Below are 57671 nucleotides of genomic sequence, written 5' to 3'. Positions count from 1 at the left end.
TGGAAAACAGCAACGACTTGCGATAGCCCTTGTGGCTCGACTCGCTTTCGCAGAACAGCGGCGATTCATCATAGGCCAGGCCCATCACCGGTTCGCTGTGCAGCAGGTGGCTCTGCTTGAAATGCCAATGATCGATGATCTCGTAGGCGGCCCTGATGCCTGGCCAGGCATTGAGAGAGCTGAGGATCCCCAGCAACGCCAGGAAAGGCGGCACGGACAGAGTAAACAGCTTGCCCCATTCCGGATTGAGATTGGCCATGCACGAAGCGAAGGCGATTACCAAGAATGCCTGGGCCGTCAGGTAGGCATCGGTGCGGTTGGCCAGGATGCTGGTTTCGTATTGGATCTCCCGGCGATAGAAGTCCAGCCGTTCCTTGGGCGAGCCGAACATCTTGGCGTTGTGCTCGGTCAGCTCGGCTTCGTCCACATGGGATGTAAGAATTCTTGGCATGTCGTGATCAACCCTTCAGCGGGTTTGCCCCCCGTTTTCAGCTTCTGCCGCGCTCGGCCGGCGCGTCCCGGTTCAGGGCCTTGGGGCCGACCATCAGCCATAGCAACAGCCCCAACAGCGGCACGAAGATGATCACCACGATCCACAGCCCCTTGTTTTCTGCCCGCGCACCGCTGCGCAGCAGGCTTCTGATGGCCCAGATCTCGGCCAGCAGCACGATCACGGCCAGTACGATCAACAGGTATTGCACTTGCATAAGATTCCTCCCGGTCTGTACTGCCTTAGTGCGGTGCAGGCGACGAGGGTTCACAAAGATTGCCGTGGGCGTTCATGGCGCAGGAAAGATCAGCGTCCTGTGACATCCGGATTGAATTTAACCGCTGTGGCAGCGGTCTATAACGCGCCTCTTCATCGGCAAACAGGTATAGTTGCCGGCTTTATCGGCCTGGCTAACGCCGAAGTTTCGGGCCCCCTGGCCCCGTCAAGACATAGTGGATGTCGCGTGTTCGCAAGATTGCTTTTCATCGCATTGCTCCTGACCCTGTCAGCCTGCAGCTCCAGCCCTTCCAACTCCGGCCCCCTCAAGGCCGGCGAGTACCGGGTCAAGCGCGGCGACACGCTGTATTCCATTGCCAGCCGCAACGGCACCAACTGGAAGGAGGTGGCGCGGCTCAACGGCCTCAAGGCGCCTTATACCGTGGAGGTCGGCCAGGTGTTGCGGGTAGGCGGCGCGGCCAGGGCCACCCGGGTGGTCAGCAGCAAGTCGCGAACCACCGCCAGCAAGGGCCGAACAGCGCCCCCGGCCCCTGCCCCCATGCCCAAGGTCACCCTCAAGGGCTGGAGCTGGCCGTTGCGCGGAGTGCTGATCGGGCGCTTCTCCCCCACCGGCAAGCTCAACCAGGGCATCCGCATCGCCACCACCCAGGGCCAGCCGATCCACGCCACCCTGGGCGGCAAGGTGGCGTTCGCCGGCTACATGCGCGGTTACGGCAACCTGATGATTCTCCAGCACGGCCCCTCCTACACCAGCACCTACGCCTACAACAGCCGGCTGCTGGTCAAGGAAGGGCAGATGGTGATCAAGGGCCAGAAGATCGCCGAAGCCGGTTCCCAGGACACCGACCGCGCCCAGCTTTACTTCGAGATCCGCGCCAACGGCGTGCCGGTGGATCCGCTGCGCTTGCTGCCGCCGGGCTGAGCGAGTGACTGGCCTCGCAGCGCTCCTGCCCTCGATGTCCTCGAAAACCGCGCCCGCGCTGAATGCTGGGGTTTAGCAGGATGGTAAGCGCAACCTTCTTGATGCTTGCCATAGCGACTCTGTAGTGGCCGATGAGTTCGGCGCAAGCAATTGACGCGGGGCGCGTCAATAGCTCAAGGCCTGGAAACGAGCATCAGTGCTCACGCCTGTCACTGCCGCTCTAGATGGTGCTGCGGGTCGGCGGCAGCGTCGGCTCGCTGGCCTCATCATGAAAGGCGTCCTCTGCCGGCTCGCGGGAAGCAATATGCAGGTCCAGCTTGCGCTGCACCTTGAACAGCTCGGCGTCGGTGCGGATCCCCAGCTTTCTGAACGCGGCCTGCTTCTGCCCGCTGATGGTCTTGATGCTGCGGGAAAACTTGCTGGCGATCTGCGAGATCCGCAGGCCATCCAGAAAGCAGCGCAAGACTTCGTTCTCCTTGGGGGACAGGGTCTCAAGGCTGGTCAATGGCGGGCTGCCCGGCTCGGCGGCGGGGCCGATTGGCGGGTGCTGCACGGCGAAAGCCAGCAACGGCGACAGATAGAGCCGCTTGCTGGCTACCGTGCGGATGGCCGGAATCAGGTCGTCCAGGGATTGTGATTTGCCGAGAAAGCCATTGGCTCCGATATCGATGATCTGCTTGACGAAAAACGGCGTCTCGGTGGCTGAGGACACCAGGATCAGCAAGTGCGGGTATTTATTGCGCAACAGGCGGATCAGGCGCAGGCCATCCAGGTCGCATTCCTGCAGCTGGTAATCGAGCACCAGCAGGTCCAGTTCGGTATCACGCAGAGCCGAGATCAGCTCGCCGCTGCTGGCATACAAACCCACCAGCTGGAAATCCGCCACGCTCTGCAGCTGTAGCTGCATTGCCATGCGAATCAATGCGTGATCGTCCAGCACTGCGATGCGCAAGGGCTTGTTAACGACAAGTGACATAGCGCCTCCAGAACGTTCGATGGTGGTCTTCAGAACTGGATATTCCATCCTCTCAAGCCTCTAGTCCGAGTGGTCCTGGCCCACCGACCGTCACGGCCTTGCGACAGTCTTTCAGGTCACCAGTGCCGGGTACTCTAGAGCGCCGGCCGCCTCGCCATAACAAGAAACGTCTTGAAGTTTTCCAAAGAAAATCTTGAATCGAGGGCGACGCGGCCTGTTCGGCTAGGCGTCGTAGAGTGGCTTTTCCATGCTTGCCCGGCCATCGCTGAGCATGGCATAGCGCTCGCCACGGGCCAGGCTTCGCAGCGCATCAGCGTAGTCCGGCAAAGATTGCGTCTTGGCCATCACCCCATGCGCGCCCACGGCCTGTAGCTGCGAGGCAATTACAGGGTCGGGACGGTTCAGCAGCACGAGAATTTTCAGATTGGGGTAGCGGGTGATCAAGTTTCGTACCAGATGAACCGGGTCGCGATCCATCAGGTGGCCGATCATCAGCACGTCCAGTTGGTTTTGTTCCAGGGCCTCCAACATGTCGGCGAAATTGAAGAACTCGCTCAGGCACAGAACCGACTGCCCGGACAGATGCTTGAACAGGCCGTGGCGGACAATATTATGTTGCTCCAGTACCCCTACCCTTAACTTCAACATCGCTTGGTTCGACCTCAGGAAAATAGTTGGCCATCACACTGCTGGCACAGTGCACTAGAATGCCGCCCGCCACTCAGGCTCGCCCTGTGCCTGGCTGAATGACAGGGCAAGATAGGCTCTGCGTTGTGGATGGGCTTTAGGAATAGTCTTGAATTGCATTTACCCAATCGAGATCGGCGCCAAGAGCCCGTCAACCCGAAGCAATGGATTCGAAAACAGGAATTTTCTTGGCAGTACTCAGGTTGCTTCCTGCTAGCCTGCCAGTGACATTCTGATGACCCTGAAGGGCTTATTCGGCATCATTTTCTTATTTGAACTTTCCGCAAATCCGCCCTAGGTCAGAGAAAATTCTCAACCAGCCTCAGATTTCATCAAGGCGCTGACCGTTATTGGCTCACTTAATTACCTAGATATTTTGATTCTGGATAACCTGGCATGAGTAAAAGTGTACTGATCGTCGATGATCACCCGGTCGTCTGTGAGGCGATTCGCAAAACCCTGGAGACCCAGGGCTACACCATTGTTGGCGAAACGGCCGACGGTATCAGCGCTCTGAACATGATCCTGTCGCTGAGGCCCGACATCGTGATCCTGGACGTCAGCCTGGAGAAAATGGACGGCCTTACGGTGCTCAAGCGCATCGCCCAGGCGAACCTGGATGTGCGGGTGCTGGTGTTCACCGCCCAGTCCGTCGACACCTATGCCATGCGCTGCCTGCAGGCCGGAGCCAGTGGTTTCGTGAGCAAGAACGAACCCCTGACCAAACTGCTCAAGGCAGTGGACACTATCGTCGAGGGCTATGTTTTCTTCCCAAAGAAGTCGATGCCGTTCAGCGATGGCGGCCGCGGCAAACACAGCAGCGACGTCCTGGCGGCGCTGACCAATCGCGAACTGGAAGTCCTCAAGCTGCTCGCTGAGGGTCTGACCAATCTTGAGATCGCCGAGAAACTGCACCTGAGCAACAAGACCGTCAGCGGCCACAAGATCAATATCTTGAGCAAGCTTGGGGTCACTTCGGTGGTGGATCTGGTGAACATCGCCAGGCAGAACGAACTGGTCTGAGTAACCTGATGTGAGGTTACTGCCACGTCCGCTGTTTTTCATACTGATATTGTGGTTGGCCCTGCCGGTATTCGCGCAGGACAGGGTGAAGATCCGTGCCCGCCAGCCGCTGGACTTCCTCGATATTCGCCCCAGCATCGATGAACAGACCTGGCTGCGTAACAAAGAGGCCCTGTTGGTCGGCATCGTCAGTGGCGACCTGCCCCCCTACCGGGAAATCAATCAGCGCCATGAACTCGAAGGCATAGGAGCGGACTATCTGGGGGCCTTGCAGCGCGAGCTGGCGATCCCCGTGGAAGTCCGCACCTACCCCAATACGGATGCCGCCTATCACGCCTTGCGCAGGGGCGAGGTCGATCTGGTAGACAGCGCTACCCAGGTGGAAGCAGAGGATTACCAGGTCCGGCTGAGCCCAAGCTACGCGGTCACCGAACTGGCCCTGTATGCCGAGAGCGGTGATCTGCGGGACTACCGCGCGAACATCTCCAGGACACGGATCGCCGCCACCCGCGGCATGGCCCTGGAGCTCTATCTGCGCACCGGTGGACGGGGCCTGATCCAGCTGTACGATTCCCCCCGCGCCGCCATGGGCTCGGTACTCGATGGCGACGCAGACATCTACCTGGGGGACTCGCTGTCTACCGGCTATCTATCCAGCCAATTGTTCAGCGACCAGTTGGTGATCAGCCACAGTGCACGGTTGCCGGAAATCCGGGTCGGGTTTGCCGTGGCCCGTGACAATACCCACCTGCAACAGTTGCTCGAGCGAGCCCTGGGCGGCATCAAGCGCTGCCAGGTGATATCGGCGCTGCAGATGTGGGGCGGTACGGGTAACTGCGACTCCAACAGTTTTCGCGAACGCCTGGACGCCGATCAGCGTCTCTGGCTGGAGCATGCACCGCCGGTGCGGCTGGTGATCAGCGACGACCTGGCGCCCTATGCGTTTTTCAACAGCCGCGGGCTGTTCAACGGCATCGCTTCGGACCTTCTGGACCTCATCCGACGCAAGAGCGGGCTGCGCTTCGAGGTCTCCCGGGTCGGCTCGCTCAAGCAGGTCGACACCCGCCTGCGCGAAGGCCGTGCAGACCTCAGCATACTGGCCCGCGCCAACCCCAGGCGTGCGTCCTACCTGTACACCCGGCCCATCGTCACTACGCCCTATGTGATTGTGCGCAAGACCGACGCACCGCCCCTGGCACCGCTGAACCGCGACTCCATCGGCTCCGTGGCGCTCGCCTCCGGCTACCTGCAGAGCGAGGACCTGCGCGAGCGCTATCCACGGCTATGGGTCCAGCAGACATCCACCGTTGCCGAGGCCCTCAACCGGGTGCGCCAAGGCAAGGCGGACTTCACCCTGGCACCAGCCAACCTGGCCAACTACTACCTGTCCTTCAGGCTCCAGAACAGCCTGAAGATTCACGGCATGATGCAAGGCCAGGAAGCCCGGATCGCCTTCGCCGCACCGCAAAGCCAGCAGCAACTGATCGCCATCATCGACCAGGCCATGGCCGAGATCAGCCCTCAGGAATACCTGCAGGTCCTGGGTCGCTGGCGCGCCAGCGGCAGCACCGACGACAGCTACTGGAAAGGTGTGACGGCCTTCACCTGGAAAATCCTGGGCGGCCTGGGCCTGATGCTGATGCTGGCGGCCTGGTGGATTCTGAGCCAGCGACGACGGATCATTCGCAAGCGCCTGGACCTGCTGCAGCGCCAGTTGATCCTCGACCAGTTGCGCGATGCCAAAGAAGCCGCCGAGCATGCCAGCCGCAGCAAGACCGTGTTCCTGACCACCATGAGCCATGAGATCCGTACCCCCCTGAGCGCCATCGTCGGCATGCTGGAGCTGGTGCTGACCCGTGACAACGACCGCGAACTCAATACCCGTTCCGTGCATATCGCCTACGAGTCGGCGCAGAACCTGCTGGCGCTGATCGGCCATATCCTGGATATCTCGCGGATCGAATCCGGGCGCCTGACCCTGCGCCCGGAAGCCGCCAGCCTCAAGGACCTGATCGAATCGGTGGCCAATGTCTTCGATGGCCTGGCCCGCCAGAAGCACCTGGACATCCACCTGCAGTTCGATGCCTGGGCCACCGCGCAAGTGTGGATCGATGGCCTGAAGTTCAAGCAGATCATCTCCAACCTGCTGAGTAACGCGATCAAGTTCACCGAACAGGGCGAGATCCATATCCGTTGCGTGGGCCAGGTGAAAGATCAACACTTTCTCGACTTCCATGTCGAAGTGATCGACACCGGCCCGGGCATTCCGGCTTCGCAGATCCAGAAGATCTTCACCCCGTTCTTCGAGGTCGACAGCGTGGTCAGCAACCCCAACGCCGGGTCGGGGCTGGGCCTGTCCATCAGTCATTCGCTGACCCAGTTGATGAACGGCAGCCTGCAAGTCCAGAGCGAACTTGGCGTAGGTACCCGCATGACCTTCAAGGCCTGTTTTCAGCGCGTTGCCGACGAGCGCAGCAGCGCCACCGACAGCGCGGAACAAGCGGTGCTCAACAGCACCGACCAGCCCCTGTGCGTGTTGATCGTCGAAGACCACCTGCCCAGCCAGTACCTGCTCAACCAGCAGATCAACTACCTGGGACACGAGGCCCTGATCGCCTACAACGGCCTGGAAGGCCTGGCCATGTGGCAGGAGCATGACGTGGATATCATCATCACCGACTGCAACATGCCGCAGATGAGCGGCCATGAGATGAGCCAGGCGATCCGGCGCATGGAGGGCCAGATGGGGGTGCGCCCCTGCACCATCATCGGCCTGACCGCCAGCGCCCAGCTTGAGGAACTGGAACGCTGCCTGGCTTCGGGCATGGACAGTGCCCTGACCAAGCCGATCAGCCTTGCCGGGCTGAACCGCCTGATCCCCAAGCTGAGCCTGACGCCCCCCCAGGCGCAGAGCGCGGTGCCGTCGTTGAACGGCGACATCCACGCCGCTCTGGCCGAGCACGTGATCAACAGCAACAACGAGGAACTGCAGGCCTTGAGCAAGGCCCTGGCCAGTGGCAATCGCCAGGCCCTGAAAGCCATCGCCCACAAGCTCAAGGGCACGGCCTACCTGCTCAATACCCAAGGTTTGCTGGAGCTGTGCGTCAGCCTGGAAGAGCTGGTGGCCGAGGCGGCCCAGGAGCAGCAATTGTCCAGCGCCGTGGCCCGGCTGGATCAGGCCCTGCGCGACCTCAACCAGTCATTGCAAGTGTACTGAGGGCTTGCCCGCAAGGCCCGGGCGCACGCCCTAGCGACGCGCCACGGCACTGCGTTTCAAGGTCTGGCTCGGCAGCTCCTTGAACAGCGCCCGGTAACTGCTGGAAAACCGCCCCAGGTGCCAGAACGACCAGTGCATCGCCACCTCGGCCACCGTGGTCTCAGTCGACCCTCGGCTGAGCAGTTCGCGGTGCGCGCTGTTGAGCCGACGCAGGCGCAGCCATTGGCTGGGGGCCATCCCGGTAAAGGCCTTGAACGCACTCTGCAACTGGCGCAGGGACACTCCGGCTACCTGGGACAGCTCCAGCAGGTTGAGGGTTTCCTCGGGCACGTCGGCGGCCCACTGCGCTACCCGTTGCATGATCCCCCGCTCCTCGCTGCGCCGTTGCAGGCCGCCGCGGTCCAGGCGCACGCAGGCGTTGTCGAGGATGTACAGGCAGTCCTCCAGGAGTTGCTGGGTCAGGGCTTCGCGGCTGGGCGGGTCGAGGGTCTGGGACAGGCGGGTCAGGGTCGAACTCAGCCAGCGGCAGAACAAGGCGTTCTGCTGGCTGTTGAGGGGCGCCATGAACAGCCCGTCGAGGCGCTCCACACCCAGGCCGTGGCCGCGGACGAACTCGGGGCCGAACACCACCGCCACTTCCTGGTAGTTCTCCGGGGTGATCCAGATATTGCGGCTCTCGCCATTGAGCACGTACAGCGCGTTGTCGCTGCGGTCGAAACAGAACGCCAGGGCGCCTTGGGGGGCACTGAAATTCTGCTCGACCCGGGTATTCATGCATTCCTCGTAGATCTCCACGCCCTGCAGGTCCAGGTAGCGCACCAGGCCGTTGAAATGGCCAGGGGACATCTGCTGGTAATGCTGGACCCAACCCGGGGTGGCACGGATCTGATCGGCGACATCGAAGGTGTTGAACGCTTGGACCTGAAGCGGATTGGACGCTGTCATCGGGGGACCTTACGCACTCGTTTGGTGCGTTTTGGTTCTGCTTAAAGTGGATAGATGGAACAACAAGGCTCGCCCAAGATAGTCGCCAATGCGCCGCAGGGGAAGCCTTGCCGGGATACTCCCGCTCACCTCGGAGCAGATAAAACCAATCATCGAGGTCTTTATGAACGCCCCTTTCGATCAGCTTTCCTCCTGGCTGAAAGATCACAAGATTACCGAAGTAGAGTGCGTGGTCAGCGACCTGACCGGCATTGCCCGCGGCAAGATCGCACCCACCAACAAGTTCCTGCATGAGCGAGGCATGCGCCTGCCGGAAAGTGTCCTGCTGCAAACGGTAACCGGGGATTTTGTCGACGACGACCTGTACTACGAACTGCTGGACCCGGCCGATATCGACATGGTCTGCCGCCCCGACTCGTCATCGATCTACCTGGTGCCCTGGGCCATCGAACCCACCGCCATCGTCATCCACGACACCTTCGACAAATTCGGCAACCCCATCGAACTGTCGCCGCGCAACGTGTTGAAGAAAGTGCTGCAGCTGTACACCGACAAGGGCTGGAAGCCGATCGTCGCCCCGGAAATGGAGTTCTACCTGACCCAGCGCTGCGAAGACCCGGACCTGCCGCTCAAGGCTCCCCTGGGCCGCTCCGGCCGAGCGGAAAGCGGTCGCCAGTCGTTCTCCATCGATGCCGCCAACGAATTCGACCCGCTGTTCGAAGATGTCTACGACTGGTGCGAAGCCCAGGGCCTGGACCTGGACACGCTGATCCACGAAGACGGCCCGGCGCAGATGGAAATCAACTTCCGCCACGGCGACGCCCTGGACCTGGCGGACCAGATCACCGTGTTCAAGCGCACCCTGCGCGAGGCGGCGCTCAAGCACAACGTCACCGCCACCTTCATGGCCAAGCCGGTGGCCGACGAGCCCGGCAGCGCCATGCACCTGCACCAGAGCGTGGTGGACATCGACACCGGCAAGCCGATCTTCGTCGATGCCAACGGTGAGAAAAGCAAGCTGTTCCTGCACCACATCGGCGGCCTGCAGAAGTACATCCCCAAATTGCTGCCGATGTTCGCCCCCAACGTCAACTCGTTCCGCCGCTTCCTGCCGGACACCTCGGCCCCGGTGAACGTCGAATGGGGTGAGGAAAACCGCACCGTGGGCCTGCGGGTTCCGACCGCAAGCCCCGACGCCATGCGCGTGGAAAACCGCCTGCCCGGCGCCGACGCCAACCCCTACCTGGCCATTGCCGCCAGCCTGCTGTGCGGCTACCTGGGCATGGTCGAGGGCATCGAGCCCAGCGCCGCGGTGGAAGGCCGGGCCTACGAGCGGCGCAACCTGCGCCTGCCGATCACCATCGAGGACGCCCTGGCACACATGGAGGACTGCCCGACCATCGAGCAGTACCTGGGGCGCAAGTTCGTGCGCGGCTACGTGGCGGTCAAGCGTGCCGAACACGAGAACTTCAAGCGCGTGATCAGCTCCTGGGAACGCGAGTTCCTGCTGCTCAGCGTCTGACAACCCGCATTCTGCAATCAACAAAAACAACCCGAAGAGGTGTCGATATGCGTCTTTTGAAAGCAGTGGTCCCGGCAGCATTGGCGGTCTTGTGCAGCACCGCCGTCCAGGCACAACCCAGTGTCAGCGTGTACAACTGGACCGACTACATCGGCCAGACCACCCTCGCCGACTTCCAGGGCAAGACCGGGGTCAAGGTGATCTACGACGTCTTCGACTCCAACGAAACCCTGGAGGGCAAACTGCTGGCCGGGCGCACCGGCTACGACGTGGTAGTGCCCTCCAACCACTTCCTGGCGCGCCAGGTGAAGGCAGGCGCGTTCCTCAAGCTCGACCGCTCGCAGTTGCCCAACTGGAAGAACCTGGACCCCAAGCTGCTGGCCCTGCTGGAGCAGAACGACCCCGGCAACCAGTACTCGGTGCCCTACCTCTGGGGCACCAACGGCATCGGCTACAACGTCGACAAGGTCAAGCAGGTACTGGGCATCGACCACATCGACTCGTGGGCGGTGCTGCTGGAGCCTGAGAACCTCAAGAAGCTGCAGCAGTGCGGGGTGTCGATGATGGACTCGCCGGATGAAGTGTTCCCGGCGGTGCTCAACTACCTGGGCCTGGACCCGCGCAGCGAGAACCCCGAGGACTACAAGAAGGCCGAGGCCAAGCTGCTGACCCTGCGCCCCTACATCACCTACTTCCACTCCTCCAAGTACGTTTCGGACCTGGCCAACGGTGATATCTGCATCGCCTTCGGTTACTCCGGAGACGTGTTCCAGGCCGCCAACCGGGCCAAGGAAGCCAAGAACGGGGTGAACATCGCCTATTCGATTCCCAAGGAAGGCAGTAACCTGTGGTTCGACCTGCTGGCGATTCCCGCCGATGCCGGCAACGTCAAGGAAGCCCACGCCTTCATCAACTACCTGCTGGACCCGCAAGTGATCGCCAAGGTCAGCGCCTATGTCGGCTACGCCAACCCCAACCCGGCTTCCCAGCAGTACATGGAGGCCGACCTGGTGAACAACCCCGAGGTCTATCCACCTCAGGCCGTGCTCGACAAGCTGTACATCTCCACCACCCAGTCGCCGGCCATCATGCGCTTGATGACCCGCTCCTGGAGCAAAGTGAAGTCCAACAAATGATTCAGCCAAACCTTTCGGGCAGCGCCAACGGGCATGCCCGCTCCTACTACGCCGCCTCGGCCGGCAGCCTGCCCGGCTACCCATCGCTGGAGGGCCAACCGAGCGCCGACGTCTGCGTGATCGGCGGCGGTTTCACCGGGGTCAACACCGCCATCGAGCTGGCCCGGCGCGGGCTCTCGGTGATCCTCCTGGAAGCCCGGCGCATCGGCTGGGGCGCCAGCGGGCGCAACGGCGGCCAACTGATCCGCGGCATTGGCCACGAGGTCACAGGCTTTGCCCGCTACGTCGGCCAGGAAGGGGTGAAATACCTCGAGCAGGCCGGCATCGACTCGGTGGAGGTGGTACGCCAGCGCATCAGCGAACATGCCATCGACTGCGACCTGCGCTGGGGCTTCTGTGAGCTGGCCAACACCCCGGCCCAGTTCGCCGCCTTCCAGGCCGAGCAGGACAGCCTGGTCAGGCTGGGCTACCGCCACCCCACTCGGCTGGTGGCGCCCCAGGACATGCAGCAGGTGGTGGCCTCCTCGGCGTATGCCGGGGGGCTGGTGGACATGGGCTCTGGGCACTTGCACCCGCTCAAGCTGGTGCTGGGCGAAGCGCGGCTGGCAGCGTCCCTGGGGGTGAGGATCTTCGAGCAGAGCCCGGTGCTGGAACTGACCCACGGCGACAGTGTGAAAGTGCGCTGCGCGACCGGCACCGTCACTGCCGGGCACCTGGTGCTGGCCTGCAATGCCCACCTGGAAGACCTCGAGCCGCGGCTCAGTGGCAAGGTGCTGCCGGCGGGCAGCTACATCATCACCACCGAGCCGCTGGCCGAGGCCCGGGCCAGGCAACTGATCCCGGACAACCTGGCGCTGTGCGACCAGAAAGTCGGCCTGGACTACTACCGCCTGACCGCGGACCGGCGCTTGCTGTTCGGCGGTGCCTGCCACTATTCGGGGCGTGATCCGGCGGATATTGCCGGCTACATGCGACCCAAGATGCTCAAGGTCTTCCCGCAGTTGCAGGATGTGGCGATCGACTTCCAGTGGGGCGGCAAGATCGGCATCACCGCCAATCGCTTCCCCCAGGTCGGGCGCCTGTCGCAGTACCCCAATGTGTACTACGCCCAGGGCTATTCCGGGCATGGCCTAAACGTCACCCACTGGACTGCGCGGCTACTGGCCGAAGCCATCCATGCCGGCCACAGTCGCGGCCTGGACGTGTTCAGCGGCGTGCCGCACATGACCTTCCCCGGCGGCCCGGCCCTGCGGGCACCACTGCTGGCCCTGGGCATGCTCTGGCACCGGATGCGGGAAATGCTCGGTTGATCGGCCCCCTTCGCTGGCACCACCCGGCCTCGTAGCATCCGGCTTGCCGGCGAACACCTTGCGCCGCACCTGCTGGCGTGTTCGCTGGCACGCCAGCTCCTGCGGGGCGGCGGGTTCCCTAGGTGAACCGGCGCTGCAGGAAATCCAGCAACAGGGCATTGACCTGCTGCGGCCGTTCGTTCTGGATCCAGTGCCCGCAGTCCGCCAGCAGGTGCTGCTCAAGGTCCGCCACCTTGCCCGGCATGCGCTTGAGGGTATGGGCTTCCAGTACACCCACCGGGTCCTGGTCGCCCAGCAGGAACAAGGTCGGTTGCTGGACCTGGGCATCGGCCAGGAACTCGGTGCGCTTCCAGGTCCGCTCGAAATTGCGGTACCAGTTCAGGGCACCGCGAAAGCCGCGCCCGGCAAAGGTCTGGCGATAGGCCTGGAAATCCTCCTCGCTGCACCACTGCGGCAACCCTGCGGGCACCGTCACCCCGTCGAACAAGCGGGCATCGGCCGGCTTGGGTTGCAGCAATGCACCGACATTGCCCATGAACAGGCGCAGGCTGGCGTCTATATCGGCGTCCAGTTCCGCCTCGGCCACTCCCGGCTGCTGGAAGTAGAGGATGTAGTTGAAATGCTCGCCGTGCACCTGGCGCATGATCTCGCTGGCCGGGCGTTTCGGCCGCCCGGCAAAGGGCACCGACAGGGTCACCAGCGCCGCCACCCGCTGCGGCTCCAGCAGCGCCAGGTGCCAGGCCACGGGGGCGCCCCAGTCGTGGCCGACGATGCACACCCGCTGCTGGCCGAAGGCGTGCATGGCCTGCTGGATATCGGCGCACAGGGTCAGCAGGTCGTAGGCCTGCACCGCCTCGGGAGCCGAGCTGCGGCCATAGCCACGCATTTCCGGGACGAACACCCGGAACCCCGCTGCCACCAGGGCCGGCACTTGATGGCGCCAGGAATGCCAGCACTCGGGAAAACCGTGCAGCAGCCATACCGGCTGCCCGTGTTCCGGGCCGCTGACCCGCACACTGAGCTCGATGCCGTTGACGGCCAGAACATGCTGTTGGGAGGAACTCATGGCGAATGCTCCAAGGCAGATGCAAGGAGCAGAACCTAGCAGATGTGGGCACCTGCCCCGAGAATCATTGACGCTCCGAATGATCCTGCTGCGCTGTCGGGGCCGGGCGGCTCAGCCGGGAATCAGCCGGCCAGGGAATGGGATTGCTGACGGATCAGGCGCTGGGTATCGAGGACTTTCTCCAGGGCCTGCTCGGAATCGGGGTCCTGCATGGGGGCGCGAATCGCCGCCGACACCAGGCTGATGAGCTTGGCCATGACTTCAGCATCGGTGGCCGGGCGTCCAAGGCTCATAGCCTGCATCAGCAGGCGCAGCTCGGTGCCGGCCATGACGCCGGAAATAGCCTTGAGGGCAAATTGCAGGCGCACCCCCAGCTCGTTGCGCGGCAGGTCCGGCAAAGCCAGGGCAAAGGCCTTGAAGAAGCGCTCGAACACCGGCTGGTAATGCTCCTTGAGGTATTCCTGGATAAAGGGCGAAGTATCGCTGTAGACCCGGCCAAGGAAGCGGATGAACGAGCGCCCTTCCACGCCGCCACTCTCGTCGCTGCGCTCGAGGCCCATGGCCGGGGCGAACAGCACCCCCAGCAGGGTTTCGCAGTCCAGCGGGCCCTCGGCCTGTTCCTCGCACTTGGCCAGCAGTTCCAGGCGCTGATCATTGAGTGGCCCCAGGCGCTGCATCAACAGGGCCTTCATCAGCGAATCCTTGTCGCCGAAGTGGTAGTTCACCGCCGCCAGGTTGACCTTGGCCCGCTCGGTGATCTGGCGCAGCAGCACCGCGTCGTAGCCGTACTTGATAAATAATGCCTCGGTCGCTTCCAGCAGTCGGGTCTTGGTGACATTGGGGGCACTGAGTTTCTTGGCGACCATGGAGGACTAACCTTTGCTGGGATGAAAAACTGACCGTTCGAACAGTGTTTAAAAAAAAAATTTGATTTTTTATACCTGCGAGAAGCCCTAAAAGCAAGCGCCCGAGGGACCGTCACGGTGGCCACCGGCCTTTTTGTGACCCACGGGTTTCTCCGCAAAAAAACCTGGAAAAAGCCCTCAATTACCCGGTTCAGACGGCTGGCGTGGCAGGATGAACGCAGTTACTATTCAAACAATGTTTTTAAAATAATAAATAAAACCAGAGCTTGGCCCTGCCCCTGAATACCCCTGTTGCGTGATCCCTGCGCCCCGTGGTTGTTCAAGCAGCCAGTCGAGCCAGCCGGCGCGGTAAGCGATGACAGAGACGATAATCGAGCAAGGTTTTATCTCCCTGCAGGGCATAGGCAAGAGCTATCGGCTGGCGGAGCAACCGCTCCACATTCTCAAGAACGTCTCCCTTTGCATCGAGGCCGGTGAAAGCTGCGCCATCCTGGGTGCCTCCGGTTCCGGCAAAAGCACCCTGCTGAACATTCTCGGCCTGCTGGATCTGCCCGACAGCGGCGACTATCACTTTGCCGGCCACGATATCTTCCGCGCCAGCCCCGACCAGTTGGCGGCGATCCGCAACCAGCAGATCGGCTTCGTGTTCCAGAGCTTCAACCTGCTGCCGCGTCTCAGCGCCCTGGACAACGTCGCCCTGCCCCTGAGCTACCGCGGCGTGGCCCGGCGTGATTCCCTGGAGCGGGCCATGCACATGCTCGACCAGGTAGGCCTCGGGCAACGCGCCGACCACCGCCCGGCGGACCTTTCCGGCGGCCAGCGCCAGCGGGTGGCGATCGCCCGGGCCCTGGTGGGCGAACCCTCGGTGATCCTCGCCGACGAACCCACCGGCAACCTCGACAGCCACACCGCCCAGGACATCATGGACCTGCTGCTGGCGCTGAACCGCGAGCGTCGGGTGACCCTGATCATCGTCACCCACGACCCCAATATCGCCCAGCGCCTGGAACGGCAGATCCGTGTCACCAATGGCGTGGTGCAGGAGGTCTGCCCGGCATGAGCCTCAAGGTCGAGCAAAGCGCCAGCCAGCTGCTGCACGAAGCCTTCGTCAGCCTGCGCACCCTGGGCAAGCGTTCGATCCTGGCCCTGCTGGGCATCGTCATCGGCAGTTCCTCGGTGGTGGCACTGATCAACATCGGCCACAACGCCGCCGAGGACGCCGCGGCGATCTTCCAGAACATGGGCACCGACACCCTGGTGGCCCGCTTTCCCGCCAGCGCCGACAGCCGCACGCCGCTGCCCGCGGCCCTGGACACCCGGGCGCTGAGCCAGGCGGTGCCTAGCCTGGTCAACATTGCCCCGACGGTGTTGCTCAGCGCCACGCTTATTCGCAATGGCCGCTCCGCCAACGCCAGCGTGGTGGGCGCGACCGCCGAGCTGGCGCCGGCCATGCGTCTGCAGTTGCGTGAGGGGCGCTTTCTCTCGGACTTCGATCAGAACGAAATCTATGCGGTGATCGGCCATCAGGTGGCTCAGACCCTGGGCGCCGCCGGGGCCCCGCTGCAACTGGGGGACCGGGTGCGGATCAACGACTACCTGTTCCTGGTCATCGGTATCCTGCAGAACCAGCCCAGCGCGGTGCTGGTGCCAATCCAGGCCAATGACTCGGTGTTCCTGCCCCAGGGCAGCATGCGGCGGATTTTCCCTTCGCCACAGATCGACAACGTGGTGACCCGGGTCGCCGGTGGCCAGAACATGGAGCAGGTCGCCGCGGCCATGACCCAGGCCTTGAAAAAGATCCTGCGCGGACGTGAGGTGGAAGTGCAGGTCCCGCAGCAGATCATCGACGGCATGACCCGGCAGAGCCGCACCTTTGGCTACCTGCTGATGGCCCTGGGCGGCATTTCCCTGGTGGGGGGTGGCGTGGGGGTGATGAACGTGATGCTGATGAATGTCTCGGAGCGCCGCCGCGAGATCGGCATCCGCATGGCCCTGGGCGCCCGGCAAAAGGACATCCGCAACCTGTTCCTGCTGGAGGCGGTTAGCCTGACCGCAGTCGGCGCCCTGTCGGGGGCGATACTGGGCGTCGCCTCGGCCTTTATCTACGCCCGGATGTCCGGCTGGCACTTCTCCCTGGCGGGAGCCGCACTGCCGCTGGGGATCGGGAGCACCCTGCTGGTGGGCCTGTTTTTCGGCCTGTACCCGGCCATTTCGGCATCCAGACTGCAACCGGTGGAGGCGTTGCGCGATGAATGACTGGCGCCTGCGAACACTCGCCTGCCTGTGCCTTTTGTACTTGCCGGCGCTCAGCGCCGATGAGCGGGTGGATCGCCCCTCCGCTCCCACCATGCGCAGCGACTACTCGCGCAGCGCCCTGCTCAGCCAGCAGGTCACCGACCTGACCCTGGGGGACGCGGTCTACCTGGGCTTGCGCAACAACCGCAGCATCCGCAGTTCGTACCTGCAGCGGGTGGCGCAGAAGTTCGACCTGCGGGTGGCCGAGGATGTGTTCAACCCCAAGCTGCTGATCACCGGCAACTACCGCACCACCCGGGGCAGCAGCGACACCACGCAGAACCTCAACATGGCCCCGGCCACCAGCCTGTTGAGCGAGTACGGCACGCGCCTGAGCATGGCCTGGATCCAGGACCTGAACAAAGCCGATCGGGCCGGCCGCCAGCGCAGCGACGGCCTGGACCTGGCGATCATCCAGCCATTGCTGCGCGGCGCCGGCTGGGACGTGACCACCGCGCCGTTGCGCCTGGCGCGCATCACCGAACAAAGCAACCGCCTCAACCTCAAGGCCGGGGTCGCCCAGACCATCACCGCGATCATTACCACCTACCGCGAGCTGCTGCGTTCCCAGGAACAGCTGACCATCGCCCAGGAAGCCCTCAAACGCGCCAATGCCCTGCTGGAAGTCAACCGCGCGCTGATCAGCGCCGGGCGCATGGCCGAGTTCGAGATCGTGCAGACCGAAGCCGACATCGCCAGCCAGGAGCTGGGGGTGGAGGAAGCGCGCAACCAGGTGGACGTCAACCGCCTGTCGCTGCTGCGTCTGCTGGCCCTGGACATGTCCAGCCGGATCCACGCCAGCGAGGCCCTGCAGGCGGCCAAGATCAGCATCGACCAGCGCGAGGCCCTGCGGCTTGCGCAGATCCAGCAGCCCGAATACCTGGCTACCCTGCTGGGCAGCCAGCAGGCCGATCTGAACCTGGTGATCGCCAAGGACCAGTCGCGCTGGGACGTATCCCTGGTGGCCGGGGCCAACCAGACCCGCAGCCGCTATGACAATGACACCAGCAACGGTTCGGACCGGCGCTGGGACAGCTACGCCGGGGTCCAGGTGCAGATTCCCATTGGCGACCTGAGTACCCGCCAGGCCGAGGTCCACGCCCGGGTCAATGTGGAGAACCAGGAAATCCTCCTGGCCGATGCCCGCCAGGTGCTGGAGCGTGACGTCAACAACGTGGTGCGCGACCTGGGCACCCGCTGGCGCCAGTACGAGATTGCCCAGCGCGCCAGCGAACTGTCCAAGCGCAAGCTGGACATCGAACGGGAAAAGCTCAGTGCCGGCCGTTCCAGCAACTTCCAGGTGCTGAGTTTCGAGGGTGACCTGCGCAACGCCGAGAATGCCCGGCTCAATGCGCTGATCGCCTACCTGAACGCCCAGACGCAACTGGACCTGACCCTGGGCATGACTTTGGAGAGCTGGGACATTGCGCTCAATGACTTCTGACAAGCCGCAGGCGAGCAAGCGCCGTCGCCATACCCTGCAAGCGCTGGCCCTGGCCGTCGCCCTCGCCGTGGGCGCCGCTGCCCTGGTCACCCTCCAGTCCCCCGCCAGCACTCCGGCCAGCGAGGCCCGCTGGGTCAGCGTGCAAGGCACGGTACTGACTCACCAGATCGGCCTGGTGGGCAAGATCGAACCCCAAAAGACCGTGGTCCTCACCGCCCCGTTCGAAGGCAATGTGCAGGCCAGCCTGGTGGAACAGGGCCAGCGCGTAGAGGCCGGCCAGGTCCTTTTGCAGATGGACCCGGGGCTGGTGGAGATCCAGTCGCGCGAAGCCCTTTCCACCTTGCTCAAGGCCCGCCGCACCGTCCAGGAGCTGCAGGACTGGAACAACGGCGCCGTGGTCACCCGAGCCCGCCGTACCCTGCGCAACTCGCAGATGTCCCTGGCCAATACCGAACGCAAGCTGCGGGAAAGCCAGAACCTGTTCCAGCGCGGAATCATTCCGCGCAACGAGCTCAACGACCAGGAGCAACAGGCACAGATGCAGCGCCTGGACCTGGCCGCCGCCCAGAGTGAATTGCAGCAGGCGCTGAACCAGGGCACGGGGGAATACCGGCAGATTGCCGAAATGGAGTTGACCAACGCCACGGTCAAGTACGACGCCCTGCGCAAACTGCTGGAGCACAAGAACGTGGTCGCCCCCTTTGCCGGCATCGTGGTGCCGCCACCCAATGGCGGCGCGGGCCCGAACACCGCCGGTGCCGCCAACGGTCCGGTGCAGACCGGTTCACGCCTGAGCCCGGGGCAAGTGCTGTTCGGCCTGGCCAACATCGAACAGCTGAAGATCGTCAGCAAGGTGTCGGAGCTGGACATCAACCAACTGCACCAGGGGCAGCGCGTGGAAATTCTCGGTGATGGCTTTGATGGTGAACGCCTGGAAGGCGTGGTGGATATCGTCAGCAGCCTGGCCCTGCCCAACGAAACCGCAGGTGCCGGAGCGCAATTCCCGGTGACCCTGTCGGTGCCCAAGCTCAGCCGCGAACAACTGCAACGGGTGCGCCTGGGCATGAGCGCGCGGCTGACCATCGTCACCTACCGCAACGACCAGGCCATCGTGCTGCCGCCTGCGGCGATCCAGCGCGACGCCGACGGCATGAGCGTGGAATACCGGGCAACGGCCGATCAACCAGGCCAGCGGGTGCCGGTGACCGTGGGCCAATCGACCCCGGAGGGCGTGGAAGTGTTCGGCCTGCAACCGGGCCAGGTCCGCCTGCCCAACGCCTTGTAGGCGCTGGCTAGCCAGCGAAGGCGCCTTCGGAAACGGCGCAAGGCCCAGGGGCCTCTTCGCCGGCAAGCCGGCTCCTGCGGGTCAGCGCAGGGCGCGGCGCAGGACTTTGCCCACGGTGGTCTTGGGCAGCTCTTGGGTACGGAACTCTACATAGCGCGGCACTTTGTAGCCGGTGAGGTATTCCCGGCAGTGGGCCAGCAACTGGTCCTGGGTCAGCGCCGGGTCCTTGCGCACGACGAAGATCTTCACTTTCTCGCCGGTCACATCATCCTCGACGCCAATCGCCGCCACTTCCGCCACCCCGGGGTGCAAGGCCACCACATCCTCGATCTCGTTGGGGTACACGTTGAAACCGGAGACCAGGATCATGTCCTTCTTGCGGTCCACCAGGCGAATGAAGCCCTGCTCGTTCATCACCCCGACATCCCCGGTGGACAGCCAGCCGTGGCGGTCCAGAACCTTGGCGGTTTCCTCCGGGCGCTGCCAGTAGCCCTTCATCACCTGCGGCCCGCGTACCTGCAGCTCGCCCTCCTCGCCCAGCTCGGCCAGTTGGCCGTCCTCGCGCACGAAGCGCACCCAGGTCGAAGGCAGCGGTACGCCGATGGTCCCGGTGAAATCGCCTTCGCGCATGCGCGCAATGTCGATCGGGCTGATGCTCACCACCGGCGAGCACTCGGTCAGGCCGTAGCCTTCGATGATCGGCACCCCGGTGACTTCCTTCCAGCGCCGGGCCACCGAGGTGTGGGTGGCCATGCCGCCCGCAATCGCCAGCTTCAGGTCGGAGAAATCCCTGCCGCGAAACTCTTCGTTCTCCAGCAGGCCGTTGAACAGGGTGTTGACCCCGACGATGCCGCTGAACTTTTCCTTGCGCAGGATCATCTGCACCCGCTTCACATCCCGCGGGTTGGCGATCAGGATGTTGCGCCCGCCCAGGCACATGAACATCAGGCAGTTCACCGTCAGCGACAGCACGTGGTACAGCGGCAACAGGGTGACGTTGGTTTCCTGCTGGTTCTCGTCCAGCTGGTCACCGACCCAGGCCTTGGCCTGCATCAGGTTGGCGAGGATGTTGCGGTGCGTGAGCATGGCGCCCTTGGCATCGCCCGTGGTGCCGCCGGTGTATTGCAGGAAGGCGATGTCGTCCTGCTTGAGTTCCACCGGGCGGTGCTCCAGCACGCTGGCCAGCTTCATCATCGCCGGAAAGCGGATGGCCCCCGGCAGGTTGAATTTCGGCACCTGCTTTTGCACATGGCGCAAGGCGAAGTTCAGGGCTGCGCCCTTGAAGGTGCCCAGCAGGTCACCGATGGCGGCCACCACGATGTTCTTCAATTGGCTGCCCGGCATCGCCTGTTCCAGGGTGTGGGCGAAATTCTCGAAGATCACCACGGTCTCGGCGCCGCTGTCCTTGAGCAGGTGCCGCAGTTCGTGCGCCGTGTACAGCGGGTTGACGTTGACCACCACGGCCCCCACCAGCAGGGTGCCGAACAGGCAGATCGGGTACTGCAGGCAGTTGGGCATCATCAACGCCACCCGGTCGCCCTTCTTCACTCCCTTGGACTGCAACCAGGCGGCGAAAGCGAATACCCGCTTCTCCCACAGGTCGTAGCCCATCTCGGTGCCGATGCTCACATAGGCCACCCGTTGGCGATACTTGTCCACGTGTTCGAGGAACACTTCCCGCAGCGACGGGTAACGGTCGATCTCGGCTTCGATATCGCTGGGCACTCCCGGCAGGTAAGCGTTCAGCCAGATACGCTCGACGGGTTGCAGGCTCACGACACTCATTGGCAGTCTCCTTGTTATTTTATTTTTCGACGATGGCGGTTACGCCCAGCCCGCCTGCTGCACAGATGGAAATCAGCCCGCGGCCGCCGCCGCGCTCATGGATCGCCTTGGCCAGGGTCGCCAGTTGCCGCCCACCGGTGGCGGCGAACGGATGCCCGCAGCCCAGGGAGCCGCCGTTGACGTTGAGCTTGCTGCGCTCGATGCTGCCCAGCGGTCCGTCTAGGCCGAGCTTGTCCCGGCAGTAATCAGCGTCCTCCCAGGCCTTGAGGGTGCACAGCACCTGGGCGGCAAAGGCTTCGTGGATCTCGTAGAAGTCGAAATCCTCCAGGCTCAGGCCCTCCCGGGCGAGCATGCGCGGCACGGCATAGGCCGGGGCCATCAGCAGCCCTTCACTGCCGTCGACAAAGTTCACCGCGGCGGTTTCCCCGGTACGCAGGTAGGCCAGCACCGGCAGGTTGTTGGCCGCCGCCCAGTCTTCGCTGGCCAGCAGCACCACCGAGGCGCCATCGGTGAGCGGGGTCGAGTTGCCGGCGGTCAGGGTGCCGTTGTGGCGGTCGTAGGCCGGGCCCAGGCCGGCGAGCTTCTCCAGGCTGGCGTCGGCCCGCAGGTTGTTATCGCGTTTCAGGCCGCGGTACGGGGTGATCAGGTCATCGAAGAAGCCGCGCTGGTAGGCCGCATTCAACTGGTGGTGGCTGGTGAGGGCCAGTTCATCCTGGGCCAGGCGCTTGATCTGCCAGCGCTTGGCCATTTCTTCGCAGTGCTCGCCCATGGACAGCCCGGTGCGCGGCTCGCCGTTGCGTGGCAGCAACGGCTTGAAGAGCATCCCCGGGCGCACCTTGAGCAGGCTGCGCAGCTTGTTGCCGGTGCCCTTGGCGCGGTTGGCCTGGAGCAAGGTGCGGCGCAGGCCTTCGTTAATGCCGATGGGCGCGTCGGAGGTGGTGTCGGCGCCCCCGGCAATGCCCACTTCGATCTGCCCTAGGGCGATCTTGTTGGCCACCAGCAGCGCCGCCTCAAGCCCGGTGCCGCAGGCCTGCTGCAGGTCATAGGCCGGGGTCTGCGGCGACAGGGTGGTGGACAAGAGACTTTCCCGGGCCAGGTTGAAATCCCGCGAATGCTTGATCACCGCCCCCGCGGCGAACTCCCCCAGGCGCTGGCCGGACAGGCCGTAGCGATCCACCAGGCCCTGCAACGCCGCCACCAGCAGGTCCTGGTTGCTGTCATTGGCATATACCGTGTTGGAACGGGCGAACGGAATCCGGTTACCGCCCAGGATCGCCACCCGGCGTACCGGCGCCGGATTGAAACTGTACTCAGCCATCAACGAGCTCCCCAGATAAATAGACCGCGCATGTGGGGCTTGTCCCCCGCGTTGTTGCGCACTTCGAACTCATGGCGCGGGCCGTCCGGCAGGCGATTCCACAGGGTCACCGCCGCCGGCAGGAAGATCGGCAGCTTGAACTCGCAGTCCAGTTGGGCCGCCGCCAGTGGATGGGGCGGTTGCTGGGCCGCCAGGGCCCGGCCCAGGGTCCACATGCCGTGGGCAATGGGCCGGCGGAAGCCGAACAGCCGGGCGCCCAGCCATGAGGTATGGATCGGGTTGAAGTCGCCGCTGACCTGGGCAAAGCGGCGGCCCAGATCGCCCCCCAGGCTCCAGCGCTGAGTGCGCACCAAGGCCTGCTCATCCCATTGCAACAAGCCCTCCCAGGGCTCGCCGATGGGCCCGGCTACACCGCGGCGCAGGTACAGGCTGTCGCTTTCCCAGACCAGGCTGCCGCCACTGTGGGCCCGGGTGGCAATCGACAGCGCCTGGCCCTTGGGATGGGCCAACCAACGCTCGGCAAACACCTCCAGGCGCAGGGCCTGGCCCTCCTCCAACCGTTGGTACTGGCGGATGCGGTTGGCCAGGTGGACCATGCCACTGGCCGGATAGGGAAACGTCGGGCGGGTCAGCAGCAACAGATGCAGCGGGAACGCCAGGGTGTGGGGAAACGCCAGCGGCACCCCGTGTTCCCGGCGAAAGCCGCAGGCCTGGGCGTAACGGGCTATTTCGTCGGCCTTGAGCTCTACCGCCGGGCGCACCAGGCGCTCCGTCGGCAGTTGGGGCGCGGCGTCCGGCTTGGGCTTGCGCAGGCTGCGGATGCCGTCGTAAAGCAGCTGCCCCCGGGAGGGCGGCGGCTCGATGATGCGAATTGCGGTATCAGCATTCATGGCTCAGGCCCCCAGCAGGCTTTGCCCGCAGACGCGGACCACCTGTCCATTGATCCCGCCGGAGGCCGGATGGGCCAGCCAGGCGATGGTTTGCGCCACGTCCTCGGCCTGACCGCCCTGGTTCATGGAGTTCATGCGCCGCCCGGCCTCGCGGATCATCAGCGGGATCTTCGCGGTCATCTGGGTTTCGATAAAACCCGGGGCCACGCCATTGACGGTGATCTGCTGGCGCGCCGCCAAAGGGGCGAGGTTCTGCACCAGGCCGATGACCCCGGCCTTGGAGGTGGCGTAGTTGCTCTGCCCGAGGTTGCCGGCGATCCCGGAAATCGACGAGACGCAGACGATGCGCCCGCCGGGATTCAGGCCCTGGCCTTCCAGCAGCGCCTGGCTGAGCAGCAGCGGCGCTTCCAGGTTGACCGCCATGACCTTGCGCCACGCTGCCTCGGTCATCTTCGCCAGGGTCTTGTCCTGGGTGATGCCGGCGTTGTGCACCACGATATCGAAGGCGCCGTGCTCGCCGACGAACTCCAGCAGGCGTTGCCCGGCGTTGGCCGCGGTGATGTCCAGGGCCAGGGCGCTGCCCTTGATCCCGGCAGCCGCCTGCTGCAGCTCGGCCTCGCTCTGGGGAATGTCCAGGCACACCACCTGGGCGCCCTCCCGGGCCAGGACCTTGGCAATGGCCAGGCCGATGCCGCGGCAGGCCCCGGTGACCAGTGCCCGGCGCCCGCCCAGGGGCTGTTGCCAATCGATGTGCCGGGGCACTTCCACCGGTTCGCCGATGCGCACCACCTGCCCCGATACATAGGCCGAGCGGCGCGACAGGAAGAACCGCAGGCTGCTGTCCAGCTCGGCTTCGGCGCCGGGCTCGACGTACAGCAACTGCACCGTGATGGCCCGACGCAGCTCCTTGCCCAGGGAACGCACGAAGCCTTCCAGGGCCCGTTGCGCCACCGCCTGGGCCAGTTCCTTGCAGTGCTCCGGCGGCGTACCCAGCACCAGCACCCGGCCGTGGGCAGTCAGGCGCCGCACATTGGCGTGGAAGAAGCGGTACAGCTCGTCCAGCTGGGCGATGTCGGCCACCCCACTGGCATCGAACACCAGGCCCTGGACCTTCACCGTGGAAGGCGCGGTGATGCTTGCGGCCTGGGCCGCCACGGTGTCGGTAGCGGCGAAGATCCGTTGCAGCTCGCCCAGCAGGCGCCCCTCGGACGCTGCGGCGAGGACCACCGGGTTGAGCAGGTTGCCGCCCTGCCCCTCGCGGTGCCGTTGCAGCGGCACCGGTTGCGGCAGGCCGGTGCGCTGGGCCAGCCAGCGGCCCCAGCCGGAATTGACGAACGAAAGATAACCGTCAGACATAAAGAGATCCCGATCCAATCCTGTAGAGGGTCAATAGGCCGAATCGCTGGCGGCCACTGCGTCTTCGCTGCTGGCCGCGCGTTTGCGCGAGGCCGGCTTGGCGCTTTGCTCGAAGTGCGCCTGACGCTGTTGCAGGGCTTCGAGCAGACCGAAGTCCTGGGGGAAATCGTCGACCTGGATCGCGTGGTCGCCGTATTCCACATAGCGCCCCAGCAGCTCGTCCTCGTCCGGGCTGATCAGTTGCAGCTCCAGGGCCTTGACCCGCCAGATCACGAAGGCCTCGCGGGAGATCGGCAACGGCGCCAGGCTGCCCTGCTTGATCGCCGGCTTGAGCCGCGCCTCGATCAGGTCCACCTGTGGCTGCAGGCGGAACGCCAGTTCGCCATAGGCCAGCTTGTCGATATCCGGCTGCGGGATGTAGGAGTCGGCCAGCAGGCGGTCGCGGGTCGGGCCCGGGGTCTGCACCAGTTCGGCGACTTGCGCCAGCAGGCGGTCCGACGGCTTGCGCTGGGGAATGCCCAGGGGAAAGCTCAAGCCACGGATGATCCGCGCGGCAGCCTTGGACGGATAGTTGTCCAGCACTTCGGCCAGAGCTTCATGGGCCCGCAGCAGGCAGTCCTGGGCGGCCCAGTGCACCAGCGGCAGGTCGGCCTGCGGCCGGCCATCGTCCTCGAAGCGCTTCAACACGCAGGACAGGATGTACAGCTGGGACAGAATGTCCCCCAGGCGCCCGGTGATGCTTTCCTTGCGCTTGAGGGCACCGCCCAGCACGCCCATGGAAATGTCCGAGGCCAGGGCCAGCACCACCGACAGACGCTGGATCTGCCGGTAGTAGCCGGCCAGGGCCTTGTCGGTGTTGCCCGGGGCCTTGATCAGGCGCCCGCCAGTGACCGCGTGCACGGCAGCGCGCACGGTGTTGGCGAAGACGAAGCTGATATGGCCGAACATCGCGCTGTCGAACGCTTCCAGGCCCTTGCGCCCGGTATCCCGGGCCGCTTCCATCTCGCGAAAGACATAGGGATGGCAACGGATCAGCCCCTGACCGTAGATGATCAGGCAGCGGGTCATGATGTTCGCGCCTTCCACGGTGATGGCGATCGGGCTTTGCTGGTAGGCCCGGGCCAGGAAGTTGTTGGGCCCCATGCAGATGCCCTTGCCGGCAACGATGTCCATGCCGTCATTGACCATGGCCCGGGCGCGCTCGGTGACGTGGTACTTGGCGATGGCCGAGATCACCGAGGGCTTCTCGCCGGCATCCAGGGACGCCACCGAGACCTTGCGCACCGCGTCGCAGGCATACAGGTGCCCGGCCATGCGGGCCAGGGGCGCCTGCACCCCTTCGAACTTGCCGATGGGCAGGCCGAACTGCTTGCGCATCGCCGCGTAGGCCGTGGTGCCGCGCACCGCCACCTTGCCCAGGCCGACGTTGGCCGAGGGCAGGGAAATGGCGCGCCCGGCGGCCAGGCATTCCATCAGCATGCGCCAGCCGTTGCCCACCTGGTCGCCACCGCCGATCACCCATTCCAGGGGGATGAACACATCCTTGCCGGTGGTCGGGCCATTCTGGAACACCGCGTTCAGCGGCCAGTGGCGACGCCCGGTATTGACCCCGGGATGAGTAGTGGGAATCAGCGCGCAGGTGATCCCCAGGCTGCCCTTGGTGCCCAGCAGGCCGTCCGGGTCCTCGGCGCGAAAGGCCAGGCCCAGCACCGTGGCGATCGGGCCCAGGGTGATGTAGCGCTTGTCCCAGGTAACCCGGAAGCCCAGCACTTCCTGGCCCTCGAACTGGCCCTTGCAGACCACGCCGGTATCGGGAATGGCCCCGGCGTCGGAGCCGGCATAGGGGCTGGTCAGGGCGAAGCAGGGAATGTCTTCGCCCCGGGCCAGGCGCGGCAGGTAATGCTGGCGCTGGGCCTCGGTACCGTAGTGCAGCAGCAGTTCGGCCGGGCCCAGGGAGTTGGGCACCATCACCGAGATTGCCGCCGCCGAGCAGCGGGTGGAGAGCTTCATCACCACTTGGGAGTGAGCGTAATGGGAGAAGCCTTTGCCGCCGTACTGCTTGGGAATGATCATCCCCAGGAAACCCGCGTCCTTGGTGTATTGCCAGGCCTTGGGCGAGAGGTCCTGCCAGACCTGGGTGGTTTCCCAGTCGTTGGCCATGTCGCACAGGGTTTCCACTTCGTTGTCCATGAACGCCTGCTCTTCGGCGCTCAGGCTGGCCGGCGCAGCGCCTATCAGGCGCGACCAGTCGGGCTTGCCGCTGAACAGCTCGGCATCCCACCAGACCGTGCCGGATTCGATGGCCGCGCGCTCGGTGTCGGACATGGCCGGCATGATCTTGCGGAACATGACCAGGGCACGACGGGTGAGCAAGGCCCGACGCAGCGGCTTGACGCTCAACAGCGCAGCCGGCAGCACCACCAGCAGCGCCGCGAGGCTGATGCCCAGCGAGCCCACCAGGCCCAACCAGTGCCCTGCCCCCAGCCAGACCAGGGCCGAGCCCAGCCACCAGGATGCCGGGGCCTGCCGATAGGCCAGTGCGAACGCAGCGGCGAGTCCCACCAATAACCAGACAATCATGGAATACCTCTCTTGTTCTATGCAGACGACCACTTGGAGCCTGGGCGTTGTGCCGGCCCCTCGAAGATCACCCTACAAAGGAAACTGCCGCGTTTCAAATTTTATTTTTAAATATTGTTTTGAGTGATTTCAGCAACGCACAACGGCCGAACGATGTCAGCCAGGGCTTGGGGAAATGGCAGGTCAAGACGGGTCCTGAGGTGACCCGTCCCGCCGACGGCAGTAGCACAATCCCTTTGTACTGCCGTTATCTCGAGGCGTGGGTAAAGCCTTTACCCTCAGAAGTGATAGGTCGCGGAGAGACTCACCACCTCGCCCTTGGCGTCGACCTTGCCATCCAGGCGCGAGGCACCGAGACGGTCCACGTTCTGGGTCTTGATCTTGGCTTCCTTGACGAATTGCCGGGAATAGGCGCCGTCGATGGTCAGGCCGGGGATCGCCCTGATGTCATAGCCGAAGCCCAGGGAAGTGAACCAGCGATCGTTGTCGGGAATCCGCGGGTCACGTGTGCTGTTACGGGTTGGTGTCTGGTCGTACGCCACACCGGCCCGCAGGGTCAGCTGGTCGGTGAAGCGGTAGTCGCCACCCAGGGAATACATCATGGTGTCTTTGTACTTGTACGGGATGGAGACCAGGGTATTGCCATCGGACTTCAGGGTCAGGTCCTTGAACGACGACCATTGGGTCCACAGCATGCTGGCACCCAGGGTGAAGCGGTCATCGAACACGTGCACCCAGTCCAGCCCGGCGGAGGCTGGAATGTCCAGCTGGGCACTGGCGTTGGCACCATCCGGGTTCAGCTTCAGGCCGGGATAGGCCAGTTCCACCAGGCTTTCACCATTGGGCCCGGCCGGTTGGGTCATGTACTGGCGGCCTACCGCGTCGGCACGCACGTTGTACTTGCCGTCCATCTTGTTCTTGATCTTGGCGTGGTAGTTCAGGCCCAGGGTGTCGCGGTCGGTGGGTTTCCAGACCACGCCGGTGAACCAGCCTACCGAGGTATTGTCCACCTTGACCCGCATCAGGTTCGCCCCGACGCCGGATGGCAGCGGGATCCCGCCCAGGCCGGGAGATACCGCCGCGGCACCGGTCAGGTTGAGGTTCTGGCTGACGAAGCCCTTGCTGTGCTGGACGATGACCCCGGCACCCAGGGAGAAGTCGTCGTTGACCTTGAACGATAGCGAGCCGGTCAGGCCCACGGTCTCGATCTTGGTATCAACCGAAAAGTCGCGGATCTTGGAATTGTCGTTATCCCAGGTGCTGCGCATGCCCATGGGCACGACCTGGCTCAGGCCGAAGGCAAACTGATCGTTGATCGGCATTACCATGAAGCCGGTCGGCAACCAGGCGGTGAAGCCGCCCTGGCCACCATTGCCCTCCAGGGGCACCGGGCCACCGGTGGGGACGCCGGACGCATCCACCGGCAAGGTGGTGGCCGGATTCCCTTGATAATCGTAGGCATCGCCTTTGTATTTCATCTTGATGCGGGCGTAGTCGACCGTCATCTGTGCCACGTTCTGATCGATAAACGCCATGGCCGCCGGGTTGTTGTAAGCCGCACTGGGGTCGTTCTTGAACAACGAACCACCACCGAAGGCCCGGCCCCATCCGGGAGCGCCGTAGGTAGGCGTGGTGAAGCCGCCTGCCTGAACAGTGCCGATCGCACCAAAGCCCCCCAACAGGGCGAGTGCCACCGCGATCTGCAACTGTTGTTTCTTATTATTCATGCCCCACTCCTTATTATTATCGATAGCAACCGACACTACAGGGCCCTCCTGATCTGCAGATCACCGCCTCTTGCGAGGCGGTGTCCTTCAGCGGGTGATCAGCCCTTGGTTCCAGATAACGCTTAAATCACGCTGACCTGTGGCGACGGCTTGGCGTTCAGCACATCCACGGAGCAGCCACCGCTCAGGGTCTGAGGCGTGCTCAGGCTCAGCGAGTGAGTCACGTTGCTCCAGGCCACGTTGATGGTGGTCGGACCGCAGTTGGTGGCAGGGAAGAAGGAAATGGTGTAACCCACGTTGGTCACGGTACCTGCGGTGGTGCTGGAGGCACTCAGAGTCCATGGCAAGCCAGTGATCTTCGGCAGGTTGCACAGCGCGTTGCTGCCGCTGACGGTGGCGCCGGTGATGCTGGCCACGCCGCCGGCGATGTTGCCGCTGAAGTTGATGTTGCAGGTCACGGGCTGGTTGAACGAGGACGGCGAGCGCACGGTGATGGTGCCGCCAGGGGTAGTGAACGGACCATCCGGGTTCGCACCATCAATGGCGATGGATGCAGCGCTGGCCATGGAAGCAGCTCCCAAGCAGGCAACGATGGCGGTGGCGGACACGAGAGTTTTGATGCCTTTCATTGTTGTTTTTCCTCACATGTATGGCGATTCATTTCGCCGGGGTAATGGCCTTGAGCGAGACGACACGGAGAACAGCGACCGAGCTTCCCTTTCCAGCCAAATCTTCAATTCGATAAAGGTGTGACGTGCGCGTCAGGGTGCAACCCGGAACGTGGGTGGCATCTGGATCGATACGGTCTTGATGGTGCAGCCACCGTCGAGGCTGACCTGGGCCGCTTCGAGTTTTCCGGTGCTGTTGTTCCAACTGCCTTCGGCGGTGGACGGCCCGCAGTCGCCGCCCACCAGGGGCGCGTGCACGGTGACCTGGATACCCGACATGGCGCCGCTGGTTTCGTCCTTGGCGATCAGCTTCCAGGGCAGGTGCGTGGCTTCCACCTGGCCGCACTTGAGGCCGCCGCTGAAGTCGACTTTCTCGACGCTGGCGAAGCTGCCGTCGGGGCTGACCTTGCCGCTGACCTGGATGGTGCAGTCGGCATTGATGATGCTCTTGGCAAAGCTGATGGGGCCCTTGGCGGTGAACTCGGTATTGGCCGGTTCAATGCGCGCGGCTTCGGCGGCCCCCATCAGGGAGATCCCCACCAGGACCACGAACAACTGGGCAGTGAATAGCGGTGAAATAGACATCCGTGACTTCCTTACAGTTGCTTATTGTTGTTGTCGGTCAACTTGCTTAAGGACTGCCTACTGCGTTGCTCACCCTTCAAGCGGGCACATCACAGGCGAACACGACCGGTTCACCAGCACTTGAAGGGGTGAGCGGTACAACTAAAGAGCGGTGTCTGAATCGGTGTTGCTGAAGCCGTAGCGCTTGAGCAGCTCGTCACGCTTGGCCGGGTGCATGTTGGCCAGGCGTACATCACCCGAGTAGTGCGCCAGCACCCGGTGGTCCATCAGGCGCCGCCAGAGGGCCGGCACATAGGCCCAGACGATCATGGTGGCGTAGCCATAGGGCAGCTGTGGCGACTCGTCGAAGTGACGCAAGGCCTGATACGCACGGGTCGGGTTGGCGTGGTGGTCGGAGTGGCGCTGCAACTGGAACAGGAAGATGTTGGTGACGATCCGGTTGCTGTTCCAGGAGTGGCGCGGCGAGCAGCGTTCATAGCGGCCGTTGGGCTGTTTCTGGCGCAGCAGACCGTAGTGCTCGACGTAGTTGACCACCTCCAGCAGAGAGAAGCCGTAGATCCCCTGGATCACCAGGAAGGGAATCACCGCCGCCCCCAGCCAGGCGATCAGCACGCCCCACAGCACCACGCTGTACAGCCAGGCGCTGAGCACGCCGTTCTTCCAGTGCAGGGTCGGCAGGCCGAGTTTTTCCAGGCGCTGGCTTTCCAGATGCCAGGCCGAACTCAGGCTGAACCACACGGTACGCGGCAGGAAACTCCAGAAGGATTCGCCCAGGCGCGAACTGGCCGGGTCCTCCGGGGTGGCCACCCGCACATGGTGGCCGCGGTTGTGCTCGACGAAGAAGTGCCCGTAGAAGGTCGAAGCCAGGGCCAGCTTGGCCAGGAACTTGGCCATCCCGCGGTTCTTGTGCCCCAGCTCATGAGCGATGTTGATGGCAATGCCGGTGGCCGCGCCAGTGGACATCGCCATGCCCAGGTAGGTGAACCAGCCGATACTGCCGTGCAGTTGCGCACGCTCGGTGAGGAAGGCGGCGAAGCTCGCCAGGCTGCCTTGCAGGTGCAGTTGTTCACTCAGTTGCAGCAGGCCGCCGGCGATGATCCAGTCCACCCCGCTGATGGCCATCCAGGCGGTCACCACCAAAGACAGTACCGATAGCACGGCACAGCTGTAGACGATAAAGCGGTAGTAGGGTTGTTTTTCCAGATCGGGAACGGCGGATTCAGGCGGGTTGCTGGCATCTTCCCCCATCAGGCCGTCAATCAGGGGGATCAGGCCGAAGATCACCAAGACCCCGCTCCACCAGAACACTTGCACCCCGGTGGTGAGGGCGAAGATCCCCGACAGCAGAGGGGTGATCATGGGCAAGGTGCCCAGCCACCACAGGTGACGCTTGCTATCGGTCCAGACGCCGGGTGCCGCCACGGAAACAGTCATGGCAGCCTCCGCAGGATGGCAGTCGAAACAGGTGCTATAAAGGACAGCGCGGCTGCGCTGTGCCGAGCGTGAGGGGATGAAAAAACAAAAGCGTGAAATGGCGTTATTTTCATTATTTTTAATCGCTCAATTGCACTTTCAAAAAAAACATTCAAAACATTTTTTTAAAAAAATAGCTCGGGTTCGTTAGCTCGTCAACTATTTTTTCGGCTTGTTTCGAATGTCGCCCGTGAAGCATTTACAGCTGCTGTCGACGCCGCGGCAGGGGCGCTCGAAACCGCCCCCCACCACGCCCTCAACTTGCTCTTGAAGCCGCGAACGGCGGGTGCAGGATGGTTGCGCTGCGTTGTGGCGCAGCCTGGGAAGCGACGTGCTGGACCATGGCCACCACCCGCTCGACTGCGCTGATGGGCAACATGTGGCCCCGGCCCTGGACGATCTCCAGGGACAGCCCCGGCACCTTGCCGACCATTGACTCACCGTGCCGGCGGTAACTGAGCACCGGGTCCGCCGAGCCATAGATCAGCCCTACCGGCAGCTTCAGGCTGGGGTAATGCTTGACCATGCCCGGCAGCGAACGGTTGACCACGGCGATTTCGCTGGAGGCGTTGTAGAAGCTGTCCGAACGCATCCCCAGCAACCCGCCGCCACGCTCGGCGAAATCCTCGGGCACCGGGTCCGGGGCGAACACCGACTTGACCAGGCCACGGCGCCCGAGCATGGCCATGGGCGCCGCCAGGGTCAGGGACATCCAGCGCCGCAGGAAAGCCGGGCGCACTGCCAGGGACAGGAACACCAGCGGCAACATGCGCTGCGGATGGGTCAAGGGGGCCACCAGGATCAGTCCGGACACCGATTGCCGATGGTCCAGGGCCAGGGACAGCGCCACCGCACCGCCCAGGGAATGCCCCAGCACCAGCGGCTGGCCCAGGTCCAGGGTACGAATGAACCTGGCCACCAGGCTGGCCTGGGCCGGTAGGTCTGCCGCGGCGCCCCGGGCCCGGGTGGAATAGCCCGAACCAGGACGATCGATGGTGATCACCCGGAAGCGTTCGCGCAGTTGCGGGGCCAGGGAGTGGGTCAGGTTGCGCCCGCAGCCGGTCAGGCCATGGATCATCAATAGCGCCGGGCCCCTGCCCTCATCGGTGTAGTGAATGCGCTCGCCACCGACCTCGAGAAAGCGTCCGTTGATCGGAACCTGGCTTTCAATCCGGCGGTTGATACGAAAACTCACCACCCAGAGCACCGCACTGACCGCCAGGAATACCGCTGCCGCTACCAGCCACTCCATAACCCGCCCCCTCAGCTTCCCTGCGCCGTTCGCCCGTGATCGGAATGACCTGGCGGTGTGGCGTGTCGCCCTGGCCTGGTGCCGCCTGTGACGCCTCACCCATGGCCTGGATGAGCCCCGCAAAATCCACAGGCGACCAGCGCAGGTGACATTTTCAGGTAATTTATTTAAATTAATTTTTAAAACATTATTTTAAATTGTGCAATCCTGAGTTTTCACCCACTGACGAAAGTCACCCAGCAGCATCATTACAATCGAGGTACACACCATGAATGCGTACTCGCCACCCGACGACCCCGAGGTCGTTGACATCGCCATCATCGGCGCCGGATTCGCCGGGCTGTGCATGGCGATCAAGCTCAAGCAAGCGGGGATAGAGGATTTCTTCGTCGCCGAACACGCCGCGTCCCTGGGGGGCACCTGGCGCGACAATCACTACCCCGGCTGCGCCTGCGACGTGCAATCCCACGTTTATTCCTTCTCTTTTGCGCCCAACCCGAACTGGACCCGGCAGTTCGCGCCCCAGCCGGAAATCCGCGAATACCTGGAAAACTGCGCCCGGGATTTCGCCCTGGCGCCCTACCTGCACTTCAACATGGGCCTGCAACAGGCGGTCTTCGATGAAGCCCGGGAGCGCTGGCACCTGCGCTTCAGCAATGGTCGGGAAGTCAGTGCGCGGGTACTGATCTCCGGCATGGGTGGCCTGTCGCGCCCGGCGATACCGGACATCCCCGGGCTCGACACTTTCACCGGCAAGCGGTTTCACTCCCAGCAGTGGGATCACCGCTACGCCCTGCAAGGCAAGCGGGTGGCGGTGATCGGCACCGGCGCCAGCGCCATCCAGTTCGTGCCGAAAATCGCCCCGCGGGTGGCTCAGCTCAAGCTGTTCCAGCGCACCCCGCCGTGGATCATGCCCAAGCCCGACCGCGAGCTCAGCGCGGTGGAACGCTGGGCCTTCAAGCACCTGCCCTTCACCCAGCGGCTGGTGCGCTCGGCGCTGTACTGGGCCCTGGAAAGCCGGGTGATCGCCTTCGCCCGCCGGCCCAGACTGATGAAGGTGGTGCAGCGCGTGGCCCTGCGCCATCTGCGCAAACAGGTGCCCGACCCGGTGCTGCGCCAGCGCCTGACCCCGGACTACACCATCGGCTGCAAGCGCATCCTGATCTCCAACGACTACTACCCGGCCCTGACCCGGGGCAACGTGCGGCTGATCACTGATGACATCCAGCGCATCGACGGCGACGCGGTGATCACTGCAGACGGCAACCGCCACCCCGTGGACTGCATCATCTTCGGCACCGGTTTCCAGGCCACCGACCCGATTCCCCGAGGCCTGCTGTTCGGCCGCCATGGCCAGGACCTGATGGACAGCTGGGCCCGGGGCGCCCACGCCTACCTGGGCACCTGCCTGCCGGGCTTCCCGAATTTCTTCATGATCGTCGGCCCCAACACCGGCCTGGGGCACAACTCGATGATCCTGATGATCGAGGCCCAGGTGGACTACATCCTCAAGGCCCTGGGCCAGATGCAGCGCGAACGTATCGCCAGCATCGAAGTCCGGCCCCAGGTCGAAAGCCAGTACAACCAGCGCCTGCAGCAGCGCCTGGCCGGGGCCATCTGGTCCACCGGCGGCTGCCGCAGCTGGTACCTGGACCCGCGCAGCGGGCAGAACACCACCCTCTGGCCGGGCTCCACCTGGAGCTTCAAGAAGACCTTGCAGCACTTCGAACTGCAGGACTACCAGGCCAGCCACCTGCCCCACACCCAGCCCGCCGCCGCACCGGCCGCCGCGCGCCCCCTGCACCTTGAAGAGGCCGCTCTCAATGAAAAACTTTAACGGTAAAGTCGCCGCCATCACCGGCGCCGCCTCCGGCATGGGCCGCGCCCTGGCCGTCGCCCTGGCCCGTGAGGGCTGTCACCTGGCCCTGGCCGACAAGAACCCCCAGGGCCTGGCACAGACCGTGGCCCAGGCCCGGGCCGCGACCCTGTTGCCGCTGCGCATCAGCAGCCAGGAACTGGACGTCGGCGACCGCGAGGCGATGTTCGCCTGGGCCGCCGCCAGCGCCGCCGAACACGGCCAGATCAACCTGATCTTCAACAACGCCGGAGTGGCGCTGTCGAGCACCGTGGAAGGTTCGAGCCTGGCGGACCTGGAGTGGATAGTGGACGTCAACTTCTGGGGCGTGGTCCACGGCACCCAGGCCTTCCTGCCCTACCTCAGGCAATCCGGCGACGGTCACATCATCAACACCTCCAGCGTCTTCGGGCTGTTCTCCCAGCCTGGCATGAGCGGCTACAACGCCACCAAGTTCGCCGTGCGCGGCTTTACCGAATCCCTGCGCCAGGAGCTGGACCTGCAAGGCCACGGGGTCTCCGCCACCTGCGTGCATCCGGGGGGCATCCGCACGGATATCGCCCGCACCAGCCGCATCAGCGACAACGTCAAGGGTTTCCTGATCGACAACGAACAGCAGGCCCGGGACGACTTCGAAAAACTCTTCATCACCTCCGCCGAAACCGCCGCCAAGGTGATCCTGCTGGGGGTGCGCAAGAACAAGCGCCGGGTGCTGATCGGCCGCGACGCGCACTTGCTCGACCTGTTCATCCGCTTGCTGCCCAGTGCCTACCAGGCCCTGGTGGTATGGGCCAGCCGGCGCATGGCGCCCAAGCCGGGCAAGACGCGGCCGGCGGTCTACGAGCCCCAGGACGAACGCGGCCTGTAGTGCCGCCCACCCTTTTTCATGTCTAGAGGAGCGACAGCCATGCTGCCCATCCGCCGCGACATCAAGGTCGAACTGCCTGCCGAACGCGCCTGCGACTGGCACGAGCAAGGCAGCCACGTGACCCACTTCTTCAATGCGTTGTCCCTGCTGTTTCCTTCCGGCGAGCTGTTCTTCATGGACAGCGTGCGCCACTACCGCGAACAGATTCACGACCCCGAGCTCAAGCGCCAGATCCAGGGTTTCATCGGCCAGGAAGCCATGCACAGCCGCGAGCACCTGCGCTACAACGACCTGCTGCAGGACGCCGGGCTGCCGGCCCATCTGCTGGACCGGCGGTTGCGCTTCTTCCTCGATTTCCAGAAGAAGCACTTCCCGCCGGCCTTCAACCTCGCGATCACCGTAGCCCTGGAACACTACACGGCAATCCTCGCCGACCTGCTGCTGCGCGACCCCAGCCGCTTCGGCAATTCGGTGGCGGGCTACCGGCAGATGTGGCTGTGGCACGCCCTCGAGGAAACCGAGCACAAGGCCGTGTCCTACGACGTCTGGAACAGCGTGATCAAGCCCGGGCCCAAGCGTTACCTGATCCGCACCGGGAGCATGCTGTTCACCACCCTGGGCTTCTGGCTGGTGGTGTTCGACTTCCATGTGCGCATGCTGATCGCCGACCGCCGTCGCGGCGGCCACTGGCGCGGGTTGTGGCAGGTGGTCAAGTACCTCTACGGCCCCAAGGGGGTGTTCCCGCGGATCGCCCTGCCCTGGCTGCAGTTCTTCAAGCCGGGCTTTCACCCCTGGGACCACGACAACCGCGAGCAACTGCAACGCATCGACGGCCTGGTGCAGGACATCGAACGCACCCGCGCCGCCGCGGCCAAGTGACAAATGCCGGCACGGCGCAACAGCGGCGTGCCGGCATCCCCTGGCGGGGCTGCTAACCTGCAACGCACCCTTAGGTGCTGCGAGCCCGCGCGATGACCCTGATTCTGTTGCCCCACGCCGACTACGACCCCAGCGAAAGCAGCCTGCCCTGGCAGGCTGCCCGGGACGCCGGTTTTGCCGCGCAGTTCGCCACCCCCCTGGGGATGCCGGCCTACGCCGATTCGCGCCTGGTGAGCCTGGGGTTCGGCCCGCTCAACCCGTTGTTGATGACCCCGGCGGCCGACCTGGCGCGCTATCACGCCATGACCCGCGACCCGGCCTTTTGCAGCCCTCTGCCCTATGCCGGGGTCGACCCGGCGGCCTACGAGGGCTTGCTGATTCCCGGCGGTCACGCCCGGGGCATGCGCAGCCTGTTGGAATCCGAGGAGGTGCGGCGGATCATCCTGGCCTTCTTCCAGGCCGACAAACCCGTGGCCGCGGTGTGCCACGGCCCCCTGGCCCTGGCACGCTGCATCGATCCGGCCAGCGGGCGCTCGGTGCTCCATGGGCGCAAGGTCACCGCCCTGCTGGCCGGCCCCATGGAACTGGCGGCCTGGCTGGTCACCGCGCCGTGGCTGGGGCGCTACTACCGCACCTACGACCACAGCGTCGAGCAAGAGATCAAGGCGGCCCTGGCCAGCCCGGCGGATTTTCTGCCCGGGCCCTGGCTGCCCCGGCGGGATTCGGCAGAGCACCCCGAGCGCGGTTTTGTGGTCCGCGACCGCAATCTATTGACCGCGCGCTGGCCCGGGGACTGCCACCGCTTCGCCAATGAATGGGCGAGCCTGCTGCAACAGGCTCGCGACGCCCAACCTCAGGCGCAGCAGGCAGAGCGCTGACCCGGCTTGAAGGCATGGCTGCGCGCGCCCCAGACCAGCATCAGGCCCACCAGCGCCAGGGCGGCCATGGCCCAGGGAAAAGACGCCGCGCCATAGCGTTGCAAGAGCAGGCCGCCGACCATACCCCCGCAGGCAATGCCCAGGTTGAAGATGGTCACCAGCATCGATTGCGCGACATCCGCCCCCTCCCCGGCCACATCCGCCACGGCGGTCTGGAGCAAGGTCGGGGCGCCACCGAAGGTCAGGCCCCAGGCGCCAATGCCGAGCCAGGCCAGCCAGGGCTGGCTGGCAGCGATCCCCAGCAGCAGGCACGCCAGGGCGAAACCGGCGAGGCTGCACAGGGTCAGCCCGCGCAGCCAGCGGTCGACCCCGAGCCCGGTGAACCAGATCCCCACCAGGGAGGCCAGGCCGAACACCAGCAGCGCCCGGTCGAGAGAGGCCGCCAGGCCCAGGGACGCGAGGAACGGCGCGATATAGGTGTAGAGGATGTTGTGGGCCAGGATCCACACGAAGATCACCAGCAGCGCCTGGGGCAGGCCCCGGGTGAGAAAGATCCGCGCGATCGGCTGGCGCTGGTGGGCCGGCTGGCCGGGGTAGTCCGGCACTGCCAGGCGCACCCAGAACCACAGCAGCAGAGCCAGTAGCGACAGCCCCCAGAAGATCTGCGGCCAATCCATGAGGGTGCCCAGCCAGGCCCCCAGGGGCACCCCCAGGCACAGCGCGATCGGCTGGCCCACGCCCACCACCGCCAGGGCCCGGCCCTGCAACTCGGGCACCACCAGACGCCGGGCATAGCCGGCCAGCAGGCCCCAGACCAGCCCCGCCGCCATGCCCGCGGCAAAGCGCGCGGCCAGGGTCAGCAGATAGTGGGTCGACAACGCGGTCAGGCTGTTGAACAGCAACAGGCCGCCGATGGCCAGCAACAGCAAGGGCCTACGGCGCCAACTGCGAGTGGCGGCGATCAGCGGAATCGCCGCCGCCACCGAGCCCAGGGCATACAGGCTGATCAACTGCCCGGCCATGGCCTCGCTGATGCCCAGGCCCTGGCTGATCTGCGGCAACAGCCCGGCAGGCAGCGTCTCAGTGACGATGGCGATGAAACCGGCCAGGGTAAAGGCCAGCAGGCGCCAGACCGGCAGCCTGCTGGAGGCGGTCGGCAAAGGTACGCAAATGTTCATGAAAGAATACTCACACAAGAAGACCAGAAATCACCGCAGGAACCGGCTTGCCGGCGAATGGGCCTCAGACCCTGCGCCCGACTCACGGGCGCCTTCGCTGGCAAGCCAGCTCCTACAACAGGCAGATACACCGCGCAGGCTCCCGCAGGAGCCGGCTTGCCGGCGAAGAGGCCCTCAGCCCCTGTGCCCGACTCACGGGCACCTTCGCTGGCAAGCCAGTTCCTACAGCAGGCAGATACACCGCGCAGGCTCCCGTAGGAGCCGGCTTGCCGGCGAAGAGGCCCTCAGCCCCTGTGCCCGACTCACGGGCGCCTTCGCTGGCAAGCCAGCGCCTGCATCAGCGCGAGAAGAAACCGCTCAGCCGAGGTAGGAGGCCGCCATGTCCTTGTCGCCATGGCCCTGCTCCAGGGCGCGCTGGAAACGCTGGATTCCGGCCTCGGCCAGATCCAGCCGGACCCCGGCTCTGGCGGCCGCCGCTACCATCAATTCGGCGTCTTTCAGGGCGTTGGCCAGGGTAAAGCTCGGGCTGTAGTCGCCACTGAGCATGGCCCGGGTCTTGGCCTGGAAATAGCCGCTGTCCAGGGGCCCGCCGCTGACCAGTTCCACCACCAGCGCCGGGTCCAGCCCCAGCCCCTTGGCCAGGGCCAGGCTTTCCGCGGCGCCGTGGGTCAGGGCCAGCACCCAGCTGTTGAGGGCCAGCTTCAGGCGGCTGCCGGCTCCCGGCTGTTCGGCAACCCAGAGCACACGCTTGGCGATGGCCTCCAGCAGCGACTGCAACGCCGGCCGATGAGCCTCGGGGCCCGCGCCCAATACCACCAACTGGCCCTGCTCCGCAGGCTGGCGCGTGCCCAGCACCGGGGCATCGTAGAAGACCAGCCCGCCATCCCGGGCAAAGCCTTGCAGTTCGTCGTTGGCCTCGATCCCCACGGTGGCCATCTGCAGCCAGAGCGCCCCAGGCTCGAAACCGTCCCGTGCCTGCTGCATGGCTTGCAGCACGGCGGCGCCGTCCTTGCCCAGGGTGATGATCACTTGCGCCCCGCGTACCGCCTCGGCGGGCTCGGCAAATACCTGGATATCGTCCGCGATCAGCGCCTGGGCCCGTTGCAGCGTGCGGTTCCAGGCCCGTACCGCAAAGCCCTTGCGCCGCAGATTGCGCGCCACTGCGGCGCCCATGATGCCGATGCCTAATACCGCAATGGATCCTGGTTGCTTGGCCATCTGTGTCTCTCCCATGTTGAATTAATTATGGAATGATCATTCCAATAAAAGGCAAAAAAAAGCCCAGCCCTGTAGGAGCTGGCTTGCCAGCGAAGACGCCCTGGAACCTGATGCAGATTGTGAGGGGCCCTTCGCCGGCACGCCGGCTGCTACAGGCTGGCCAGGACCACCTCGACCACATCCAGCAGGCGCTGGCGTCGTTGCTCCGCCAGGCTGCCCTTGGCCAGCACCCGCAAGCCCTGCACGGTGCACACCACAAAGCTGGCCAGGGCCCGGGGATTCTTCTGCGGGTCGATCTCCCCCTGCTCCTGGCCGCGACGCAGCACCTGCTCCAGGGCCGCCTCGATACGCTGGAAATTCTGCGCCACGAGCTGAGCCACCGCCGCGTCCTGCCCGGCCATTTCCAGGGAAGCATTGGCCGCCAGGCAGCCCAGGCGCCGGGTGTCTTCCAGCTCGTTGTCGACGATGCGCATCAGCAATCGCCGGACCAGTTCCCTGGCGGGTGCGTCGGCGCCCAGCAGCTCGATATTGGCGCTGGTCATCTGCTGGTAGCGCTTGAGGGCACAGGTGTACAGGCCGTGCTTGCTGTCGAAGGCGTTGTACAGGCTGCTGCGGCTCAGGCCGGTGCCTTCCACCAGGTCCTGAATGGACGTGGCGGCGTAACCGCGCTGCCAGAACACCTGCATGGCCGCATCGGCAATCTGCTCGGGGTCGAACTCCTTGGGACGCACGGCTATCACCTTTCTGGAATGATCGTTCCAAAGACTAAAGATCAAGCCGGCAGGCGTCAACCGCCCCGGGCAAAAAAAGCCCCGGGCCGGTTCTCGGGTCCAGGAAGCGGATCTAGGAAGCGGAAGTCGCCAGAGGCTTGTTCAACTCGCCGATCTTTTCCAGCCGGGCGCGCACGATGTTGCGGCTGATGTTGAGCAGGCGCCCGGTCTGCAACTGGTTGCCATGGCAGTAGCGATAGGCCTCGCGAAAGATCGTTTCCTCGATGTGCTCGTACAGGTCGGGAATGTTCTGCTCGAACAGCGCCTGCAAGGCCCGGCCCAGGTCTGCCGGCGCCTGAGGCCCCGGGACGGCCAGGGGCGCCTGTTCCTGGCGGATGCCGGAGGAGCGCATGTCCACCAGGTGCAGATCCCCCGGTGCCACCCGTTGCTGGCGGCACACCAGCAAGGCGTGGTGGATGGCATTTTCCAGTTCGCGAATGTTGCCCGGCCAGCTGTGCTCCAGCAGCTTGCGTTCAGCTTCTTCGGTCAGCGAGGCACGGTTGTAGCCCAGGCGCTGGCAGTGTTCCTCAAGGAAGAATTCGGCCAGGGGCAGGATGTCCCCCGGGCGCTCGCGCAGCGGCGGCAGGCGGATGGTGGCCACGTGCAGGCGGTAGAACAGGTCTTCACGAAAATGCCCGGCCACCACCGCATCGGCGAGGTTGACGTTGGTGGCCGCCACCAGCCGCACATTGATCGGGATCGGCGTGCGCGAGCCCAGGCGCACCACTTCTCGCTCCTGCAGCACCCGCAGCAGCTTGACCTGCATGTTCAGCGGCAAGTCGCCGATCTCGTCGAGAAACAGCGTGCCGCCGTTGGCCGCTTCGAACCAGCCGGCCTTGTGGGTGGTGGCGCCGGTAAAGGCGCCTTTCTCATGGCCGAAGAGTTCGCTTTCCACTAGGGTTTCGGCAAAGGCCCCGCAGTTCACCGCGACAAAGGGCTCGCGCCCGCGGCGGCTCAGGTGATGGATGTGGCGCGCCACCAGTTCCTTGCCGGTGCCGGTCTCGCCAATGATCAGGGTATTGGCCTCACTGGGGGCCAGGCGCTCGATGCGACTGAGCAATTCCTGGGAGCGCGGGTCCTTGAACACCAGAACGGTGGCCCGTACCGACTTGGTCAATTCACGGGCGTTTGGATGAGTGATCAGCGACATGGTGCATTCCTGGCAGTAAAAGCGCGGGCTCAATAGTGCACGAAGATATTTAGACTAAATAATTATTAATTAATCTTTAGATATTCCTTTTATGAATATATCTGGATGGTGCTCCCCACCTGCTGCTGGAGCAGCAATCGGCCAGCACCTGCCTGTTCGCAGATCAGCAGCGGCGGCTTGGGCCAGGGCCTGTCGATCTGCCTGAAGCCCTTGCCGGGCAAGGCCTGCAGCGCTTTGTAGCGGCCCTGGCATGCAATCTGCTCTATCCCTTCCGACACCAGTACCCACCACCGCCCCTCGTAGGAGCTGGCTTGCCAGCGAAGGCGTCCGCAAGGGCGAGGCAAGGTTCAAGGGCCCCTTCGCCGGCAAGCCGGCTCCTACAGGAGAACACCGCGATATCTGTTGCAGGAGCTGGCTTGCCAGCGAAGGCGCTCGCAAGGGCGAGGCAAGGCTCAAGGGCCCTCTTCGCCGGCAAGCCGGCTCCTACAGGAAACACCGCGATATCCGGCGCAGGGCTGGCGGGGCTGAGGGCTTATTTTTTGAGGGAGAGTGCAATGCAAGGTTTATGGCGCAATACCCTGGCCGTTATGGCCGGGCTGCTGATCAGTGTCACGGCCCTGGCCAACCCGGCCCCCGAGTCGGTGAAGATTGCCATCGTCGCCTTCACCCAGGGCGGCAAGCCGGTGTTCGGCGGCATCGCCGGGCGGGTGATCGAGGATGGCTGGCTGGAACAGCAACTGAGCCAGCGCGGCATCAAGCTGCAGTGGATCGCCCTGCCCCACGCCGGCGCCGGGCCGCAGATCAACGAGGGCTTCAGCAACAACAGCATCGACTTCGCCGTGCGTGGCGACCTGCCGTCGGTGATCGCTGGCGCCGGCGGCGTGCCCGGCAATCTGATCGTGCCCGGCGGCAGCGGCAACAATATCTACCTGGTGGTGCCCACCCAGTCCACGGCCAAGAGCATCGAGGACCTCAAGGGCCAGCGCCTGGCCCTGCATCGCGGCCGGCCCTGGGAGTTCGCCTTCAGCAACTTCCTGGCCAGCAAGGGCCTGAAGCTCGACGACTTCAAGATCGCCAACCTCAACCCCCAGGTCGGTGCGGCGGCGGTGTCCGCCGGCAAGGTCGACGCCGCGGTGCTGCTCAGCGAGGCCTATGCCCTGGAAGACAAGGGCGTGGGCCGGATCATCTGGTCCACCAAGCAAGGGGCCAATGACTGGCGCCTGGTCTCCGACCTCTGGGGCACCGACAGTTTCATCGAGCAGCACCCGGAGGTTACCCAACTGCTGGCCACCGCCTGGGTCAAGGCCGCCTGGTGGATTTCCCAGGAACAGAACCAGGACGCCTACTACCAACTGTCCTCCCGCGCCGGCACCGCCGAGAGCGTGCTGCGCCGCGACGACCAGGGCGACCCGGTGGCCTGGAAGGAGCGCTGGGCGCCCAAGAGCGACCAGCAGCTCAAGGCCCACTATCAGGCGCTGAGCGACTACGCCCTGGCCAACCAGCTGATCCGCACGCCCTACGACATCACCCCGGCCCTGGCCACCGGTTTCACCAACCAGGCGCTGATCGATCTGCACCTGAGTGATTACTGGCCCGCCCTGCGCGGCCAGGTCGCCACCCATCCCTGAACCCTGAGCACGAGTCTTCTTGATGAAACTGTCCGCAAAATTCACCTTTGGCCTGAGCCTCCTGGCGCTCTCCCTGTCGGCCCTGGCCGGCCCGACCTACGCGCCCAAGCCCGACCCGCTGCAGGGCGACGGCCGGGTCTCGGCCTTCTACACCTGGCAGGACGCGATCCCCCCGACCCCGGGCAAGCTGCTGCGCAGCGAACCCCTGGAAGCGACCCTGAGCCTGCCCAACGCCGCCAGCGCGCAACGGATTCTCTATAGCTCCACCGACGGCATCGACGGCAAGACCCCGGTGGTGGTCTCCGGCACCTTGTTCCTGCCCAAGGGCAAGGCCCCGGCCGGCGGCTGGCCGGTGGCCTCCTGGGGCCATGGCACGGTGGGCGTGGCGGATGTCTGCGCGCCGTCCTGGCAGGGCCGCTCCTACCGTGACGTGCAGTACCTGAGCCGCTGGCTGGACGAAGGCTTTGCCATTGTCGCCACCGACTACCAGGGCCTGGGCGTGCCCGGCGGCCATCCGCTGCTGAACAACCGCATGGCCGCCTACGGCATTCTCGACGCCGCCAAAGCCGTGGTCGCCGGGGTGCCCGGGCTGGCCAACAAGGTACTGATCGTCGGCCAGTCCCAGGGCGGCGCCGGCGCCTTCGCCTCGGCCGCCTTCGCCTCCACCTACGCACCGGACCTGGGGGTCAAGGGCAGCATCGGCACCGGGGTGATCTACACCATCGGCGCGAAGAATGTCGGCGAGCAGGACCCGAACAAGGTCGATGCCTCCCTGGCCTACGGTTTCTACACCTTGCTGGCCGCCCAGCAGTACGACCCCAGCATCAACCCCCGGGACTTCTACACCGACAAGGCCCTGCCGCTGTTCGAGCAGGCCCGTACCAGTTGCCTGGCGTCCCTGGTCAGCGACGTGGTGGGGGTCGGCCTGACCCCGGCCAACGCCAAGAAGGACTATCAGGGCAGCCAACTGGCGGCCTGGCAGAAACAAGTGTCCTACCCGACCCTGAAAACCGCCCAGCCGGTGTTCATCGGCACCGGCGCCGAGGACAAGACCCCGGCCGCCGCCACCCAGGTGGCCCTGATGCAGGACGCCTGCAAGGCCGGCTCGGTGGTCGAGGGCCACTTGTACAAGGGCCTGGGCCACAGTGAAACGGTCAATGCCTCCCTCAAGGACTCGGTGCCGTTCGCCCACAAGGTGATCAACGGCCAAGCCATTACCCCCGTCTGCAACCCCAGCGTGCAATAGCCAGGAGGCCCAGCCATGAGCATCGAATTCTTCACTCGCCTGCCCCTGCACGGCGAAACCCAGTTCCTCCCCGGCGACCCGCGCAACCGCGGCGACTGGCACCGGGGCGGGCCCAGCACCGGTGCCGTCTCAGGCTTCAGCGTCGGCGACCACTTCACCTACATCGACTACCTGGGGCAGATCGCCCGGGCCGCGGAAATCAACGGCTTCGGCGGCGCGCTGATGGTCAACGCGCCCTCCGGCGAAGAGCCCTGGACCGTGTGCTCGCTGCTGGCCCGGGAAACCCGCACCCTGAAGTTCGTCACCGCCTTCCAGCCCTATCACTACACGCCCTGGGTTGCGGTGCAGCAGGCCGCCACCTACCAGCGCGCCACCGGCAATCGCCTGGTGTGGAACATCATCAACGGCGGCTCGGACGCCATTCAGCGCCAGGTCGGCGACTTCAGCGACCACGATGAGCGCTATGCCCGCGCCACCGAGTTCATGGACGTGGTCAAGGGCTACTGGCACAACGAGAACTTCCACTACCAGGGCCAGTTCTACCGCGCCGAAGGCGGCGGCCTGCGCGGCCCCTTGAAGAAGGCCGAGCTGCCGCTGATCTGTACCGCGGGATCGTCCATCGCCGCTCGGGAATTCGCCGCCAAGCATGCCGACTTCTACCTGATGCGCGCCGAGCACCCGGACGAGATCGCCGCGTTGATCGCCGATATTCGTGAGCGCGCCTTGCAGTACGGCCGCAGCGATATCCGCTTCGGCCTGTCGATCGACGTCATCACCCGGGAAACCGAGGAACTGGCGCGCACCGAGGCCAAGCGCTTCTTCGACGAGGGCATCGCCAAGGGCGCGGTCAAGGCCGTGGCCGCCCATGCCGGGCTGCGCACCGCGCGCAAGCTCAGCTACGAGAACGGCTTCGCACAGAAGAACGAGACCCAGGGCTTCGAGGATTTCTTCATCCACCCCAATGTCTGGACCGGCTTCGGCTACATCGGCATACCGCCGGGCTGCGCCCTGGTGGGCAGCTACGAAAACGTGGTGGCGCGGATCCGCGAGTACCACGCCATCGGTATCGACCTGTTCTTCCTCGCCGGCTACCCGCACCTGGAGGAAGCCTACCGCCTGGGTGAGCACATCCTGCCGCACTTTCGCGGCGAGCGCGCGGCCCTGAGCCGTCAGCCGCAAGCGCCGCTGGAGCTGCGCAGCGCCAACGGCCCGGCAGGAGCCTGACGCCATGAGCCAGGACTACTCGGGCTTGAGCCGCCGTCGTTTTCTCGGCCACAGCGCGCTGTTCGGCGGCGGCCTGCTGCTGGGCAGCAGCCTGCTGGCCGGCTGCGACGCGGACAATTCCAGCACCCCGGGCACGGTCGCCAGCGACCAGCCGCGCTACGGCGGGCGCCTGCGCCTGGGGATTCTCGACGGCAACCAGAGCGGCAACCTGGACGCCCACAAGCCCATCGGCAGCGGCATCGTCCGAGGCTTCGCGCTGTACAGCAAACTCTGGGAATGGGACGAGCAGATGCAACCGCGCCTGGCCCTGGCGGAGTTCGCCGAACCCAATGCCGATGCCAGCAGCTGGACCCTGCGCCTGCGCCACGGCCTGGAATTCCACCACGGCAAAAGCATCGACGCCGATGACCTGATCTTCTCCATCCGCCGCCTCACCGACCCGCAACTGGCCTCGCCCTATGCGGCGCTGCTGCACTGGGTCGATCGCGACAACCTGCAAAAGCTCGACGAGCGCACCGTGCGCCTGAGCTTTCGCGAGGGCCGCAGCTACATGCCGCTGGCGGAAACCTGGGTCAACTTCGGCGGCATCGTCCCGGTGGACTACCACCCGGTGACCAATCCGGTGGGCGCCGGCCCCTACAAGCTGAAAAGCTTCACTCCGGGGCAGCGCTCGCTGTTCACCCGCTTCGACAACTACTACAAGGACGGCCAGCCCTACGCCGACGAGCTGGAAATCATCGACTTCAAGGATCAGGTGGCACGCCTGGCGGCCCTGCGTTCCGGGCAGATCGACATGGCCAACGTGATGCCCACCGAACAACTGCAGGTGCTGCAGCGCGACCCTCGGGTACGGCTGTTGAAATCGGTGACCGGCAACTGGCTGTCCTTCGACATGAACCTGGACAAGCCGCCGTTCAACGATCCCCGGGTGCGTGAGGCGTTCCGCCTGCTGGCGGACCGCGAGGAACTGGTACGCCGCGCCCTCAATGGCCAGGGTCGGGTGGCCAACGACCTGTATGCCCCCAGCGACCCGACCTTCAACCACAGCCTGGGGCCGCGCGCCCACGACCCGCAGCGCGCCGCGCAACTGCTCAAGGAGGCCGGCCAGGAGAACCTGGAACTGGAATTGGTGACGACTCCCGGGCCGGGCCTGACCTCGGCCCTGGTCCTGGCGGAACAGGCCAAGCGCATTGGCGTGACCCTCAAAGTCCGCCAGGTGGACCTGGCGACCTTCCAGGGCCCGCAACGCAACGACTGGACCCTGAGCACCGGCGGCAGCATCGGCGCGCCGTTCCTGGCCAGCGCCATCCACACCGACGCGCCCTTTGCCGTGTCCAACAAGACCCACTTCAACGACCCGCAGTTCAGCGAGGTGTTTCTCGCGGCCATGGCCCAACCCGACCTGCAACGACGCACGGCCCTGGTGCACCAGGCCCAGCAGATCCAGTACGAACGGGGCGGCATGCTGATCTGGGGCTACGCCGATCTGCTGGACAGCGTCTCCACCCGCGTGGGCGGCGCCCGGGAAGAACAGTCGCTGTTCAGCACCTGGCGTTTCGAAAGGTTGTGGCTCAACAACAGCGCCTGACCCACCGCCCGACCGTAGGAGCTGGCTTGCCAGCGAAGGCGCCCGCAAGAGCACCGCGAGCCTCCAGGCCCTCTTCGCCGGCAAGCCGGCTCCTACAGAACATTCATGCGATTCAATATGAGGCTCATGTGCCATGCCCTCCAACGCCTTCGCTCGCCCCGCATTCGGCCCGGCCCTGGCCGTAACGGTGTTTTCTTCCCTGGCGCCGCCGCTCTTCGCCGCCGATACCCAGTTGCAAACCGTCACCGTCCAGGCCAGCAGCCAGGCCGATGACGATGCCCTGCCCACCCGGCCACCGACCTCGGTGTATGGCGGCACCGAAACCAAGGTCCTGGACACCCCGCGCTCGATCACCCAGGTCAACGCCGAACAACTGGCCAACGACCCGATCCGCAGCGCCGACGACCTGGTCAAGTACGCCCCGGGGATCACCCGCGGTGGCGGGCAGAACGCCGGTATCGCCCCGCAGTTCCGCGCCCAGGGCTCGGAAGTGTTCCAGGACGGCCAGCGCGCCTATGGCGTGCGCCATCCGGCCAACTTCAACGCCTACGAGGGCGCGGACATCGTCGCCGGGCCTTCTTCGGTGACCTACGGTTCGGTGTCCGGCAGCGGCGGCTACGTCAACTACCTGAGCAAGAAACCCGATTTCAGCGGGTTCAAGACCCGTCTGAGCGGCGAGCTCGGTGCCTGGGTGCCGGACGGCCAGTCCCGCGACTCGCGCAAATTCAGCATCGACAACACCGGCCCCCTGAGCGACCAGCTGGCCTACCGGGTGAGCATCACCCAGCAGCGCCAGCAGGACTACTACGACAACGTCGACAACAATTTCGATGCCTTCTACGGGGCCCTGGCCTGGCGCAACGACAACCTGCGGGTGGACTGGAACGCCAGCTACGACAACTACTACGACTACAACATCACCCACGGCTGGAACCGCGCCACCCAACAACTGGTGGACAGCGGCAAGTACTACGCCGGCCGCGCCACGCCGATCATCCAGAACGGCAATACCCTGTGGTCGCCGGTGCTGGCCTCCGGTGCCGCCAATGCGCCGACCCTGGGCTGGGTGCAGCGCCAGCGCAACGCCCAGGGCCAGTACAGCGTGGTGGATGGCAGCTTCCAGGCGGCCTCGCCCAACACCCAGGCCAGCCCCGGCACCCTGCGCGGCTGGGTCTATGACCCGAGCCTGGCGGGCAACGGCTTGACTTCCCTGTCGCCACAGGCCGGCCAGCGCGGCGAAGACCAGAGCAGTTCACGGCGCTTCACCACCCAACTGCGCATCGAGGGCGACCTGTCTCCCAGCGTGACCCTGGCCAACAGCACCTTCTACCAGCGCTCCCGGGACCTCACCGACGCGGTCGGGGCGTTCCAGGTGCAATCCCGGGACAACCTGCTGGACAACCGCTTCGAGCTGCGCTCGGGCAATGAAACCCGGATCGGCGGCCTGGCCCTGCGGGACGACAGCAACAGCGGGCTGATCTACCGCCGCGAGTTCAACCAGTCGATCGCCGCCAACAATCATTTCGGCTCCACCATCAACGCCTACGACCTGACCCTGGACCCTTCGGGCAAGAACCCCGGCGACCTGCTGGGGCTCACCGGCAGCAACCCGGCCGGCGGCAACGGCGCCTGGATCGGCCAACCCGGGGTGCCGCAATACTCCAACTACTACGGCTGGCTCAACCTGGCGGCCATGTACCCCGCCGGCCACGGCCTGTACGCCGAATCCCTGGCGCCCTACACCGCCGAAAGCACCTGGACCACCAAGACCCTGTTCAGCCAGCACAACCTGCGCCTGGGCGAGCGGGTGGGCCTGAACATCGGTGCCAGCCGCAGCTGGATCGACGCCCGGATCGACAACCCCTTCGTCCTTGCAGGTGGCAGCGACCGGCGCGACAGCCACAACTACCGGCTGTTCGCGTTCCAGGTCAGCCCCTACATCAAACCCACCGAGAACAGCACCCTGTACTACACCTTCGACCGCTCCCTGGCGGTCAACACCGGATTCTTCTCCAACGGCCTGGGCTGGGGCAGCGGCAGTGGCGCCAACCAGCTCAACCCCCTGGCGTTCCAGAGCCTGAGCGTGCTGCATGAACTGGGACTGAAGGTCGAAGCCATCCCCGACCAGCTGTTCATGACCCTGGCCACCTTCAAGCAGGCCCGGGACCAGTCTCCGGACAGCAACAACAACATCGCCCGGCTGATCATCAAGGGCACCGAGGCGACCCTGCGCTACCAGCCAGACCCGCACCTGCGCAGCGGCCTCAACCTGTCCCGACTCAGCGCCTACAACGAATTCACCTCCCAGGCCGGCTTCGCCTCCGCCGGGTTCATCCCCGACAACGGCACCGTGTTCGGCGACAACAACAGCCTCAACCAGCGGCCCTCCGGGCGCTTCGACGCGGTACAGATCCCCGAGTACACCGCCAGCGGCTACCTCGACTACCGCTTCGACTCGGGCTTTGGCGCCGAGCTCTCCGGCTGGTGGACCAGCAGCTGGTACCTGAACCTGAGCAAGACGGTGAAGGTCCCCGACGAATACAACCTCGACCTGGCCCTGTACTACCGCCAGCCCCAGTGGAGCACCACCCTGCGGGTGCTCAACCTGACCAACGAACTGAACTTCGTCAGCGGCCTGGCCGGCTCCACCAATACCTTCCTGCAGCCCATGCCCGGACGCACCGTGCTGGCCCAGGTGGACTACCGCTTCTAGGCACTTTCCTTCTTCTGCGACCTCAGGACACTCCCCATGAGCATTGAATTCGTCGGCATGATCTTTCCCCGCCAATGGTCCGAAACCCGCGGCGTGCGCAGCCCGGACTTCGACCTGGCATTCATCCGCGAGCACGCGCGCGCCCACGAACACGCGGGCTTTGACCGAGTGCTGATCGCCAGCGGCCCGGGCAGCGCCGACAGCCTGCAGATTGCCGCCTACGCCGCGGCCCACACCGAGCGCCTGGGCTTCATGATTGCCCACCGCCCGGCCCTCAGCGCCCCCACCGTGGCGGCCCGGGCTTTCGCCACCCTGGACCACACCACCGGCGGCGGGCGCATCCGCCTGCATGCCATTACCGGCATCACTGCCGAGCCCCAGGAAGGCGACACCCTGCTGGACAAGACCGAGCGCTATCGACGCACCGACGAGTACCTGGAGATCGTGCGCCGCATCTGGACCGCCGAAGAACCCTTCGACTTCGAAGGCCGCTACTTCAACCTCAAGGGCGCGTTTTCCCCGGTCAAGCCGCTGCAGCAGCCGCACATCCCCATCTCTTTTGGCGGCTCTTCGGACATCGCCTACCAGATCGCGGTCAAGCACGCCGACCTCTACGCCCTGTGGGGCGAGCCCCTGGAGGGGGTGGCCGAACAGATCGGCAAACTCAAGGCCGCGGCCAGCGCCGCGGGGGTGGCCGCGCCCCGGGTCAGCCTCTCGGTGCGGCTGATCCTGGGGGCCACCGAGGAATTGGCCTGGCAACGGGCCGAACAGATCCTGGCGCAGATCCGCGCCAACCCGCAGTTCGCCGCCGGCAGCCCCTGGCAGAAGCGCCTCAAGGGCACCGGCTCCGAACGCCTGCTGGCGGCCGCAGCCCGCGGCGACCGCCATGACCGCGCCCTGTGGATGCCCACCGCCAGCGCCGTTGGCGCCTACGGCGACACCACGGCCCTGGTGGGCACGCCGGAGACCGTGGCCCAGGCCCTGCTGGACTACGTCGACCTGGGCGTGACCACCTTCCTCAACCGTGGCTACGACCCTTATTACGACACCATCGACTATGGGCGCTGGATCATCCCCGCCGTCCGCGAAGCCGCCGCCCGCCGCAAGCAACACCTGTAGAAGGCGTTTACGAGGCTGGCATCCGGCTTGGAGGCCCTTTCGCCGGCAAGCCGGCTCCTACAAGTGCATTGACCTTTCCCACAACCCTGTAGGAGCTGGCTTGCCAGCGAAGGCGGTTAAGAGGCTGACGCCCGGCTCAGGGGCCCTTTCGCCCGCAAGCCGGGTCCTACAAGCGCGTTGACCTTTCCCACAACCCTGTAGGAGCTGGCTTGCCAGCGAAGGCGCCCGCAAGAACACTGCCCGGTTCAGGGGCCCTTGGCCGCCTGCCCGCGCCTGCAGAGGCGGCGGCTGGGAAATCGGAATGCGAGTGATAGTCGATCATTTTCAACACTTTATCGACGCCAGGCCGATGACCCAGATCACCACGAATACTCGCCAAAGCGTTAACATTCCACCCAGCCTTTGGCTTTAAACCTGTCATATCCACTTTATGCATCGCGCCCTTTGCTGCGCCATGACGGCATTTCCTCACCGGAGTCATGCACTTTGAAAACCTGGCACACACTTGTCGGCATCCTGCTGATCACCACGGTCACCCTGCTGCTGGAGATCCCTTCCGCCACCTGGCTGACCTCAGCCACCCTGAGCATGATCCTGGGCACCGCAGCCCTGGCCTACATGGCGATGTCCTGCCTGCTGGCCAGCCGCTGGGGCTGGGTCGAACGGCTGTTCGGCGGCCTTGACCGGGTCTACGAGGCGCACAAGTGGCTGGGCATCTGGGCCCTGGCATTCGCCAGCTACCACCTGGTGTTCAAGGCCAACCTGGATGAATGGAACAGCGTGCCGATCCTCGAACTGTCCAAATACTGGACGCGCCTGGTCCGCCAGCTGAGCTACGTGGCCCTGGGCCTGATCGTGCTGCTGGCACTGAACCGCAACATTCCCTACAGCCAGTGGCGCTGGTGGCACAAGCTCTCCGGCCCGCTGTTCCTGATCGTCATCCTGCACTGGCTGAGCTTCAAATCGCCCATCACCCTGGATTCGCCCTCGGGTATCTGGCTGGCTCTGCTCTGCGTCCTCGGCGTGCTCGGCGCCCTGTACAAGCTGCTGCTCTACCCCCTGGTGGCCAAGGCCGGCGAGTACCAGGTGACGGCGGTCCGGGTGGAGAAGAACTCCCTGCACCTGGAGCTGATTCCCCAGGGCCGGGGCTTTCCTTTCAAGGCCGGGCAGTTCGCCTTCCTCTCGATGCAGGAAAAAGGCCTGCGCGAACCCCATCCGTTCACCATCGCCAGCGCCCAGGCCCATGACGGGCGCATCGAATTCGTGATCCGCGCCCTGGGGGACTACACCCAACGCCTGCGCCGCCAGGTCAAGGTCGGCATGCGTGCGGACATCTACGCGCCCTATGGGCGTTTCAAGCGGCCGCAGGCGGCTGCCCGGGAAATCTGGATCGGCGGTGGCGTGGGCATCTCGCCGTTTATTTCCTGGCTGCAGGATGAAGCTGCCGGGCAGTTCGACAAGGCCACCCTGGTGTACTGCTACAACCCGTCCCGGGCCTTCCCCAGTGTCGACACCCTGCAGGGCATGGCCCAGGCCCGGGGAGTGAACTTCGTGGCCAACTGCGGCGGCACCGAGCCCCTGGCCCAGACCCTCAAGCGCACCGCGGCCGAAACCGATCCGCAGCAGATCCAGGTCAGCTTCTGCGGGCCCAAGGGCTTGCTGGGCCAGGTCCGGGAACTGATGAGCGAGTGCCGGATTCCCCAAGGCAACCTGCACTACGAATTCTTCGAGTTCCGCTGATCAAGCCGCTGGCGGTCCTGGCTGGCGCGGCTCACGCAGCGTCACCCAGACCAGCAGCGCCGCCAACAGGGTCATCAGGGTCAGCACCTGCAACAACTGGCTGAAAGCCTGCCCGTACAGGGCCAGCAACCCCTCCCGGCCCAGCGCCGGCAAGGCCGCCAGAGTACCGGGCAGGTCCCCCCCGGCCAGTTGCCGGGCAGCCCCCATCAACGTCTCGGCGGGCAGCGCCTGATCCGCCAGGGCGTGCTGCAGCAGCCCCGCCAGCAGCGCCACCACCAGGGCCAGGGCAATGCCCTCGCCGGCCACCCGGGTGGTGCTGAAGATGCCGCTGGCCATGCCCGCGCGCTCCTTGGGCACCACACTCACCGACAAGCCGTCCATCAGCCCCCAGGGCAGCCCGCTGCCGAGGCCGATCAGCAGCAGCGGCCAGATCCGATCGGCCGGCGCCTGGCCCGCAGCGATCCGGCTCAGCCACCACAGCCCGGCGGCAGCCAGCAACAGGCCCAGGCTCGACAGGTTGCCGGCGCTGCACCAGCGGCTGAGCCAGCCCGCGGCGAACGGCACCACCAGCATCGGCGCCGACAGGGCAAGCATCAGCAGCCCGGCATCGATGGCGCTGTAGCCTTCGACGCCGATAAAGCGGATCGGCAACAGGATCAGCAGCACCACGTAGCAATAGCAGGTGGCGATGGGCAGCACCTGCACCCCGACAAAACGCGGATAGCGAAACAGCGACAGATCCAGCATCGGCCGCGCTGCACGCCGCTCGACGACGATGAATAGCCACAGTGCCAGCAGCGCCCCCGCCAGCAACAGCAGAACCCAAGGGCTGCTCCAGCCGTTTTGCGGGGCCTGCAGGATGCCCCAGGTCAGCAGCACCAGCGCCAGGGCGAAACTCAGGGTGCCCGGCCAGTCCACGCCCTGGGCGTCGGGGTCGCGGGACTCTTGCATGCGCGGCACGCCAAAGGCCAGGGACAGGCCGCCGATCAGCGCCCCGGAGACAAAGATCCCGCGCCAGCCGGCCTGTTCCACCAGGACCCCGGCGAGGATCGGGCCAAACGCCAGGCCGACACCAAAGGTGGTGCCCAGCAGGCTGAAGGCACGGGTTCGCGCCGGCCCGTCGAAGGCCTGGGCCAGGGCCGCCGAACCACCGGCCAGGGCGGCGGCACCGGCCAGCCCCTGGACCCCGCGCAGGAGGTTCAGCCACAGCAGCGACGGTACGAACACCAGGGCCAGGGAGCTCAGGCCGAACAGCGCCACGCCAAGGCTGAACAGGCGCTTGCGGCCAAATTCGTCGGCCAGGGTGCCGGCGGCCATCAGCACGCTGCCAAAAGTCAGCATGAAGGCATTGGTGGTCCAGCTCAGGGCCAGCGGGCTGCCCCCCAGTTCATGGCCGATGGCCGGGGTCGCCACCGCTACCCCGACAAAGGTCAGGGGCAGCATCAGGGCCGCCAGGCACACCGCGGCCAGCACGCCATGGGCGGACTGCCGGCGACTTTGGGCGGCCTGCCCCAGGGGTAATTCGAGTTCGGGATTCACACGGACCTCTCAAGCCCTGGCAACCAGGGGTGGGCTAAGAAAAATCCATGGTAGGTATGCCGCAATCACTGAAAAACAGGGCATTCTTCCGCTCTTTACGGACAAAAACGCTGCAATCGAGGTGAACGATGGACAACCTAAACGGCTTGCAGGTGTTTGTCAGCGTGGTCCAGAGCGGTAGCCTGGTGGGCGCCGGCGAGCGCCTGGGGCTGTCTGCCTCGGCGGTGGGCAAGGCCCTGGCGCGCCTGGAGCAGCGCCTTGGCGTGCGCCTGCTGAACCGCAGCACCCGGCGCATCAGCCTGACCGATGAAGGCGCGCTGTTCTATGAGCGCGGCCAGCGCATCGTCGCCGAAGTCCAAGAGGCCGAGGCCGAACTGGCGCGGATCAGCGACAAGCCCCGGGGCCGGCTGCGGGTCAGCCTGCCGGCCATCGGCTATCGGATGCTGCTGCCGATCCTCCCGGAGTTTTCCGCGCGCTACCCGGACATCGAGCTGGACCTGGACTTCAACGACCGGCTGATCGACGTGATCGCCGAAGGCGTGGACGCGGTGATCCGCAGTGGCGAGCTGCCGGACTCGCAACTCAAGTCCAGGAACCTGGGGCCCTTCGGCTTCGTGCTGGTCGGCGCCCCCGGCTACTTCGCCCGGCGCGGCACCCCGCGCACGCCCCGGGACCTGGAGCAGCACGCCTGCCTGCGCTACAAGTTCCCCGGCGGCAGCTTGCTGCAGCAATGGAGCCTGCGCCTGCCCGACGGAGCCCCGCCGCTGGTGCTGGGCAGTGCCCTGACCAGCAACAACCTGGAATCGCTGATCCACGCCGCCACCCAGGGCCTGGGCATCGCCTACGTGCCCGAGTTCGTGGTCTGCGGGGCCCTGGCCGATGGCAGCCTGGTCGCGGTGCTGGACGACTACCAGCAAGAGCGCGGCAAGTTCTCCATCCTCTGGCCCAGCAGCCGTCACCTGCTGCCCAAGCTGCGGGTGTTCGTCGACTTTCTCGGTGAACGGCTGGAGCTCGGCAAGCACCACGCTTCCCGCTGATATCCCCTCGATGCCTGGCGCTGGCCGGGCAGTCGCCGGCCCCTGCAAAACATCAGCAAATGCAGATGCCAGCTTACCAATCCATGTATTCATCTTGATGTTTGCCCGCCGTAAGCTCGTCCTGGCCTGCTGCTGCAGGCCAGGCAATGTCGGTACGCCAAAAACAACAGCTAAAGGCCATCCCAATAACAATCTGATCTGCCGACTCCAGGAACCGCTATGTCAACTACCCCATCACGCCGCCCTTGCGTCGGCCTGCATCGTGGCGCCCGCCCCTTGAACGAGGTGCGCCATGACTGACTTCCAGCCCGCTCCGGGCACCGATGAACACTTGCTGCACCACCAGGGCTATCGCCAGGAGCTGCACCGCGGCCTGTCCCTGTGGTCGTCGTTCTCCGTGGGCTTTGCCACGGTCTCGCCAGTGGTGGGGATCTATTCGGTGATGGCCCTGGGCGCCATGAGCACCGGCCCGTCCTGGGTCTGGATCGTGCCCCTGTGCCTGGCCCTGCAGATGCTGGTGGCGCTGGTCTATGCCGAACTCGCCTCGCAGTACCCCCTGGCCGGCGGTTGCTATCAATGGGTCAAGCGCCTGGCTGGAGACCGCTGGGCCTGGTTCACCGGCTTCATGTACCTGGCCTCGGCCCTGGCTTCCCTGACCACCGTGGCCTACCTGGGCGGGTTCTGGCTGTGGCTGTTCGTCACCGGCACGCCGCCTTCGGCCAATGCCCAGGTGGCCAGCGGCGCCGTGCTGCTGGCGTTGGGGCTGGGGGTCAACCTGTTGGGGATCAACCCGCTGAAGTACTTCGTCAACGCCGGGATCATCGCCGAAGCCATCGCCTCCATCGGCATCGGCGTGCTGTTGCTGCTGTTCTTTCGCAACCACTCCTGGTCGCTGCTGCTGGAAGGCCTGGGCAACAGCGTCAGCGGCGATGGCACCTACCTGAGCGGCTTCGTCACCGCCATGGCAGTGGGCGGCTGGGCCTTTCTCGGCTTCGATGCCTGCTCCCAGGTGTCCGAGGAAACCGCCGATGCCCGCACCTCCACGCCGCGGGCCATCCTGCGCTCGATGCTGCTGGTGGGGCTGACGGTGATGCTCACCGCCTTTGCCGTGACCCTGTCGTTCACCGACACCGCGGGCCTGGTGGCCGGCCAGGTGGTGGACCCGGTCACCCCGGCGGTGGTGGATGCCTTTGGCGCCAGGGCCGAGCGGCCCTTCGTCGGCGTGGTGCTGGTGGCGTTCATTGCCTGCGTGGTCTCGGTACAGACCTATATCGGCCGCGCGGTATTCGGCATGGCCCGGGACTCGATCCTGCCCGCCTCGGCGTTCCTGCGCCGGGTGGATGGGCGCAAGGTACCCTTCGCCGCCATGCTCGTTTGCACCCTGTTCGCCAGTTTCGGCCTGGCCCTGGGCCTGAACGCCACGGCCGTGGGCACCCTGATCGCCTTCGGCAGCGGGGGCTTCTTCATGGTGTTCCTGATCGTGATCGGTTGCGCCCTGGTCCATCGCCTGCGTGGCCGCTGGCGGCCCGACGCCGGGGTCTTCAACCTCGGCCGCTGGGGCCTGCCGGTGAACCTCGCGGCCTTTGTCTGGCTGCTGTTCGAGAGCGTCAACGTGGCCTGGCCGCGGGAATCCCTGGCGCCGCCCGGAGCGCCCTGGTTCCAGGTCTGGGCAGTGGTGCTGGTGTTCTCGACCCTGGCCGTGCTGGGCCTGATCTACATGGTCCTGGCCAAGCCCTACCTGCGCCGCGACAGCAGCGCATCCGACCGCGGCTGAATCCTCATGCGCTGTCAGCGACAGCGCATTCCCTCCCCGCTACTGGCCCGGCGCCTGCTGCGCCGGCCGCTTCACGCCTGATGTTTCTGGAGACCATCGATGCCCCCGTCCATCCACTACTGGAACTACCCCACCGAGATCTTCTGCGGCGCCGAGGCCCTGCACGGCCTGGCCCAGCGCTGCGCCCTGCTGGGCATGGCCAGGCCCTTGCT

At 65.1% G+C, this 57671-nt stretch carries 46 protein-coding genes (2 of these 46 running past the window's edge); 24 read left to right on the top strand and 22 right to left on the bottom strand.

Annotated elements, in window-relative coordinates:
• Nucleotides 1-451: the 5' portion of a hypothetical protein gene (locus tag PFLCHA0_RS15020; protein ID WP_011061248.1), read on the bottom strand. 86 nt of this gene lie to the left of the window's left edge; only the first 451 of its 537 coding nucleotides appear in the window; it begins with the start codon at nt 449-451; its stop codon lies beyond the left edge, outside the window.
• 37 nt (nt 452-488) lie between these two features.
• Nucleotides 489-707 (bottom strand): PLDc N-terminal domain-containing protein, encoded by a 219-nt coding sequence (locus PFLCHA0_RS15015; RefSeq protein WP_015635581.1) that lies wholly within the window; start codon nt 705-707, stop codon nt 489-491.
• A gap of 246 nt (nt 708-953) precedes the next feature.
• Here PFLCHA0_RS15015 and PFLCHA0_RS15010 point away from each other — a divergent pair, with 246 nt between their 5' ends.
• Complete coding sequence (locus PFLCHA0_RS15010) at nt 954-1649, top strand: peptidoglycan DD-metalloendopeptidase family protein (RefSeq protein ID WP_172621746.1); 696 nt, start codon at nt 954-956, stop codon at nt 1647-1649.
• Nucleotides 1650-1869: 220 nt separating this feature from the next.
• Here the strand turns inward: PFLCHA0_RS15010 and PFLCHA0_RS15005 are convergent, their stop codons facing one another.
• The gene (locus PFLCHA0_RS15005) at nt 1870-2625 is read right to left on the bottom strand and encodes a response regulator transcription factor (RefSeq protein WP_015635579.1); all 756 of its coding nucleotides are present in this window, start codon (nt 2623-2625) and stop codon (nt 1870-1872) included.
• A 222-nt stretch (nt 2626-2847) separates the two neighbouring features.
• Nucleotides 2848-3273: a response regulator transcription factor gene (locus PFLCHA0_RS15000; RefSeq protein ID WP_015635578.1), complete on the bottom strand. Its 426-nt coding sequence runs from the start codon at nt 3271-3273 to the stop codon at nt 2848-2850.
• Between the two features lie 435 nt (nt 3274-3708).
• Between PFLCHA0_RS15000 and PFLCHA0_RS14995 the strand changes: the two genes are divergently transcribed.
• Nucleotides 3709-4335: a response regulator transcription factor gene (locus tag PFLCHA0_RS14995; RefSeq protein WP_015635577.1), complete on the top strand. Its 627-nt coding sequence runs from the start codon at nt 3709-3711 to the stop codon at nt 4333-4335.
• A gap of 10 nt (nt 4336-4345) precedes the next feature.
• Nucleotides 4346-7552 (top strand): ATP-binding protein, encoded by a 3207-nt coding sequence (locus tag PFLCHA0_RS14990; protein WP_051167108.1) that lies wholly within the window; start codon nt 4346-4348, stop codon nt 7550-7552.
• Nucleotides 7553-7582: 30 nt separating this feature from the next.
• On the opposite strand, the gene PFLCHA0_RS14985 is transcribed toward PFLCHA0_RS14990, so the two are convergent.
• Entirely contained in the window at nt 7583-8497 is a 915-nt protein-coding gene (locus PFLCHA0_RS14985) for a helix-turn-helix domain-containing protein (RefSeq protein WP_015635575.1), read from the bottom strand.
• Nucleotides 8498-8660: 163 nt separating this feature from the next.
• On the opposite strand from PFLCHA0_RS14985, the gene PFLCHA0_RS14980 reads away from it, so the two are divergent.
• The 3 genes from PFLCHA0_RS14980 to PFLCHA0_RS14970 are packed head-to-tail and all read left to right on the top strand — an operon-like array spanning nt 8661 to nt 12465.
• Entirely contained in the window at nt 8661-10019 is a 1359-nt protein-coding gene (locus tag PFLCHA0_RS14980) for a glutamine synthetase family protein (protein ID WP_011061241.1), read from the top strand.
• Between the two features lie 47 nt (nt 10020-10066).
• The gene (locus PFLCHA0_RS14975; RefSeq protein ID WP_015635574.1) at nt 10067-11155 is read left to right on the top strand and encodes a polyamine ABC transporter substrate-binding protein; all 1089 of its coding nucleotides are present in this window, start codon (nt 10067-10069) and stop codon (nt 11153-11155) included.
• Nucleotides 11152-12465, top strand: a complete 1314-nt coding sequence (locus PFLCHA0_RS14970) for an NAD(P)/FAD-dependent oxidoreductase (RefSeq protein WP_015635573.1) — start codon at nt 11152-11154, stop codon at nt 12463-12465. Before PFLCHA0_RS14975 ends, PFLCHA0_RS14970 begins: the two co-directional genes overlap by 4 nt.
• A gap of 118 nt (nt 12466-12583) precedes the next feature.
• Here PFLCHA0_RS14970 and PFLCHA0_RS14965 read toward each other — a convergent pair whose 3' ends face one another.
• Together PFLCHA0_RS14965 and PFLCHA0_RS14960 are read right to left on the bottom strand one after the other, a co-directional pair.
• Nucleotides 12584-13531, bottom strand: coding sequence for an alpha/beta fold hydrolase (locus PFLCHA0_RS14965; protein ID WP_011061238.1), 948 nt, complete (start codon nt 13529-13531; stop codon nt 12584-12586).
• A 122-nt stretch (nt 13532-13653) separates the two neighbouring features.
• Nucleotides 13654-14397, bottom strand: a complete 744-nt coding sequence (locus tag PFLCHA0_RS14960) for a TetR/AcrR family transcriptional regulator (RefSeq protein WP_011061237.1) — start codon at nt 14395-14397, stop codon at nt 13654-13656.
• A 355-nt stretch (nt 14398-14752) separates the two neighbouring features.
• On the opposite strand from PFLCHA0_RS14960, the gene PFLCHA0_RS14955 reads away from it, so the two are divergent.
• From PFLCHA0_RS14955 to PFLCHA0_RS14940, 4 genes are read left to right on the top strand one after another with little or no spacing between them, the layout of a single operon-like run.
• Nucleotides 14753-15457, top strand: a complete 705-nt coding sequence (locus PFLCHA0_RS14955; RefSeq protein WP_015635572.1) for an ABC transporter ATP-binding protein — start codon at nt 14753-14755, stop codon at nt 15455-15457.
• Nucleotides 15454-16653 carry an ABC transporter permease gene (locus tag PFLCHA0_RS14950; RefSeq protein WP_015635571.1) on the top strand — a complete coding sequence of 400 codons (1200 nt, stop codon included), beginning with the start codon at nt 15454-15456 and terminating at the stop codon, nt 16651-16653. Before PFLCHA0_RS14955 ends, PFLCHA0_RS14950 begins: the two co-directional genes overlap by 4 nt.
• Complete coding sequence (locus PFLCHA0_RS14945; RefSeq protein WP_011061234.1) at nt 16646-18136, top strand: TolC family protein; 1491 nt, start codon at nt 16646-16648, stop codon at nt 18134-18136. Before PFLCHA0_RS14950 ends, PFLCHA0_RS14945 begins: the two co-directional genes overlap by 8 nt.
• Entirely contained in the window at nt 18126-19421 is a 1296-nt protein-coding gene (locus PFLCHA0_RS14940) for an efflux RND transporter periplasmic adaptor subunit (protein ID WP_015635570.1), read from the top strand. The genes PFLCHA0_RS14945 and PFLCHA0_RS14940 overlap by 11 nt, the downstream gene beginning before the upstream one ends.
• A gap of 81 nt (nt 19422-19502) precedes the next feature.
• Here the strand turns inward: PFLCHA0_RS14940 and PFLCHA0_RS14935 are convergent, their stop codons facing one another.
• From PFLCHA0_RS14935 to PFLCHA0_RS14890, 10 genes are all read right to left on the bottom strand, one after another.
• The gene (locus PFLCHA0_RS14935) at nt 19503-21206 is read right to left on the bottom strand and encodes a long-chain-fatty-acid--CoA ligase (protein WP_015635569.1); all 1704 of its coding nucleotides are present in this window, start codon (nt 21204-21206) and stop codon (nt 19503-19505) included.
• A gap of 19 nt (nt 21207-21225) precedes the next feature.
• Nucleotides 21226-22524: an acetyl-CoA C-acetyltransferase gene (locus PFLCHA0_RS14930; protein ID WP_015635568.1), complete on the bottom strand. Its 1299-nt coding sequence runs from the start codon at nt 22522-22524 to the stop codon at nt 21226-21228.
• Nucleotides 22524-23414: a MaoC family dehydratase gene (locus PFLCHA0_RS14925; RefSeq protein WP_015635567.1), complete on the bottom strand. Its 891-nt coding sequence runs from the start codon at nt 23412-23414 to the stop codon at nt 22524-22526. Before PFLCHA0_RS14925 ends, PFLCHA0_RS14930 begins: the two co-directional genes overlap by 1 nt.
• A 3-nt stretch (nt 23415-23417) precedes the next feature.
• Nucleotides 23418-24770, bottom strand: coding sequence for a 3-oxoacyl-ACP reductase (locus PFLCHA0_RS14920; RefSeq protein ID WP_015635566.1), 1353 nt, complete (start codon nt 24768-24770; stop codon nt 23418-23420).
• A gap of 30 nt (nt 24771-24800) precedes the next feature.
• Nucleotides 24801-27350 carry an acyl-CoA dehydrogenase gene (locus PFLCHA0_RS14915; protein ID WP_015635565.1) on the bottom strand — a complete coding sequence of 850 codons (2550 nt, stop codon included), beginning with the start codon at nt 27348-27350 and terminating at the stop codon, nt 24801-24803.
• 278 nt (nt 27351-27628) lie between these two features.
• On the bottom strand, nt 27629-29077 hold the full coding sequence (locus PFLCHA0_RS14910; protein ID WP_015635564.1) for an outer membrane protein transport protein: 1449 nt from the start codon (nt 29075-29077) through the stop codon (nt 27629-27631).
• Nucleotides 29078-29199: 122 nt separating this feature from the next.
• Nucleotides 29200-29706, bottom strand: a complete 507-nt coding sequence (gene praB, locus PFLCHA0_RS14905; protein ID WP_011061226.1) for an alkane oxidation protein activator PraB — start codon at nt 29704-29706, stop codon at nt 29200-29202.
• Between the two features lie 132 nt (nt 29707-29838).
• A complete protein-coding gene (gene praA / locus PFLCHA0_RS14900) occupies nt 29839-30330 on the bottom strand; it encodes an alkane oxidation protein activator PraA (protein WP_015635562.1) in 492 nt (163 codons plus the stop codon).
• 141 nt (nt 30331-30471) lie between these two features.
• On the bottom strand, nt 30472-31764 hold the full coding sequence (locus PFLCHA0_RS14895; RefSeq protein ID WP_011061224.1) for an alkane 1-monooxygenase: 1293 nt from the start codon (nt 31762-31764) through the stop codon (nt 30472-30474).
• 295 nt (nt 31765-32059) lie between these two features.
• The gene (locus PFLCHA0_RS14890) at nt 32060-33055 is read right to left on the bottom strand and encodes an alpha/beta fold hydrolase (protein WP_015635560.1); all 996 of its coding nucleotides are present in this window, start codon (nt 33053-33055) and stop codon (nt 32060-32062) included.
• A 268-nt stretch (nt 33056-33323) separates the two neighbouring features.
• Here PFLCHA0_RS14890 and PFLCHA0_RS14885 point away from each other — a divergent pair, with 268 nt between their 5' ends.
• The 4 genes from PFLCHA0_RS14885 to PFLCHA0_RS14870 all read left to right on the top strand — a co-directional run bounded on the left by PFLCHA0_RS14885 (nt 33324) and on the right by PFLCHA0_RS14870 (nt 37535).
• Nucleotides 33324-34892 carry a flavin-containing monooxygenase gene (locus tag PFLCHA0_RS14885; RefSeq protein WP_015635559.1) on the top strand — a complete coding sequence of 523 codons (1569 nt, stop codon included), beginning with the start codon at nt 33324-33326 and terminating at the stop codon, nt 34890-34892.
• Nucleotides 34879-35778, top strand: coding sequence for an SDR family NAD(P)-dependent oxidoreductase (locus tag PFLCHA0_RS14880; RefSeq protein ID WP_011061221.1), 900 nt, complete (start codon nt 34879-34881; stop codon nt 35776-35778). Before PFLCHA0_RS14885 ends, PFLCHA0_RS14880 begins: the two co-directional genes overlap by 14 nt.
• A 39-nt stretch (nt 35779-35817) precedes the next feature.
• Nucleotides 35818-36657, top strand: a complete 840-nt coding sequence (locus tag PFLCHA0_RS14875; RefSeq protein WP_011061220.1) for a metal-dependent hydrolase — start codon at nt 35818-35820, stop codon at nt 36655-36657.
• 92 nt (nt 36658-36749) lie between these two features.
• On the top strand, nt 36750-37535 hold the full coding sequence (locus PFLCHA0_RS14870) for a type 1 glutamine amidotransferase domain-containing protein (RefSeq protein ID WP_015635557.1): 786 nt from the start codon (nt 36750-36752) through the stop codon (nt 37533-37535).
• Here PFLCHA0_RS14870 and PFLCHA0_RS14865 read toward each other — a convergent pair.
• From PFLCHA0_RS14865 to PFLCHA0_RS14850, 4 genes are all read right to left on the bottom strand, one after another.
• Nucleotides 37511-38713: an MFS transporter gene (locus tag PFLCHA0_RS14865; RefSeq protein ID WP_015635556.1), complete on the bottom strand. Its 1203-nt coding sequence runs from the start codon at nt 38711-38713 to the stop codon at nt 37511-37513. The two genes, PFLCHA0_RS14870 and PFLCHA0_RS14865, sit on opposite strands and share 25 nt — an antisense overlap.
• Before the next feature lie 357 nt (nt 38714-39070).
• Nucleotides 39071-39931 (bottom strand): NAD(P)-dependent oxidoreductase, encoded by an 861-nt coding sequence (locus tag PFLCHA0_RS14860; RefSeq protein WP_015635555.1) that lies wholly within the window; start codon nt 39929-39931, stop codon nt 39071-39073.
• 149 nt (nt 39932-40080) lie between these two features.
• Entirely contained in the window at nt 40081-40662 is a 582-nt protein-coding gene (locus tag PFLCHA0_RS14855) for a TetR/AcrR family transcriptional regulator (protein WP_011061216.1), read from the bottom strand.
• 112 nt (nt 40663-40774) lie between these two features.
• Nucleotides 40775-41851 (bottom strand): sigma-54 interaction domain-containing protein, encoded by a 1077-nt coding sequence (locus PFLCHA0_RS14850; RefSeq protein WP_011061215.1) that lies wholly within the window; start codon nt 41849-41851, stop codon nt 40775-40777.
• 554 nt (nt 41852-42405) lie between these two features.
• On the opposite strand from PFLCHA0_RS14850, the gene PFLCHA0_RS14845 reads away from it, so the two are divergent.
• From PFLCHA0_RS14845 to PFLCHA0_RS14815, 7 genes are all read left to right on the top strand, one after another.
• A complete protein-coding gene (locus PFLCHA0_RS14845; protein WP_015635553.1) occupies nt 42406-43479 on the top strand; it encodes an ABC transporter substrate-binding protein in 1074 nt (357 codons plus the stop codon).
• Between the two features lie 22 nt (nt 43480-43501).
• Nucleotides 43502-44725, top strand: a complete 1224-nt coding sequence (locus PFLCHA0_RS14840; protein WP_015635552.1) for a lipase family protein — start codon at nt 43502-43504, stop codon at nt 44723-44725.
• A 15-nt stretch (nt 44726-44740) separates the two neighbouring features.
• The gene (locus PFLCHA0_RS14835; RefSeq protein ID WP_011061211.1) at nt 44741-45949 is read left to right on the top strand and encodes an LLM class flavin-dependent oxidoreductase; all 1209 of its coding nucleotides are present in this window, start codon (nt 44741-44743) and stop codon (nt 45947-45949) included.
• Between the two features lie 4 nt (nt 45950-45953).
• Nucleotides 45954-47537 carry an ABC transporter substrate-binding protein gene (locus PFLCHA0_RS14830; protein WP_015635551.1) on the top strand — a complete coding sequence of 528 codons (1584 nt, stop codon included), beginning with the start codon at nt 45954-45956 and terminating at the stop codon, nt 47535-47537.
• Between the two features lie 133 nt (nt 47538-47670).
• Nucleotides 47671-50250 (top strand): TonB-dependent receptor plug domain-containing protein, encoded by a 2580-nt coding sequence (locus PFLCHA0_RS14825; protein ID WP_015635550.1) that lies wholly within the window; start codon nt 47671-47673, stop codon nt 50248-50250.
• Between the two features lie 36 nt (nt 50251-50286).
• Nucleotides 50287-51369 (top strand): LLM class flavin-dependent oxidoreductase, encoded by a 1083-nt coding sequence (locus PFLCHA0_RS14820; protein WP_015635549.1) that lies wholly within the window; start codon nt 50287-50289, stop codon nt 51367-51369.
• A gap of 486 nt (nt 51370-51855) precedes the next feature.
• Nucleotides 51856-53109, top strand: a complete 1254-nt coding sequence (locus tag PFLCHA0_RS14815) for a ferredoxin reductase family protein (protein ID WP_015635548.1) — start codon at nt 51856-51858, stop codon at nt 53107-53109.
• Here the strand turns inward: PFLCHA0_RS14815 and PFLCHA0_RS14810 are convergent, their stop codons facing one another.
• Nucleotides 53110-54648, bottom strand: a complete 1539-nt coding sequence (locus PFLCHA0_RS14810) for an MFS transporter (RefSeq protein ID WP_015635547.1) — start codon at nt 54646-54648, stop codon at nt 53110-53112. It lies immediately after the preceding gene.
• A gap of 128 nt (nt 54649-54776) precedes the next feature.
• On the opposite strand from PFLCHA0_RS14810, the gene PFLCHA0_RS14805 reads away from it, so the two are divergent.
• The 3 genes from PFLCHA0_RS14805 to PFLCHA0_RS14795 form a co-directional block, all read left to right on the top strand.
• On the top strand, nt 54777-55685 hold the full coding sequence (locus PFLCHA0_RS14805) for a LysR family transcriptional regulator (RefSeq protein ID WP_015635546.1): 909 nt from the start codon (nt 54777-54779) through the stop codon (nt 55683-55685).
• 292 nt (nt 55686-55977) lie between these two features.
• Complete coding sequence (locus PFLCHA0_RS14800; RefSeq protein ID WP_015635545.1) at nt 55978-57459, top strand: APC family permease; 1482 nt, start codon at nt 55978-55980, stop codon at nt 57457-57459.
• A gap of 99 nt (nt 57460-57558) precedes the next feature.
• Nucleotides 57559-57671: the 5' portion of an iron-containing alcohol dehydrogenase gene (locus tag PFLCHA0_RS14795; RefSeq protein WP_011061202.1), read on the top strand. Its footprint extends 1084 nt past the window's final position; 113 of the gene's 1197 nt are visible here — the first part of the coding sequence; the start codon lies at nt 57559-57561; the stop codon falls past the right edge of the window.

It is taken from the genome of Pseudomonas protegens CHA0 (assembly GCF_000397205.1).
GTDB classification, from domain to species: Bacteria; Pseudomonadota; Gammaproteobacteria; order Pseudomonadales; family Pseudomonadaceae; genus Aquipseudomonas; species Aquipseudomonas protegens.
This window is presented reverse-complemented; position numbering and strand designations above follow the sequence as displayed.

Excerpts from the sequence above, each read along its gene's own strand:
- PFLCHA0_RS14885 (WP_015635559.1), top strand. The coding sequence starts at position 33,324 with ATGAATGCGTACTCGCCACCCGACGACCCCGAGGTCGTTGACATCGCC.
- PFLCHA0_RS14950 (WP_015635571.1), top strand. The coding sequence starts at position 15,454 with ATGAGCCTCAAGGTCGAGCAAAGCGCCAGCCAGCTGCTGCACGAAGCC.
- PFLCHA0_RS14805 (WP_015635546.1), top strand. The coding sequence starts at position 54,777 with ATGGACAACCTAAACGGCTTGCAGGTGTTTGTCAGCGTGGTCCAGAGC.
- PFLCHA0_RS14845 (WP_015635553.1), top strand. The coding sequence starts at position 42,406 with ATGCAAGGTTTATGGCGCAATACCCTGGCCGTTATGGCCGGGCTGCTG.
- PFLCHA0_RS14820 (WP_015635549.1), top strand. The coding sequence starts at position 50,287 with ATGAGCATTGAATTCGTCGGCATGATCTTTCCCCGCCAATGGTCCGAA.
- PFLCHA0_RS14975 (WP_015635574.1), top strand. The coding sequence starts at position 10,067 with ATGCGTCTTTTGAAAGCAGTGGTCCCGGCAGCATTGGCGGTCTTGTGC.
- PFLCHA0_RS14925 (WP_015635567.1), bottom strand. The coding sequence starts at position 23,414 with ATGAATGCTGATACCGCAATTCGCATCATCGAGCCGCCGCCCTCCCGG.
- PFLCHA0_RS14930 (WP_015635568.1), bottom strand. The coding sequence starts at position 22,524 with ATGGCTGAGTACAGTTTCAATCCGGCGCCGGTACGCCGGGTGGCGATC.
- PFLCHA0_RS14835 (WP_011061211.1), top strand. The coding sequence starts at position 44,741 with ATGAGCATCGAATTCTTCACTCGCCTGCCCCTGCACGGCGAAACCCAG.
- praA (WP_015635562.1), bottom strand. The coding sequence starts at position 30,330 with ATGTCTATTTCACCGCTATTCACTGCCCAGTTGTTCGTGGTCCTGGTG.
- PFLCHA0_RS15005 (WP_015635579.1), bottom strand. The coding sequence starts at position 2,625 with ATGTCACTTGTCGTTAACAAGCCCTTGCGCATCGCAGTGCTGGACGAT.
- PFLCHA0_RS14860 (WP_015635555.1), bottom strand. The coding sequence starts at position 39,931 with ATGGCCAAGCAACCAGGATCCATTGCGGTATTAGGCATCGGCATCATG.
- PFLCHA0_RS14870 (WP_015635557.1), top strand. The coding sequence starts at position 36,750 with ATGACCCTGATTCTGTTGCCCCACGCCGACTACGACCCCAGCGAAAGC.
- PFLCHA0_RS14875 (WP_011061220.1), top strand. The coding sequence starts at position 35,818 with ATGCTGCCCATCCGCCGCGACATCAAGGTCGAACTGCCTGCCGAACGC.
- PFLCHA0_RS14955 (WP_015635572.1), top strand. The coding sequence starts at position 14,753 with ATGACAGAGACGATAATCGAGCAAGGTTTTATCTCCCTGCAGGGCATA.
- PFLCHA0_RS14850 (WP_011061215.1), bottom strand. The coding sequence starts at position 41,851 with ATGTCGCTGATCACTCATCCAAACGCCCGTGAATTGACCAAGTCGGTA.
- PFLCHA0_RS14910 (WP_015635564.1), bottom strand. The coding sequence starts at position 29,077 with ATGAATAATAAGAAACAACAGTTGCAGATCGCGGTGGCACTCGCCCTG.
- PFLCHA0_RS14965 (WP_011061238.1), bottom strand. The coding sequence starts at position 13,531 with ATGAGTTCCTCCCAACAGCATGTTCTGGCCGTCAACGGCATCGAGCTC.
- PFLCHA0_RS14895 (WP_011061224.1), bottom strand. The coding sequence starts at position 31,764 with ATGACTGTTTCCGTGGCGGCACCCGGCGTCTGGACCGATAGCAAGCGT.
- PFLCHA0_RS14935 (WP_015635569.1), bottom strand. The coding sequence starts at position 21,206 with ATGAGTGTCGTGAGCCTGCAACCCGTCGAGCGTATCTGGCTGAACGCT.
- PFLCHA0_RS14840 (WP_015635552.1), top strand. The coding sequence starts at position 43,502 with ATGAAACTGTCCGCAAAATTCACCTTTGGCCTGAGCCTCCTGGCGCTC.
- PFLCHA0_RS14960 (WP_011061237.1), bottom strand. The coding sequence starts at position 14,397 with ATGGTCGCCAAGAAACTCAGTGCCCCCAATGTCACCAAGACCCGACTG.
- PFLCHA0_RS15015 (WP_015635581.1), bottom strand. The coding sequence starts at position 707 with ATGCAAGTGCAATACCTGTTGATCGTACTGGCCGTGATCGTGCTGCTG.
- PFLCHA0_RS14995 (WP_015635577.1), top strand. The coding sequence starts at position 3,709 with ATGAGTAAAAGTGTACTGATCGTCGATGATCACCCGGTCGTCTGTGAG.
- PFLCHA0_RS14945 (WP_011061234.1), top strand. The coding sequence starts at position 16,646 with ATGAATGACTGGCGCCTGCGAACACTCGCCTGCCTGTGCCTTTTGTAC.
- PFLCHA0_RS14985 (WP_015635575.1), bottom strand. The coding sequence starts at position 8,497 with ATGACAGCGTCCAATCCGCTTCAGGTCCAAGCGTTCAACACCTTCGAT.
- PFLCHA0_RS14915 (WP_015635565.1), bottom strand. The coding sequence starts at position 27,350 with ATGATTGTCTGGTTATTGGTGGGACTCGCCGCTGCGTTCGCACTGGCC.
- PFLCHA0_RS14865 (WP_015635556.1), bottom strand. The coding sequence starts at position 38,713 with ATGAACATTTGCGTACCTTTGCCGACCGCCTCCAGCAGGCTGCCGGTC.
- PFLCHA0_RS14825 (WP_015635550.1), top strand. The coding sequence starts at position 47,671 with ATGCCCTCCAACGCCTTCGCTCGCCCCGCATTCGGCCCGGCCCTGGCC.
- PFLCHA0_RS14880 (WP_011061221.1), top strand. The coding sequence starts at position 34,879 with ATGAAAAACTTTAACGGTAAAGTCGCCGCCATCACCGGCGCCGCCTCC.
- PFLCHA0_RS14940 (WP_015635570.1), top strand. The coding sequence starts at position 18,126 with ATGACTTCTGACAAGCCGCAGGCGAGCAAGCGCCGTCGCCATACCCTG.
- PFLCHA0_RS14970 (WP_015635573.1), top strand. The coding sequence starts at position 11,152 with ATGATTCAGCCAAACCTTTCGGGCAGCGCCAACGGGCATGCCCGCTCC.
- PFLCHA0_RS14890 (WP_015635560.1), bottom strand. The coding sequence starts at position 33,055 with ATGGAGTGGCTGGTAGCGGCAGCGGTATTCCTGGCGGTCAGTGCGGTG.
- PFLCHA0_RS14830 (WP_015635551.1), top strand. The coding sequence starts at position 45,954 with ATGAGCCAGGACTACTCGGGCTTGAGCCGCCGTCGTTTTCTCGGCCAC.
- PFLCHA0_RS14800 (WP_015635545.1), top strand. The coding sequence starts at position 55,978 with ATGACTGACTTCCAGCCCGCTCCGGGCACCGATGAACACTTGCTGCAC.
- praB (WP_011061226.1), bottom strand. The coding sequence starts at position 29,706 with ATGAAAGGCATCAAAACTCTCGTGTCCGCCACCGCCATCGTTGCCTGC.
- PFLCHA0_RS15000 (WP_015635578.1), bottom strand. The coding sequence starts at position 3,273 with ATGTTGAAGTTAAGGGTAGGGGTACTGGAGCAACATAATATTGTCCGC.
- PFLCHA0_RS14920 (WP_015635566.1), bottom strand. The coding sequence starts at position 24,770 with ATGTCTGACGGTTATCTTTCGTTCGTCAATTCCGGCTGGGGCCGCTGG.
- PFLCHA0_RS14980 (WP_011061241.1), top strand. The coding sequence starts at position 8,661 with ATGAACGCCCCTTTCGATCAGCTTTCCTCCTGGCTGAAAGATCACAAG.